This is a genomic window from Kitasatospora sp. NPDC059812 (genome assembly GCF_042732075.1).
Lineage (GTDB): Bacteria > Actinomycetota > Actinomycetes > Streptomycetales > Streptomycetaceae > Kitasatospora.
On the sequence record NZ_JBHWIO010000007.1, the window covers coordinates 86,511 to 132,364 of the forward strand.

The following is a 45,854-nucleotide window of genomic DNA, read 5'->3' on the forward strand; positions in this document are numbered from 1 at the left end:
GGCCGGCGGGCGGGGGGGGGGGGGGGGGGGGGGGGGGGGGGGGCGGGGGGGGGGGGGCGGGGGGGCCGGGAGGTCGTAGGCGCGCAGGAAGTCGCCGAGGCCGACGTCCTTGCCCGCGACGCGGTAGTGCAGGTAGGCGATGGGGGCGCCGTCGGGGGTGTGGGTGTAGATGGCACCGACGGGGACGTAGGAGCGGCCGACGCCGGGGTGTTGGGAGGGGTGGAGGCCGGCGAGGAGTTCGGCGCGGTCGCGGTCGGTCTCGCGGCCGACGCGGCCGGCGGTGAGCGAGTTGACGCCGCGCACCACGAGGGCGGCCGCGACGGACACGCAGAGGACCAGTCCGACGGCGACGGTGCGCCGCAGGACGGGTCGGCCGTGCAGGGCCGGCCAGGAGTCGGTGACCGCGCGCTCGGGCGGGATGCCGTCCACGTTTGTCGTTCCCCCGTTCGATCAGGACGTCATTGTGCTCGACGAGGGACCGTAGCCGAGAGTTCCTCAGCCCAGGTAGGCGGGGGCGACCGCGGCCTGGGTGACCCGCCGGGGGGCGCCGCCGCCGTCGGCGGGGACGGTCCACAGGTCGGCGCCGTAGTCGCCGGGCAGAGCGTAGAGGAGGGTACCGGTGTCCGACCAGACGGCCTGGTCGTCGATGTTGCGCTGTTCGGCGGTGGCGGTCTCGGTCATGGTGGCGAGGTCGAGGACGTACAGGCGCCAGGGGGCGTCGGGGGACAGGCCGGGGACGCGCTTCTTGTAGGCGATGCGGGTGCCGTCCGGGGAGAGCGAGGGGCACTCGACGTTCTCGTGCAGGGTGGTGAGGGTGTGGGCGGCGAGGTCGCCGCGGACGAGGTGGGTGTGGCCGCCGGTGGCGAGGGTCGCGTAGAAGGTGTTGTCGTCGGCGAAGGTCACGCCCCAGATGTTGATGTCGTGGGCCTGGTAGGGGTGGCCGTCCTTGATCACGTCGAAGGTCTCCAGGTTGTCCCGGAGGTTCCAGTCGCGGACGTCGACGATGGAGGTGCGGGTGGAGAAGTCGGTGCCCGCGTAGGAGTCGCCGCTGACGAAGACCGTCCAGGCGGCGAGGTGCCCGGACGGGGAGACCCGGGAGCGGGTGGGGATGCCGGCCGCCGGGTAGGAGCGCCGTTCGCGCAGGTGGTCGTCGAGGACGACGGCGCGGTAGGTGTCCTCCAGGGCGCCGTGCTGGGCCTGGAGGCAGATGCCGGTGCCGGCGGCGGCGTAGAAGCGCAGGCACTGGACGCCGGAGGCGGTGCGCGGGCCGTCCGGGCGGTCGGCGGGGACGGCGGTGAGTTCGTCGCGGTGCGGGCCCCAGGCCATGTTGCGGAAGACCAGTTTCCGCCCCTCGGAGGGCTTTTGCAGGGTGACGGCGCCCTCGGTGACGGCGGGGCCGCCGGGCTGGGCCTGGTCGCGCCGGGCGGTGCGGTCGGCGGCGTGGAGGACGGCCCCGGTGCCGACGGCGCCGAGCAGCAGGACGGCGACCAGGAGGATGATCACCCTGGTCCGGTTCTGGAGTCGGTTCACGGGCTCTCCTCGACGACGGTGGTGGCGGCAGGTTCACGCAGGACGGCGGCCGCGCCGAGCACGCAGAGCGCGAGCGCCCCCGCCGACCAGCCCAGCGCGCCGGTGCCGCCGACCGCGCTCCACAGCGCGCCGAACAGCAGCGAGCAGGCGAACCGGGCGAGCGCCTGCCCGGTGCCGACCAGGGCGAGCCCGGCGCCCCGCTGCCCGGCCGGGACGGCGTCGGCCGCGGCGGCGGCGAGCACGCCGTCGGTGGCCGCGTAGAAGGCGCCGTGCAGCACGAGGACGCAGACGGCCACCGCCGGGCCGCCGGCCGGTGAGAGCAGCAGCCCGTACGCGAGCAGCAGCAGCACGTGCCCGCCGAGGAAGAGCCGGCGGCGGCCGATCCGGTCGGCGAGGGCGCCGAGCGGGACGGCGAGCAGCAGGAAGGCGGCGGCGGTGCCGAGCGGCAGCAGCGGGAACAGGTCGACGGAGAGGCCGAGCCGGCGCTGGACGAGGAGGTAGAGGAAGGAGTCGCTGACGGTGGTGAGTCCGAGCAGGACGGCGCAGAGCGTGAGCCGTCGCAGCCCGGGAAGCCGCAGCAGGGCGAGGCTGTCGCGCAGCGATGGAGCGGTAGTTGACGGATCGTCAGTCGACGGTCGGTTCGGCACGAACAGCAGCAGGACCAGCACGCCGAGGGCGGCGACGCACGCGCTGACCGTGAACACCGCGTTGTAGCCGTGTCGTTCGCCGCCGTCGGCGAGCATCGGCCCGCCTGCCAGGCGCAGCACGAGGAAGGCGGTGAGCGGGCCGAGCAGGGCGCCGGCGGTGTCCATCGCCCGGTGCACGCCGAACGCCCGTCCGCGGTGGACGGGTTCGGTGGAGAGCGAGATCATCGCGTCCCGGGGTGCGGTGCGCAGGCCCTTGCCGGTACGGTCGACGGCGATCACGGCGCCGATCAGCGGCACGGTGTGGACGAGCAGCAGCAGCGGTTTGCAGAGCGCGGACAGGCCGTAGCCGACGGCCGCGACGGCCTTGTGGCGGGCGGCGCCGTCGCGGCCGCGGCGGTCGGCGAGGTGGCCCCCGGCGAGGCGGACGAGCGCGCTGAACCCGTTCTGGATGCCGTCCAGCAGCCCGAAGCCGAGCGGGGAGAGGCCGAGGCCGGTGAGCAGGTAGAGCGGCAGGACGGCGGTGACCATCTCGGAGGAGATGTCGGTGACCAGGCTGACGGCGCCGAGGGCGAGCACCGTCCCGGGTACGGCGCGCAGGGCGGCGCCGCGCCGCCCCGGCGGCTCCGTTGCGGAGGCCGGGGCGGCGGGGGCCTTGGAGCTGCGGGAGTCCGCGACGTACACGGGCGTCAGTTCCAGATGCCGGTGATGTCGGTGGCGTTGGCGGCGTTGCCCGCGTGGGTGGTCAGCCCGGCGAGGTCCTCCAGGGTGCGCAGCACGTTGTAGTGGTTGTAGGTGGTGCCGGTGCTGCTGCCGGGGGTGACGTGGGCGCCGTAGACGACGGTCGGGATGCGGTTGCCGGCGAGGCGGTTGTCCTCGTCGAAGGTGACCACGAGCAGGCTGTTGTGGCTCTTGGCCCAGGTGGCGTAGGCGGCGAGGTTGGTCTGCAGCCAGGTGTCACCGGTGCCGACGGAACAGTCGTGCATGTCGTTGCACAGGTCCGGGATGACGAAGGAGACCTTGGGCAGGGTGGTGTAGTCGGTCGGGAAGGCGTCCATGCCGTAGGCGCTGGAGGCGGGCACGTTGCCGAAGCCGAACCACGGGTTGTGCTTCTGCGCGTAGTTGTCGACGCGGCAGTCGGTGGCGCCCTGGGCGGGCAGGCCCTCGTTGTAGCTGGCCCAGGTCTGGCCGGCGGCGAGCAGTTCGGAGCCCAGGTTGGGCTGCTGGAGGGCGCCGACGTCGACGCAGCTGTCGTCGGTGACGCCCTGCGCGCTGCCGGAGAACAGCATGTAGTAGTTGGGCTGGCTGGGGTGGGTGAGCGCGAAGGACTGGGTGAGCGTGGCGCCGCCGGCGACCAGCGTGTTGTTGATGTACGGCGCGCTGGAGCTGCTGCCGATGACCTGCGAGTAGGCGTGGTTCTCCATCACCACGACGATCACGTGGTCGGGCGAGGGCAGCCCGCCGGCGGTGTCGGCGGCCGCGCTGCCGCCGGCGGCCCACAGGCCGAGCGAGCCGCCGACGAGGCCGAGCCCGGCGGCGAGGGCGGTGAGGGGCCGGCGGAGCGGGCGGCGGAAGGGGCGGCGGGGGGACGTGGTTCCGGGGGTGCGGAGTCGTGCGAAGGCCATCGGGTCCTCCGTGCGTCGGGGCTGCCTGGTTGGAGCGCCGAGAACAGTAGGATCGCGCCGTGTCGTGTACCGCACAAGACAAGTGAAGAACAGGCGAACAGCTGCCGCCCGTTGGCGGTCCACGCCACAGCCGCCCCGATTGACCCGTTCCGACCGGGCGTGGTGGGATCACGGGGGCCCTTGTGGCGGGATCACGGATGCTCGTGTGCGGGGATCACGGGGCTTTGGGTGAAGGAGCGGGACGTGATCGGACTGGTCGCCCTCAACGGGACGGGCCGCGTGCTGGCCGACGAGATCCACGCCGCCTGGCCGGAGACCACCCGCATCCACACCGCGGTGGCCAGTGCCTGCTTCGGTCCGACCGAGGCCCTGGACTACGCCCTCGGCCGCAACGACCTGGTGGTCTGCCTCGCGCCGGTCGCGGCCACCGCGCAACTGCTGATCGACGGCTCGCACCTGCGCCCGGGCGGGCCCGGCCTGGTCAGCCTGGACCTGAACCTGCGCTACGCCGTCCCGCTGACCGGCCGCGACAGCGGCGCCGACGAACTGGCCGAGGAACTCGCCGCCCTGCTCGGCGTCCGGGCCGTCCTGACCGGCAGCCCTCCCCCGGCCACCGCCCGGCCCTTCGCGCACCTGGTCGGTCACGCGTCGACGTACACCCGCGGGCCGCGCGGCTCGGCGGCCTCGCGGGCGCTCGCCGAGGGCCGGCCGGTCCGGCTGGAGAGCGACCTGGCGTACCCGCTGCCCGCCCTGCCGCCCTCCGCCCGCGCCGACGCGCCCGCCGACGCCCCCGTCCTGCGGGTCACCGACCGCACCCACCCCGACGAGGACGTGCTCCTCGTGCACCCGCGCACCCTGGTCGTCGGGGTCGGCGCGGGCGGCGGCGCCACGGACTCCGAGCTGATGCGGCTGATCACGGACACCCTGGCCGAACACGGCCTGGCCCGCGCCTCGATCGCCCGGCTGGCGACGGTGGCCGGCAAGGCGGACCACCCGGAGGTGCGCTGGGCCGCGTTCTGCCTCGGCGGGGTGCCGGTGGACGAGCACCCGGCGGCGGACCTGGCCGCGGTGGCCGTGCCGAACCCGTCGGACCTGGTCGGCGCCGCCGTCGGCACCGCGAGCGTCGCCGAGGCGGCCGCCCTGGCGAGCGCCCCCGGTGGCGAGCTCGTCGCCGCCAAACGGAAGTCCGCCGCGGCGACGGTCGCGATCGCCCGGGCGGCGGTCCGCGGACGCCTCGCCGTCGTCGGACTCGGACCGGGCGCGCACGACCTGCTGGTGCCGCGCGCGCTGGCGGAACTGCGGCGTGCGTCGGCGGTCGTGGGCGCGCCGGGCGCGGTCGGGGCGGTCGCCGAGCTGCTGCGGCCCGGGACCAGGCGGATCGCGACGGACGACGGCGCCGGAGCGGCCACCGGCGCGGCCGTCGACCTGGCCGTCGACCTGGCTGTTGACCTGGCCGTCGACATGGCCGCGCACGGGCACGCCGTGGCGCTGGTCGCCCTCGGCGACGGCGCGGCGCTGCGCGTGCCGCCGGGCGCGTACGACGTCCACCGCGTCCCGGGGCTGCCCCTCCAGCCGCTCGCCCCCGATGTGCCCGCCCACCCGCAAGGAGACCCCGCGTGACCGCCCCCGAACCCGACCTGCGCCACCACGGCGACGCCGAGGTGCGCGCCGACGGGTCCGGCCTGGTCGACCTCGCCGTCAACGTCCGCACCGGCACACCCCCGGCCTGGCTGCGCGACCGGCTCGCGGCCACCCTCGGCGACCTCGCCGCCTACCCCGACCAGGGCGCCGCCCGCGCGGCGGTGGCCGCCCGGCACCGGCGGCCCACCGACGAGGTGCTGCTCACCTCGGGGGCGGCAGAGGCCTTCGTCCTACTGGCCCGAGTTCTGACTGCACGTCATATCGTCGTGGTGCACCCGCAGTTCACCGAACCCGAGGCGGCGCTGCGGGACGCCGGGCACCAGGTGCACCGGGTGCTGCTGTCCCCCGAGAACGGGTTCCGGCTGGGGGCCGTCCCGGAGGAGGCCGACCTGGTCGTCCTCGGCAACCCCACCAACCCGACCTCCGTCCTGCACCCCGCCGACGCCGTCGCCGCACTCGCCCGCCCCGGACGCACCCTGGTGGTCGACGAGGCGTTCATGGACACCGTGCCCGGCGAACGCGAGTCCCTCGCCCCGGCCCGGGACCTGCCCGGCCAGGTCGTCGTCCTGCGCAGCCTCACCAAGACCTGGGGCCTGGCCGGACTGCGGATCGGCTACGTCCTCGGGCCCGCGCCGCTGATCGCCGCGCTCGGCGCCGCCCAACCGCTCTGGCCGGTCTCCACCCCCGCGCTGGCCGCCGCCGAGGCGTGCAGCGGCCCGGCCGCGCTGGCCGAGGCGGAGGAGGCAGCCGCCGAACTGGCCCTGTGGCGGACGTACTTGCTGAAGGGCTTGGCCGCCTTCCCGACTCTTCGGGTGTACGGCGAGCCGGCCGCGTCCTTCGCCCTGGTACGGCTGCCGGACGCGGCGGCCGTCCGGGAGCGGCTGCGCGGGCGCGGCTTCGCCGTCCGGCGCGGGGACACCTTCCCGGGGCTGGGCGAGGAGTGGCTGCGGATCGCCGTCCGGGACGAGGCCACCACCGACCGCTTCCTGGACGCCCTCGCCGCCGTTCTCACCCCACCGCCTCCCGCCCTGCCCCGCCTCGGCCCAGCCTGATCGCATCCCCCACCGCGACCCGGCCGGGCACCAGCACCTGCGCGTACACCCCCGCACAGGGCAGCGCGGGCATGCCCTCCAGCGGGACCAGGCGGTTCCGCTCGGCCGGGACGCGCAGGGCGGACGTGCTCCGGGGCAGCGGGCCGTGCCGCAGGGTCGGGACGGCGCAGCGCGGCGTGGGCACCACGATGCGCAGCCGCAGCACCGGCCCGATCGCCAACTCCCGCCCCACCCACGCGTTCTCGACGTACCCCTCACCCTCGGTGCGGATCACCAGGTTCGGGCGGTAGCGCTCCGCCTCGGCGCCGGTCGCGGCCAGCGTCGAGGTGGTGACCAGATGCAGCGGGGCGAAGTCGAAGAAGCCGCCGTCCGGCGCGGCCCGGCCCAACTCGTTGACGGTGACGTCGACTTCGGCCTCGATGCCGTGCGCCAGCACCTCCTCCGGCACGGCCCGCTCGATCGTCGCCCCGGGCGGGCGCTCGGCGATCAGGGCGACCTTGCGGCCGAGCGCCGCCGACAGCTCCTCCTCGTCCACGCACCGCCCGTCCGGGCCGGTGATCACCACGCCGCCCGCCGTGGTCGCCGCCGTGTAACCGAGCAGGCCCGCCCACAGCCGCGGGTTCTTGGCGCTGGCGACCTTCCCGGTGTCGAGGTCGAGCAGGGCGCGGCCGCGGTCCCGCTCCAGGCCGCGCCCGTCCACCCCGACCGCCGCCAGCTCCTCCCCCAGCAGCGACTTCACCGGGTAGCGCCGCAGCCGTTCGACCGTCCCGATCCTCATGCCGCGACCGCCCATTCGCGCAGGGCCACGAAGTCGGCGGCCAGCAGGCCGATTCGGGGGTTGACGTGGAACGTGAGTGCCGGGGCGGGGTGGTGGGCGGCTATCCAGGCGGTGTCCTGCGGGCCGAGTTCGTCGTCCACCCAGACGAACGGGCGGCCGTCCGCCCAGGCGACCACGTCCCGGGTCTTCCAGTGCAGGCCGTCCGGGTCCTCCCCGAACAGGTCCGTCCACTGGATGTAGGGGAGTTCGGGCAGGCCGAGGTTCGGGCCGATGTGGGTGTTCGCCTCGCCCATCCAGCCGGTGGCCCACACCAGTTCGTAGGGCAGGCCGAGCAGTTCCGGCCCGTGCGCCGGGTTCAGCCACACCCGCAGCGGCTTCGCCTGCGCGCCGGAGTAGCGCGCCTGCCGGTCCGCCCACCAGGTCGGGAGCAGGCGGTGGGTGTCGTACCCCTCCGGCCGCCGGGTCTTCGGCGCGGCGTAGGGGTTGAGCGGTCCGTCCACGTCGAGGAGGAGCAGGGGCAGCGTCATGCCGTGAATTCTCCGGCCGCCCCGGCGGATTGACCAGCGGTTTGCGGGTTCACGGCCGGTGCCACAGGTTGCGGGCGGCCAGCAGCGGCAGCACGCCCTCGCCGAACCAGTACGCCTCCTCCAGGTGCGGCATGCCCGACAGCACGAACTCGTCGATCCCCAGCTCGTGGTACTCGGTGATCAGGTCCGCGACCTCCCGGTGGCTGCCCACCAGGGCCGTCCCGGCGCCGCCGCGCAGCAGGCCGATCCCGGCCCACAGCCCCGGGTGCACCTCCAGCCGCTCGGCCGAGCCGCCGTGCAGCGCGAGCATCCGCCGCTGGCCCTCCGACTCGCTCTCGGCGAGCGCCCGCTGGGTCTGGCGCACGCGCCCCGGGTCCATTCCGGCGAGCAGCCGCTCGGTCTCCGCCCAGGCCTGCGCGGCGGTGTCCCGGGTGATCACGTGCAGCCGGATCCCGAACCGCACCACCCGCCCGCGGGCGGCGGCGAGTTCGCGGATCCAGCGGATCTTCTCCCGTACCTGGTCGGGCGGTTCGCCCCAGGTCAGGTAGACGTCCGCGGACTGCGCCGCGACCTCGCCGGCCGCCGGGGACGAGCCGCCGAAGTACACCGTCGGCACCGGCTCCGGCAGCCGGTTCAGCCGGGCCCGCTCGACCCGCAGACGGGGCCCGTGGTGGTCGACCGTCTCGCCCGCCCACAGCCGCCGGACGATGTCCAGGAACTCCCCGGTCCGCGCGTACCGGGCGTCCTTGTCCAGGAAGTCCCCGTAGGCGCGCTGCTCGGCGGACTCCCCGCCGGTCACCACGTTCAGCAACAGCCGCCCGCCGGACTGCCGTTGGTACGTCGCGGCCATCTGCGCGGCCAGCGTCGGGCTGATCTGTCCGGGCCGGAACGCCACCAGGTACTTCAGCCGCTCCGTCACCTGCGTCAGCATCGCCGTCGTCAGCCAGGCGTCCTCGCACCACGCGCCGGTCGGCGTCAGCACCCCCTCGAACCCCAACTGCTCCGCGCTGCGGGCGACCTGCCCCAGGTACCCCAGGCTCGGCGGCCGGTCCGCCCCCGCCACCCCCGGCGTGGACCCGTGCCCACCCCCGACGATCTGCCGGCTGTCACCGTTGGTGGGAAGGAACCAGTGGAACACGAGCGACATGGACGGACACACTCCTACGCCGGGTTGCCTGCGGGATGAGGACGGAGACACTCACCGGCAACACGCGGCCGCGCACACCCGCACCAGGTCCACGTGCAGACGTCGCACGAGGACACGGCGGGCGGAAGCGGTCATACGAGCGATTATGCCCGACGACGACGGCCGCCGGCCCTCCCTTGTACGGGAGGACCGGCGGCCGGTGCGCAGCGGGGCGGATCAGACCTGGCCGGCCTTCTCCAGGGCCTCGCAGCAGGTGTTGATCATGAGGCGGGTGACGACGTAGGGGTCGATGTTGGCGTTCGGGCGACGGTCCTCGATGTAGCCCTTCTGCTCCACCTCGACCTGCCACGGGATGCGGACCGAGGCGCCGCGGTTGGAGACGCCGTAGCTGTAGACGTTCCACGGGGCGGTCTCGTGCTTGCCGGTCAGGCGGGACTGGATGTCGTCGCCGTACTGGCTGACGTGCTCCAGCACCTTGTCCTGGGAGGCGCCGAGGGACTCGCAGGCGGTGATGATGGCGTCGTAGCCCTCGCGCATCGCCTTGGTGGAGAAGTTGGTGTGCGCGCCCGCGCCGTTCCAGTCACCCCTGACCGGCTTGGCGTCCAGGGTGGCGTCGATGCCGAACTCCTCGGCGGTGCGGTACAGCAGGTAGCGGGCGATCCACAGGTCGTCCGAGACGGTCAGCGAGGAGACCGGGCCGATCTGGAACTCCCACTGGCCGGGCATGACCTCGGCGTTGATGCCGCAGATCGCCAGGCCGGCGTCGATGCAGCGGTCCAGGTGCAGCTCGACGATCTCGCGGCCGAAGACCTCCTCGGCGCCGATGCCGCAGTAGTAGCCGCCCTGCGGGGCCGGGAAGCCGCCCTCCGGGAAGCCGAGCGGGCGGGAGCCCTTGAAGAAGGTGTACTCCTGCTCGATGCCGAAGATCGACTCCTGCGCCGCGTACTTCTCGTCGACCTCGCGCAGCAGGGCGCGGGTGTTGGACGCGTGGGGGGTGCCGTCGGTCTCCAGCACCTCGCACAGGACCAGGATGTTGTCACCGCCGCGGATCGGGTCCGGCACGACCTTCACCGGGTCCAGCACGCGGTCCGAGGCGTGGCCCTCCGCCTGGTTGGTCGAGGAGCCGTCGAAACCCCAGGTCGGGATCTTGTCCGCGTTGGGCAGGACCCGAGTCTTGGAACGGAGCTTCGCGGTCGGCTTGGTGCCGTCGATCCAGATGTACTCGGCCTTGATTGCCACGGCGGTGTACCTCGCATTGCTGGGTGGTGGGTGCCCGCGTAGCGTCGCAAGCCGCCGTTTCCCGGTTGTTCCTCTTGTGTAACGCGGATGTGAACCAACCCTCCGTATTGGCACGGTCACGGTGCGGGAGTGCCAGGGCGGCGCCCGGAGTGGCGAGAGCGGCACCCGGGGTGCCGGGGTCGCACCCGGGGTTCCGGGATGGCACCCGGGGTGCCGGGGTCGCACCCGGGGTTCCGGGATGGCACCCGGGGTGCCGGGGTCGCACCCGGGGTTCCGGGATGGCACCCGGGGTTCCGGGGTCGCACCCGGGATGGCGCTCCCGCACCGCGAGGGACCGGGGCTCAGCTCCGGCGGGCGTGCGCGGCCCGGCGGCGCCGGGTGGCCCACAGGGCGCAGGCCCCGCCGGCGACGAGGGCGGCGGCCCCGGCGGCCAGCGGGCCGGTGGCGCTGCTGCCGCCGGTCGCGGCGAGGCCGGCGGCCGGCTTCTCCGACGGCCCGGGCTTCTCGGTGGCGGCCTGCGGGACGACGGCGCGGGCGGTGGTGCTGGTGTCCGCGACCGGCTGGGCGGTGGTGGCGGCGGCGGTGCCGGTCGGCGCGGGCGACGTCGGGGCCTGGGTCGGGGTCGCACCGGCAACCGGCGCGGAGGGCTTCTCACAGCTCACCGAGGCCACGGTGATCTTGCCGGTGACCTTGGCGACGTTCAGGTTCAACGGGTTCACCTCCACCTGCACCTCCAGGGCGGAGGCGGCCGCGGTGGTCGAGGTGGTGCTCTTCTTGGAGAGCTCCACCGACACGCTGCCGATCAGCGGCACGTCCACCTTGGTCGGCCCGTACAGGCCGATGGTGACGGGCTTGCCGAGCACCGTCAGCTTGGCGGGCGCGACGACGTCGGCGGTCGGCTGCCCGTCGACGGGGCAGGTCGCCTCGGCGCTCATCGCCTCCAGGCCGATCAGCGTGGTGGCGGGCAGGCCGGGGGCGTGCACGTCGGCGTTGACCAGCTTGACGGAGGCGGCGGCGCCCTTGGCGTCGATGCGGGTCACGGCCGTGCCGATGTCGGCCTTGACCAGGGTGACCGGGCCCTGCTGGTCGACGCCGTCGACCTTGGCGGTGAGGAGCGAGCCCTCGCGCTGGGCCGGCGTCTCCACCTTGTTGAGCGCGAGGTCCACCGGGACATCGACCGTCTTGTTCAACAGACTGACGTCCAGGGCGAGTTCGGCGGTGACGGCGCGCGCCTTGCCGGGCGAGGCGGCGGACGGCTGCGAGGACGGCTGCGAGGACGACGCAGTGCCCGCCGGGGTGGCCGCCGGCGCGGCCGGGGCCGCGTACGCGGGCGGGACGGTGAGCAGCGTGCAGGCCGCGACCACGGCGGCGGCGGAAGCGGCTCGGCGGACGGAACGAGCCGAACGGGTGGAACCGGCGGAACGGGCGGAGCTGGTGGAACGAGAAGACATGGCGGTACCCCCACAGGTGCTGTTGATCCGGAGCGCGCCCAGACGTCACCCGCGACAGGCGGGGAGGGGCCGGCGTTCCGAACGGTGAGCCGCCAGTCTTCTCGAACAGTCCGTCACAGGAGCCACACAGAACGTCATTTCACTCGTTGGAGTGAGATTGACGTCTGCCGCTGACTCCGGTCTGCTACGGCAGTCGCCAGTCCACCGGCTGCGCCCCCTGCCGCGCCAGCAGCTCGTTCGCCCGGCTGAACGGCCGCGAGCCGAAGAAGCCGCCGCTCGCCGAGTACGGGCTCGGGTGCGCCGACTCGATCGCCGGGATCTCCCCGAGCAGCGGCCGCAGGTTGCGGGCGTCGCGCCCCCACAGGATCGCCACCAGCGGGCCGCCGCGCGCCACCAGCGCCCGGATCGCCTGCTCGGTGACCTCCTCCCAGCCCTTGCCCCGGTGCGCGGCGGGCTTGCGCGGCGCGGTGGTCAGCGCGCGGTTGAGAAGCAGGACGCCCTGCTGCGTCCACGGGGTGAGGTCGCCGTTGGACGGCTGGGGCAGGCCGAGGTCGCTGCCGTACTCCTGGAAGATGTTGATCAGGCTGGCCGGGATCGGCCGGGTCTCCGGCGCCACCGAGAAGCTGAGCCCGACGGCGTGGCCCGGGGTCGGGTACGGGTCCTGTCCGACGATCAGCACCCGCACGTCGGCGAAGGGCTGTTGGAAGGCCCGCAGCACGTTCGGCCCGGACGGCAGGTAGGTGCGGCCGGCGGCCAGTTCGGCGCGCAGGAAGTCGCCCATGGCGGCGACCTGCCCGCCGACGGGCTCCAGGGCGGTGGCCCAACCGGGCTCGACGATCTCGTTCAGTGGACGCGGTGCCATGGTGGCCACCCTATCGGCCTACGCCGACAGCGCGTTCAGCGGATGATCATGCATACGAACCCGGGACCACCCGGCCCACGGCCGACCACGACGGATCGCCCGCCACCGGCCACCCGCTCACCCCACCGGCCGGCCGCGCAGCACCACCAGCCGCGGGTCGGCGAGCACCCGGACGTCCGCCCGCGGGTCCTCCCCGTACACCACGAAGTCGGCCGACTCCCCCTCCTCCAGCCCCGGCCGACCCAGCCACTCCCGCGCACCCCAACTGGCCGCCGACAGCGCCTGCGCCGGGCTCAGCCCCGCCTTCACCAGCTCCGCCACCTCCTCCGCGACCAGCCCGTGCGCCAGCGAGCCGCCCGCGTCCGTGCCGACGAACACCGGGATGCCGGCGTCGTGCGCGGCGCCGACGGTGGCGTAGCGGCGCTCGTGCAGCCGCCGCATGTGGGCCGCCCAGGCCGGGAACCTGCCCTCGCCGCCGGCCGCCAGGCCCGGGAAGGTGGCGATGTTGACCAGCGTCGGGACGATCGCCACGCCGCGCTCGGCGAAGGCCGGGATCAGCTCCTCGGTCAGCCCGGTGGCGTGCTCGATGCAGTCGATGCCGGCCGCCAGCAGGTCCGGCAGCGACTCGGCGGCGAAGCAGTGCGCGGTGACCCGCGCGCCTTCCTCGTGCGCCGCCGCGATCGCCTCGGCCAGCGCGTCGCCGGGCCAGCAGGCGGCGAGGTCGCCGCGCTCGCGGTCGATCCAGTCGCCGACCAGCTTCACCCAGCCGTCGCCGCGCCGGGCCTCCGCACGGACGTACGCGGCGAGGTCGCCGGGCTCGATCTCGTGCGCGTAGTTGCGGATGTAGCGGCGTGTGCGGGCGATGTGCCGCCCGGCGCGGATGATCCGGGGCAGGTCCTCGCGCTCGTCGATCCACCGGGTGTCGGCGGCCGAGCCGGCGTCGCGGATCAGCAGGGTGCCGGCGTCACGGTCGGTGAGCGCCTGCTTCTCGCTGGTCTCCGCGTCGACGGCGCCGTGCGCGTCCAGGCCGACGTGGCAGTGCGCGTCCACCAGACCGGGCAGCACCCAGCCGGTCACCGTCCGGACGTCCTCGGCGCCGGGCGGGCGGGTGAAGCTCACCCGGCCGTCCACGACCCAGAGTTCGTCCCGGACGTCCTCCGGACCGACCAGCACCCGACCCCGGACGTGCAGCACCGCGCCATCGCTCATGGCCCGCACTCTACCGACGGGCGTGTTCCCTGTAAGCAGCAAGAATGCGGCAGACTCGTGCCGACACCCACCACCTCATGCCCGAAAGGCCGCTACCGTGAGCCCCTTCCTCGACCTCCCCCCGCTCAGCGCCGCCGAGTTCGCGGCGATCGAGGACCAGGTGGCCGCACTGCTGCACACCACCGCGGACGTCATCGTCACCCAGGGTGAGGCGCTGCTGCCACTGGAGGCCGCGATCCGCGGCGCCGCGCACCCCGGCTCCACCGCGCTCAACATCGTCACCGGCCCGTACGGGCAGACCTTCGGCAACTGGCTGCGCTCCTGCGGGGTCGAGGTCGTGGACCTGGCCGTCCCCTTCGACAGCGCGGTCAGCGCGCAGCAGGTCGCCGACGCCCTCGCCGCCCACCCGGCCGTCGACTTCGTCTCCCTCGTCCACGCCGAGGCCGCCACCGGCAACACCAACCCCGTCGCCGGGATCGCCGCCGCCGTCCGCGAGCACGGCGCCCTGCTGATGCTCGACGCGGTCGCCTCCGTCGCCGCCGAGCCGCTGCTCACCGACGAGTGGGGCGTCGACCTGTGCGTCATCGGCGGCCAGAAGGCCATGGGCGGCCCCGCCGGGGTCTCCGCCGTCTCCGTCTCCCAGCGCGCCTGGGAGCGGATCGCCGCCAACCCGGCCGCCCCGCGCCGCTCCTACCTGTCCCTGCTCGACTGGAAGGAGCGCTGGACGGACGCCGGGCGCACCGTGCTCCCGCACGCCCCCGCCCAGTTGGAGATGCTGGCCCTCGGCGCCTGCCTCGACCGGATCGCCGCCGACGGCCTGCCCGCCGTCATCGCCCGCCACCGCGCCGCCTCCGCCGCCACCCGCGCGGGCGCCCGCGCGCTCGGCACCCTCGCCCCGTTCGTCACCGAGGACGCCCACGCGGCCCCCGTCGCCACCACCCTGCGCACCCCGGCCGGCGTGCACGCGGCCGAGCTCGCCGCCCGCCTCGACCCCGCCCTCCCCGTCCAGCCCGGCGGCGGCCCCCTCGCCGCGTCGATGCTCCGCGTCAACCACTACGGCCCCGCCGCCGCCCTGCCCACCGTCCGCGCCTGCCTCACCGCCCTCGCCACCGCGACGGACGCGGACCCGGCCCCGGCCCTGGCCGCCGCGGAGGCGGCCTGGACGGCAGCCGTCCAGGGCTGACACCACGGCGCCGTCGAGGCCCGATCACGCGGAGCGGCCCCTGGGACACCCGGTCCCGGGGGCCGCTCCGTCTCACCCTCGGACAGGACCTGGTCCCACGCGGAGCGGAAGGTTTCGGCCATCGGCTCCCGGCACAGTTCCCGCAGCGTTCATCTGCGCGGCACGCCGATCTCACCGGGGGCAGGCAGGCTCCGGCCAGGGGTGAAGTTGGCTATACAACTTCACCCGGGACGCCGCCGAGGAGGAGACCACCGTGACCGAGCTGCCGCCGTACTGGCTGCGCGACAACTGCCCGTGCGCCGAGTGCCGGGACCCCAGGAACGGGCAGAAGCTGTTCCAGATCGACGACCTGCCGCAGGACCTGGCGGTCGCCGCGAGCACGGAGACCGACGAGGGCCTGGAGGTGCTCTGGTCGGACGGGCACCACTCCCGGTACCCGCTGGAGTGGCTCGGCGCCGAGCGGGACGGCGACGGGCGGACGGAGGAGGGCAAGCGGCTCTGGGTGGCGGCGGACTTCGCACACGGGATCCCCGAGGCGCGGTGGGAGGCGTACCTGGCCGACCCCGCCGAGCAGGCCGCCGTCCTCACCGCCGTGCGCCGCAGCGGCTTCGCGGTGCTGCGCGGGGTGCCGGCGGTGGAGCGGCAGGTCCTCGCGGTGGCCGAGAGCTTCGGCTACGTCCGGGTCACCAACTACGGGGAGCTGTTCGACGTCCGGGTCGAGCCGGATCCGAACAACCTGGCGTTCACCAGCGTCGCGATCGCACCGCACACCGACAACCCGTACCGGGACCCGGTGCCGACGCTCCAGCTCCTGCACTGCCTGGAGAACTCCGCGACCGGCGGCGACTCCGGCCTGGTGGACGGGTTCCGGGCGGCGGCGCTCCTCCGGGAGGAGGCACCGGCGGACTTCGAGACGCTCACCCGCACGCCCGTCCCGTTCGTCTTCCGCGACCGCCGCACCGAACTGCGCGCCGACCGCCCGCTGATCGAGGTGGACGCCCTGGGCCGGATCCGCGAGGTGCGGTTCAACAACCGCTCGATCGGCACCCTGCGCGGGAGCTCCGGCGAACTGACGGCCTTCTACGCCGCGTACCGCCGCTTCGCCGCGATCACCCTGCGCCCCGAACTCCAGCTCGCCTTCCGCCTCGACCGCGGCGACTGCCTGGTCTTCGACAACACCCGGCTGCTGCACGCCCGGACGGCCTTCCAGCAGGACGGCCACCGCCACCTCCAGGGCTGCTACGCCGACCTGGACACACTGGGCAGCACCCTCGCCGTGCTGCACCGGCGCGCCGCCGCGCTGGACGCGATCGCCGGGCTGTTCGCGGGCGAGGGCGCCGGGGAGTACCTGGGCGAGGAGGTCACCATGGCCGAGCACATGCTCCAGGCCGCCGCTGCCGCCGAGGCGGCCGGGGCGCCGGACCACCTCGTCGCCGCCGCACTGCTGCACGACGTCGGACACTTCCATGGCGCGCTGCACGGAAGCGACTTGATGGAGGGTCAGGACAACCGGCACAGCGACACCGGCGCCGACTGGCTGGCGCGGTGGTTCGGCCCGGAGGTGACCGAGCCGGTCCGGCTGCACGTGGCCGCCAAGCGCTACCTTTGCGCAGTGGAACCGGACTACCGGCAGCGGCTGTCCGAGGCCTCGGAGTACACCCTCACCGTCCAGGGCGGCCCGATGGACGAGCGGCAGGCCGCCGCGTTCGCCGAACTCCCGGGCGCCGCCGACGCGGTGGCCGTCCGCCGCTGGGACGAGCAGGCGAAGACGGCCGGGGCGCCGACACCCGGATTCGAGCACTACCGCCCGCTGCTCGCCGCGCTCATGCACTGATGGCGCCGGCCGGCACGCCCGGGAGGCGGACCGGGCTCCGCCCCGGGCTCAGTCACCCTCCCGGGCGTGCCGCGAAAGCGCCGACGCGGCCAGCGAGTTGTGGATGCTGAACGCCACCGTCCCGGGCAGGTAGCGGTCCTGGGACCACTCCACCGGAGTGCCGGTCGGGTCCGTCGTGCGCCGCCGTTCGCGCAGCAGCGGGCCGCCGCGGCGGCAGCCGAGGAGCCGGGCGTCCTCGGCGTTGGCGGCCACGATGTCGATGGTGTGGTCGGCGTCGGTGAACAGGATGCCGTGCTCGCGCAGGACTTCGGTGTGCGAGACGACGTCCGCCGGCAGCTCGGCGACGATCTCGCCGACCCGCGGCGGGTAGATGGTTCGCTCGACCATCACGGGCGTGCCGGAGAGGGTGCGCAGCCGGACGGTCACGTACACCTCGGCGCCCGGCTCCAGGCGCAGTTGCTCGCGTTCGGCGGTGTCGGCGGGGCGGCGGACCAGCGAGTCCAGGATGCCGCCGGGCTCCTCGCCCATCGAGTACGCCCAGTGCGTGAAGCTGAGCAGTTCGGAGAAGCTCTGCACCCGGGCGCCCCCGAGCACGACGCGCCGGGTGCCGCGGCGGGAGGTGACCAGCCCGTCGGAGCGCAGGACGGCGAGCGCCTGGCGGACGGTGCCGCGGGAGACGCCGTACTGCTCGGCGAGCGCGCCCTCGGCGGGCAGCCGGCCGGCCTCGCCGTACGCGCCGGTGGTGATGGCCTCGCGCAGGTCGGCGGCGACCTTCCGGTACAGGGCGCCGGGAGCGCGCTCGGCGGGGCGCCCGGGCTCAAGTGCCACGTCAGTCAATGTCCCTCCTGGGGCGGTGTCCTGCGCAGCCGTACCGGCACGGACAGCCCGACCTTATCCCGCTGCGCCTTTGAAGCATCGCACCGAACGGATCACGCTCCGATGGCCGGATTCGACCGTTCCCGCAGCCGACCCCGGTTCTGGGCCGTCCGTTCACCTTCCCGTCATCGGACTCCGGCGTACTTACGTCCGTCAGCGAAGTTGGCTAGTCAACTCGGACGGCCTCGAACGGCTCCGGGCGGCTCCGAACGGCACCGGGCACCTCAGAACGGCTCCGAACGGCCACTCGCGCGATCCCCCGATCAGACAACCCCACCGCAGCTCACCCCCTTGCAGTACACCCGATCAGGAGACTGACCCGTGTCCGTGCACCGCGCCCGTTCCGCCGCCTTCGCAGCGGTCCTGACCGCCGCCGCGCTGTCCCTCACCGCCTGCGGCTCCGCCGGCTCCTCCACCGCGAAGTCCGGCGACGCCGCGGGCGGCAAGAGCGCCAAGACCGCCACCTCGGTCGCCGATTTCGGCGGGATGGACGGCCTGATCGCCGCCGCCAAGAAGGAGGGGAAGCTGCACGCCATCACGCTGCCGCGCGACTGGGCGAACTACGGCAAGCTGATGGACGACTTCAAGGCGAAGTACGGCATCGAGATCGAGGACGAGAACCCCGACGGCGCCAGCCAGGACGAGATCAACGCGATCACCTCCCGCAAGGGCCAGGACCGCGCCCCCGACGTCGTCGACCTCGGCTCGGCCTTCGCGCTCAGCGCCGCCAAGCAGGGCCTGCTGGCCCCGTACAAGGTCACCGACTTCGACAAGATCCCGGCCACCATGAAGAACGCCGACGGCCTGCACTACAACGACTACGGCGGCTACATGTCGATCGCGTGCGACGCCAAGAAGGTGTCCGCCTGCCCGAAGACCTTCGCCGACCTGCTGAAGCCCGAGTACAAGGGCATGGTCGCCCTGAACGGCAACCCGACCAAGGCCGGTGCCGCGTTCGGCGCCGTCTACGCGGCCGCGCTCGCCAACGGCGGCTCGCTGGACAACATCCAGCCCGGCATCGACTTCTTCGCCAAGGTCAAGCAGGCCGGCAACTTCAACCCGGTCGAGGTCACCCCGGCGACCATCGAGAAGGGCGAGACCCCGATCAGCATCGACTGGTCGTACCTGAACGCCGGCTACGCCGACAAGTTCAGGAGCAAGGGCATCGACTGGCAGGTGACCATCCCCTCGGACGGCTCCTACGCGCAGTACTACAACCAGGCGATCAACAAGGACGCGCCGCACCCGGCCGCCGCCCGCCTGTGGGAGGAGTACCTGTACAGCGCCGAGGGCCAGAACGGCTTCCTGGGCGGCTACGCCACCCCGGCCCTGTTCGACGCCATGAAGACGGCCGGCACCCTGGACGCCGCGGGCGCCGCCAAGCTCCCGCCGGTCGAGAAGCCCTTCACCACCTTCCCGACCCAGGAGCAGACGGACACGGCCAAGAAGACCGTGACCGAGAACTGGGCCAAGGCGATCGCGGGCTGACCTGACGATGACCACGGCTCCCACCCCGGTGCCGGCCCCCGCCTCCGCCGCCCAGAGCGGCGGGGGCGCCCCCGGCCCCGCAGCAACCACCCCCGCCACCGCCGACGCCACAACGGCCAAGGCCACCGACACCGCGGACACCACGGCCACCACGGCCACCACGGCCAAGAGCACCGAGACCGCCAAGACCGCCAGGGCCCCCCGCCCCGGCAAGCCCCGGGCCGGCCGCGGCCGCGCCTGGCTGGCCGCCCTCCCCCTGCTCCTGTTCTTCCTGGTCGGCTTCGGCCTGCCCGCCGTCGCGATCGCCATCGGCGCGTTCACCACCTCGCCCGACGCCCCCGACGGCGGCGGCACCTTCACCACCGACAACCTCACCGGCTCGCTGCAGGGCGCCTACTGGACCGCCCTGTGGGGCAGCGTCAAGCTCTCCCTGCTGACCGCGCTGATCGCCACCGTGGTCGGCCTGCCGCTGGCCCAGGCCGTGGCCACCTCCCGGTTCCGGGTGTTCCGCGAGGCGGTGCTCTCCGCCTCCGGCGTGCTCGCCAACTTCGGCGGTGTGCCGCTCGCCTTCATGTTCGTCGCCACCCTCGGCAACGCCGGCGAGGTCACCAAGAAGTTCGGCCTCACCAGCCACGGCTGGAACCTCTACACCTTCACCGGCCTCTCCGTGGTCTACCTGTACTTCCTGGTGCCGCTGATGGTCATCACCATCACCCCGGCCCTGGAGGGCCTGCGCACCCAGTGGCGCGAGGCCGCGTACAACAACGGCGCCACCGTCGTGCAGTACTGGCGGCACGTGGCCCTGCCGGTCCTGGTGCCCTCGCTGCTCGGCGGCTTCGTGCTGCTGTTCGGCGCCTCCTTCGCCGCGTACGCCACCGCCGAGGCCATGGTGGGCAGTTCGGTGCCGCTGATCTCGATGCAGATCGGCGACGCGCTGTCCGGCAACGTCCTGGTCGGCCAGGGCAACCTCGCCCTCGCCCTCGGCCTCGACATGATCGTGGTCGCCTGCCTGGTGATGGCCGTGTACCTGCCCCTTCAGCGCCGGAGTGCCAAGTGGCTCGCCTGATCAATCGCATCCGTTTCGGCCGCGGCCTCGTCCTGCTGCTCTGCGGCGTCTACTTCGCCGTACCGCTGGCCTCCTCGGTGATCTTCAGCGTCGACGACAACAAGGGCGGCACCACCTTCCGGGCCTACACCGAGCTGCTGAACGCGCCCGGCTTCCTGGACAGCCTGGTGCTGAGCCTGGAGCTGGCCGGCGTCACGGTGGCGGTGCTGCTGCTCCTGCTCGTCCCGGCGATGCTCGCCGCCCGGCTCGGTGCGCCGAAGCTGCGCCCGGTGATCGAGGTGATGTGCTCGATGCCGCTGGTCGTCCCCGTGGTCGCGCTCACCACCGGCATCATCGGCGTGCTGCGCTGGGGCCCGGACTACCTCCAGGACACCCCGCTGTTCCAGACCATCGTGGCCATCCAGGACCCGAAGTTCCCGATCGTCCTGGTCATCGCCTACGTGCTGATGGCACTGCCGTTCGCCTACCGGGCGCTGGACGCCGGGCTGCGCGGCGTGGACGTCGCCACCCTGGTCGAGGCCGCCCGCAACTGCGGGGCCGGCTGGCTGCGCGCGGTGTTCACCGTCGTCCTGCCGAACCTGCGCAGCGCGCTGCTGAACGCGGCCGTCCTCACCGTCGCCCTGGTGCTCGGCGAGTTCACCACCGCCTCCATCCTCGGCTTCGCCCCCTTCTCGGTGTGGATCAACTCCAACGGCAAGAGCGACGGCCAGATGTCCGTCGCCGTCTCGATGCTCAGCCTGCTGATCGTCTGGCTCGTCCTGCTGCTGATGTCCGCCGTCGGCCGCGGCCGCAAGGGCGCGCGGGCCTGAGACACCCCGCCGCGCGGCCGTCCCGCGCCCTGGCCGCACGGTCCTGAACCACCCCACGCTTTCCAGGAGTCACCAGCCATGACCACGGTTTCCGCCCCCGTCGCCGGTGCCGCGCTCGCCCCCGGCGGCGCCACCGTCGAGTTCCGCTCGCTGCGCCGCTCGTTCGGCGCCACCACCGCCCTCGACGGCCTGGACCTGACCGTCCACCCGGGCGAACTGCTCGCCCTGCTCGGCCCGTCCGGCTGCGGCAAGACCACCGCGCTGCGCATCCTGGCCGGCTTCGAGCAGCACGACTCCGGCGAGGTCCTGGTCGACGGGCAGGACATCACCGCGATCCCCGCCCACAAGCGCGACGCGGGCATGGTGTTCCAGTCGTACAGCCTCTTCCCGCACCTGAGCGCGCTGGACAACGTCGCCTTCGGGCTGCGGATGCGCGGCGCCGGCAAGGCCGAGCGCCGCAAGCGCGCCCAGGAGCTGCTGGAGCTGGTCGGCCTGCCGCACCGCGCCGAGCACTACCCGCACCAGATGTCCGGCGGCCAGCAGCAGCGCATCGCGCTCGCCCGGGCGCTCGCCCTGCAGCCGCGCGTGCTGCTGCTCGACGAGCCGCTGTCCGCGCTGGACGCCAAGGTCCGCCTCCAGCTGCGCGAGGAGATCCGCCGGCTCCAGCAGGAACTGGGGATCACGACCCTGTTCGTCACCCACGACCAGGAGGAGGCGCTGTCGATGGCCGACCGGGTCGCGGTGCTGCGCGCGGGCCGGCTGGAGCAGTGCGCCACCCCGTCCGAGCTGTACGGCCGACCGGCCACCGCGTTCGTCGCCGAGTTCGTCGGCACCATGAGCCGCATCCCGTGCACCCGCACGTCCGACGGCGTCGAGGTGCTCGGCCGCCGGCACGCGGTGGACGGCGACCTGCCCGCCGACGGCGAGCTCCAGGTGCTGGTCCGCCCGGAGAACGTCACCCTGACCCCGTCCGAGGCCGGCCCGGCCCTGGTGATCACCGCGTCCTTCCTGGGCGCCGTCACCCGGCTCACCGTCCGCCTCGACGACGGCACCGAGGTCAAGGCCGACCTGCCGACCGAGGCCGCCGCCGCGCTGCCGGCCGGCTCGCGCGCCGAGCTCCTGCTGCCGGAGCGTCCGGTGCTGGTGGACCGCCGCACCGTCTGAGAGCCTCGAACCCCATCTGCGTAGCACCATCTGATGAACCACCGAAGGTACCGCCATGCCTGAAGCCCTGACGCCCGACTCCGCCCTGACGCCCGAATCCTCCGTGACGCCCGACCCCCTGGCCCCCGGCGCTCCGGCGCCCGAGGCCCCCCGCCCCGCCGCCGTCCTGTTCGACATGGACGGCACCCTGGTCGACACCGAGCAGCTCTGGTGGCAGGCCACCGCCGAACTCGCCGACGAGCTCCACCACGCGCTCACCGACCAGGACGCCCCCGAAGTGCTCGGCCAGGCCGTCGAGCACACCGCCGCCCACCTGCACAAGGTCAGCGGCACCAACCTCACCGAGGCCGAACTCGCCGCCCGGCTCGGCGAGTCCTTCGCCGCCAAGGTCGCCGCCGAGACCGTCCCGCGCCCCGGCGCGCTCGCCCTGCTGGCCTCCCTGCGGGACGCGCAGGTGCCCACCGCCCTGGTCTCCGCCTCCCCGCGCCAGGTGGTCGACCTGGTCCTCGCCGCCATCGGCCGGGACTGGTTCGCCGTCACCCTGGCCGCCGAGGACACCCCGCGCACCAAGCCCGCACCGGACCCGTACCTCGCCGCCGCCGAACGGCTCGGCCTGGACCCGGCCGCCTGCGTCGCCGTCGAGGACACCCCGACCGGAGTCGCCTCCGCCGCCGCGGCCGGCTGCGCCGTGCTCGCAGTGCCGTCCACCTCGACGCCGATGCCCGACGGCGGCCGGATCACCCTGCTCGCCAGCCTGGAACAGGCCGACCTCGCCCTGCTGGGGAAGCTCGGCGCCGCCCGGGCCGTTTGACCGGCATGCCCTATCTCCTGCTCTCCCTCGCCATCCTGAGCGAGGTCTGCGCGACCAGCTGCCTCAAGCTCACCGAGGGGTTCACCCGCCTCTGGCCGAGCCTGGGAGTGGCGGTCGGCTACGTGCTGTCCTTCGTGCTGCTCGGGCGCGCGCTCAAGCACATCCCGGTCTCGGTCGCCTACGCCGTCTGGTCGGGGGCCGGGACGGCGGCGGTCGCCGGAATAGGCGTGGTCGCCTTCGGCGAATCACTGGGACGCCTCCAGTGGCTGGGGATCGCCCTGGTGATCGTCGGAGTGGTCGTGCTCAACCTCAAGAACAGTCACTGACGGGCCGCCCCCGGGCCCACGGTGCTGGTCAACTGCCCTTTCGGAGCGGGAAGTCGGATGTGCCGACCGCCCGCTCCGAGTGGTTCGCTACCGTGGGCCCCATGACCGAACCACGGCCCCACCACTACCGCTTCGTCCACCGCGAGCTCGCCCGCCAGGTCCTCGAATTCGGCCCGCGGCTGACCGTCCCGGACGCCGGCGGCAGCCTCCTGCCCGTCCTCACCGGCATCTGGGACAACCTCGGCCAGACCCTCCCGCCCGAGGACCGGCTGCCCAGCCACGGCCTGGACTGCCGGCACCTGCGGGCCGACGGCCACCCCCTGCTGCTCGTCACCCTCCCCACCCCGACCGGCGCCACCGAGGCCCACTTCGTCGCCGCCGTCCACCCCCAGGGCACCAAGACCGTCCGCTACGTGACCCTGGAACACGCGCTCAACCCCTTCGACGGCAGCCCCGGCACCGTCCTCGGCGAGTGGTCCTCCGAAGGCCACCTCAACCACGGCGAAGGCCCCTCCCCCGTCGCCGAACTGTTCGTCGCCGCGGTGGCGAAGCTCGTCGCCCCGAAGAAGCGCGGCTTCTGGCACCGCTGACCCCGACGGCGCCCGGCCGCCTCCCGGCCGCCGCCGACGCCGCCGCGCGCTGGCGCATCGTCAAGATCCCGTCACCGCAACGTGAAGCACCCGTCACAACAGATCGCCCGCGTACCGACTGCGGCTATGCTCGGCCGGTCACGCCATCGACACATCGGGGGAGCAGTGGCCGACTTCACGGTCAGCACCGAGTTCCTCGCCAAGCTGGCCAAGGACCTCAAAGGCTGCGGCGACGAACTCGACCAAGGACTCAAGGCGCTCAAGGAAGCGAGTCGCAGCGGACTGGGCTACGACTTCCTCGACGAGGCCTGCGGACACTTCCAGGGCACGTGGGAGTACGGGCTGAAGAAGGTCCGCGAGTGCGTCAAGATCCTTGACGACGGCCTGGAGCAGGTGCAACAGGGCTACGACAGCACCGAACAGGACACCACCAAGGCCCTCACCCCCCAGGGGCGGTCGTGACCGCCCCCACGCCGGACTGGTCCGGCCTCGGCTTCAACCCGACCCCCGGCGACACCGCCGCGGTCACCGGCCTCAGCGGCAGCCTGCGCCGAGTGGGCCAGCACCTGACCGACGTCCACACCACGCTCTCGCAGCTCTCCGCCAACCAGGGCCAGTGGACCGGCGAGGCCGCCAAGGCCTTCGCCGGCCAGTTCGGCAAGCTCCCCACGTACCTCCAGGACGCCGCCGACTCGATCACCGCCGCCTACCAGGCCCTCGACGTCTGGTACACGGCACTGACCGAACACCAGCCCAAGGCCGCCGAGTTGGCCCGCGCCGCGGTCGCCGCCAAGCAGCAGAAGGAGCAGGCCGAACAGGCGCACACCGCCGCGGCCGCCGCCCCCGACCTCAAGCTCGCCGGCCAGACCTTCCCCGACGACGCCGGCCTCGCCGCCGCCGAGCAGCGCTACGCCAAGGCGAAGGACCACCTGGACGCGGCCGCCGCACTCGTCGGCAGCGCCGCCAACGACCTCACCGAGCTCCAGAAGCAGGCCCACGAACTCGCCGGGGGCCACAAGTCCGACGCCCACAAGACCGCAGCCGCCATCCGCAAGGCCGCCGACAGCAAGGCGCCGCCGGAGCCCGGCTGGCTCAGCAAGGTCGGCACCTGGCTCAAGAACCACGGCGCCGACATGCTCACCGTCGCCGCCGGCCTCTGCGGCGTCGCGGCGATCTTCTTCCCCGCCTTCGCGCTGCCGGCCCTCCTGCTGAGCGCCGCCGCCGCAGGCACGCACGCGACCAAGTACGCCCTTGAGGGCAAGCTGTGGCCGCCGCAGAAGAACATCGGCAACTGGCTGACGCTGGGCGGCGACGTGATCGGCGCGATCCCCGGGGTGGGCGTAGCGGCCAAGGGCCTGAACGCCACCCGGGGGGCGCGCGCCGCCGGTGGGAGCGTACGCGGCGCCATGAGCGCCGGTACGACCGAGGTCCGGGCCGCCGCCCGCGCCGTCGACCCGGCCAACCCGATCTTCACCACCGCGATCGAGAAGCCCGCCATCAAGCTCGGGGTCTCCAAGGCCACCGCGATGAACGTCTCCGACGGCGTCCAGGCCGCCACCACCTTCGGGCTCAACGTCCCGACGGCGTACGCCCTCAGCCAGGACAATCCGAGCGGCGGCCTCACCGACGCCGTCAACTACACCACCGGCGGCAACAACGTCATCGGGTCCGTCGGCGTCGGCACCGCCGGCGGCAAGGGCTCCGCCGTCATCGGCACCGTGTCCGCCGTCGGCAACCTGCTCGGCATGGGCGGATGGGCGGCCGGCTATGGCCGTTGAGACCACCGGGATTCCGCCGCTCTGGCTCACCCTGCCCGCAGGCTTCACCCCCCTCGACCTCGACGAGGACCTCGGCGACCGGATGGCCCGCACGGCGGAGGGCCTGGACGCGGCCTTCCCCGACGCCCGGCCCGAACAGAAGCTCAGCGCCGTGATCGCCGCCGAGACCGCGCTGCAGACCCAACTGCGCGAGGGCGCGGTCCACGTCTCCAGCTGCCTCGTCCGGGCCGAGGACGGCGAACCCATCCACGGCATGCTCACCGTCTTCGTCCGCCCGCAGGACCTCGGCGCGCCCGGCAGCTACCCCGCCCGAATCGCCGAACAACTGGCCGAGGCCTGGCCGGACGCCGACGTCGGCGTGGTGGACCTGCCGACCGGCCGCGCCGCGCTCGCCGCCCGCGACCTGGCCGTCCCGGTGCCGGGCGCGGTGTTCGGCGTGCCCGACTCCACCGTCAACACGGTGCGCCAACTCGAACTGCTGATCCCGCACCCGTGGAGCCCGCACGTGGTCGCCGCCGTCTTCACCACCGAGGACCTCGACCACTGGGACGAGTGGCTGCCGCTCCTGGCCACCGCGTTCCGCGGCATCTCCTTCCACCCGCCCCGGGACGAGAGCGCCGACGCGCTGCCACCGGACCAGTGGGACAACATCCGAAAGGCCTTCGGATGACGACCACCACCAACTCGGCCCCGCCCGACGGGCTCCGCCGCCTCCGCGGCACACTGGCCCTCATCGCCCTCTCCACCGCCATCCTCATCGGCGTCACGGCACTGAACGTGTACGTCAACTCGTTCGTCGCCACCATCGTGGGCTTCGCCTACCCCGTGGTCATGCTGCTCGCCCTCGCCCTACGGCGCGACGCCGACAGCAACCCCGCGTTCCAGCGCAAGCCGTTCGCCTGGGGCGCAGGCATCGCCGCCGTCGCCTTCGTCGCCTACCTGTCGGGTTCCGTCGCCTGGACCAACCTGATCCTGGGATCGGGCCGGACGGTGCAGGCCGTAGTCCTCAACGAGAAGACGACCGACTCGCTCCACGGCTCCGGACGGGCCTACACCCTCGCCTCGACCGACCCGGCCGGCGAGATCCCCGGCGGCGACCTCGAAGAGAGCTCCACCCGGTTCAAACCCGGCGACGTGATCACCGTCCGCATCGACCCGGCAGGCCAGGTCGCCCCCAAACTCCCCGGCGAAGTCGACTCCACCGCCTACCTGTTGACATTCCTCGCCTGCAACGCCCTGATCGGCGGCACCCTGCTCTGGTCCGCACGCAGACCCACACCGCCACACGACCCCTCCGACCCCGTGACCCGGATCAGCCCGTGACCCAGATCACTCCGTAGCCCGCAACCCCGCCGCTCCTCCGCGCATCTCTCCCTTCGCTCCTTCTCAACGCACGGACAGCACGGGGGGATGACGCCATGGCGGATGACGGACCGAAAGCCGGCGGCCCGGAGTTCAAGATCCGGCCGGGGGACCTGAAAGCGGCCGCGCCGACCTTCGAAGCCCAGAGCAAGGCGCTCAAGGACGCCCTCGACACGCTCAAGCACACCCTCGCCGGCGCCGGCAGCCCGTGGGGCGACGACAAGCAGGGCAAGGAGTTCGCCCAGGCCTACAACGGCCCGCACGACCACGTGCTCTCCGCGCTGGACGTCCTGGTCAAAGGCCTCACCAGCATCCACGACGGGCTGAACGCCCACGCCGACAACCACACCGACGCCGACAACCACGTCCGCAAGGACCTCACGCCGTGATCGGCCGCCCGCCGCGGAGGGAGCCGGCGCGTGGGTGAGTCCGCGGCCGAGAAGATCGTCCGCAAGGTCACCGGTCTGTGGTGGCCCGACGCCGACCCGGACGAGCTCCGCACGGTCGCCGCCGCCTGGGACACGATGGCCACCGCCATCGACAACGTCACCGCGCCCACCCACCAGGCCGCCGCCGCCATCGTCGCCAACAACCACGGCCCCGCCATCGACGCCTTCGGCAAGTTCTGGGGCCAGTACTACGGGGGCAAGGGCAAGGGCTGGCTCCCCGATGTCGCCGCCGCCTGCCGCAACCTCGCCAAGGCCCTGCGCGCCTTCGCCGACGAGGTCGACAAAGCGCTCAAGAAGCTCAAGGAAGAGGCCGCGATCGTCGGCGCGACCCTGGTCGCCGGCACCGCCCTCGCCATCTTCACCGCCGGCATCTCCGAAGCCGCCGCCGGCACCGCCGCCGCAGGCATCATCGCCACCGCCGCTGGCCTCGGCGTCGCCGTCTCCGAAACCATCGCCACCATCGCCGCCACCATCCTCACCGGCGTCGTCTTCGGCTCCGTCGAGGCCATCGCCGTCGACCTCGCCGTCGCCCAGCCGATCCGGGTCGAGTTCTTCGACGACGGCGGCTACAGCCTCCAGGAAGCCGTCGACTCCGCCGAGACCGGCGGCGTGATGGGCGGCGCCGGCGGCGGCCTCGGCGCCGGCGGCCGCGTCGTCGCCAACGCCGCCGAGGGCGCCGAGAACGCCTCCGTCGCCCTCGCCGGCCTCGCCAAGGTCGCGGGCGCCGCCGACACCCTCCCCGGCCGCATGCTCACCGGCGCCGGCCTCACCTACGGCTACGACGCCACCTTCAAAACCGGCCCGGTCATGCCCCTCGACCTCATCCTCGGCGCCATCGGCACCGCGGCTGCTCCCAAAGGCGGCGGCCGCCGTCCGGGCGAGGCGCCCGACGGGTATCTCCCGAGAACCGGAGGGTCGGAGTACATCGACGGGGCGCAATCGAAACAGGCCGCGCAAGCGTACGAAAGGATTCGCAACACCACTGGCGACACGGATCGCATCGCCGCGAACACCGGTATCAGCCCGAACGTCCTCAACAGAGTCAAGGAGCACATCTTCGAGACGGTCCACAAGGACGTACCAGTGCCCCCAGACGGGAAACCGATGACGGGCCGGTTCGCACCCTTCGACCACATCGCCGAAATGTGGACCAAAGCGGAATCCGGAACCCTATCCCCGGAGGAGGCCACGAAGTTCTATCGATGGGCCGCCCACGAAGGCGTCGAGAGTATACTCATGGCCCCGCCCCACAACATCCCGTATCGAGAGGGCAGGTGGGAAGAAGGGGTCAACTGGGCGACCGAGAACAGTTACGGCGCACATGATGTCGCACCGCATGAGAGCCACGCCGACCCATTCATAGCCTGGCCCAGACGCGGTCTTGAGAAGCCCGACTTCCCGCTGGCCGACGACCTGTCCAACCTTGACGAAATCGCCGCCCTGATCCTCGCGAAGAAGAAGAACTGATGGACACCGCAGACACTTTGGCCAACCGACTGCTCAACGTCGACTGGTCCCCTCTGGACACAGACCCTCGCCTGCGCATCTCACTCATGCGGGAATTCCTGTGGCGCTCGGCGCTGTGGGCTCACCAGCTCGGCTCTGATGCATGGCCGTTCTTCGATGTGGCCGCGCTGATCGACCCGTCAGTGCGCGCCGATCCCGATCTGGTCGAACAGGTCTCGAAGAGCTGCGCCCTTCAGTATCCGGCCGTTCAACAGGCCTGCGCAGGGGCGCTGCACTTCGCCGCTCTCCAGGGAGCATCCAAAGTCCCGTTCCAGTTGCCCAACCCGTTCGAACCGATCGTCTCCCTCTTCGAGAACGGTGGCGGCTTTACCCTCGACGGAACCGGGATGATCGACATCGATATCGACGCGAGCATGAGCAAAGGCAAGATGGAGGACTGGCTGGGGCGCACCTCGCCTACGGCATGACGGCCTTCAGCACCCGTAAGAGGCGCCACGAAGCCTGAACTCGCCATATTCATCCGTCGATATCCCGACATCGAAGTGACTGCGAGAACGCCTGGATCGAATTCGAGACCGCCGACGGCATGTAGGCCTACCTGACGAAGGTCCGCGCCGGCCTCTTCCTCCACCCCGAGGAAGTCCCCCTCCCGTCCGACCAGGCCCCGTGTCCGGGGGTGAGGGGACGCGTCGTACTCTTCCAGCCCGATCGGACGCACGCGGGGAGAGTCATGGGTACGACCAGGGACCGTAGCCGGGCCACCGTGCTGAGCGCTGTCCTGGTCCTGGGCGTCCCCGTGGGGACGTTCGGGCTGGTGCTCGCGGGCACCTACCTCGGCGGGGGCGCCGCTTCGCTGCTCGGGCTGGTGCTGGTGGTGGCCTGGGTGGTGGGTCTGGTGCGGCTGCTGGGGCGGTGGGTGGGCTGTTGGGTGGCGCTGTTCGCCGTTCTCCTCGCGGGCCTGGTGACGGGGGCCGTGGCCATGGCGCGGGACGACGTGATCCTGCGGCTGTCCGGCGAGACGGTGACGGCCCGGGTCACCGGGGAGACGGACCGTCTCGCCGGGAAGCACCCGTCCTCGATGTACGACCTCGCGGCCGAGGACGGCACTGCGTTGCCCGGCGGCGAGTTGTCGACGGGGCTGCGCGCGCTCGCGGTCGGCGACCGGGTGACGGTCCGTTTCGATCCGGCCGGCCGCGCCGACCCGCAGCGCCCGGGGGACATCAGTCTTCCCCGGGATCTCGGGCTCGCCGTCGGGCTGACGGCCGCCCTGATGCTCGCCGTCGCCTGGCTGGGCCGCGAGTCGGCCCGGCGGCGAGGCGGCGGAGCGGCCGGGCCGGTGTCCTGACCTGACCCCGGGTGTGGGGGGGGGTGGCGGGGGCGCGGACGGGGCACCCCGGGGGCGGGGGGGCCGCCCAGCCGGGCGCGGGGGCGCGGGCCGCCGCGCGGGGGCGCGGCGGGCGCCGGGGGGGGGGCGGGCCCGCGCGCCGGCCACGGTGTCCCCGCGGGCGCGCGGGCCGCCGACACGACGAACACCGGGGGATCGTTCAGCCCAGCAGTCCGGGCAGTTCCGCGACCGAGCCGAGCACGTGCGTCGCCCCGTCGGCCCGCAGCCGGGCCTCGTCGTGGGCGCCGGTGAGCACGCCGGCGACGACGGACGCTCCGGCCCGTACGCCGGTCAGCATGTCGTAGCCGGTGTCGCCGGCGACGGCGATCTGCCGCACCGACTCGACTCCGGTCCGCAGCAGCGCGGTGAGCGCGAGGTCCGGGTAGGGGCGGCCGCGGCCGGCCTCGGCGGGGCTGAGGGTGAGGTCGGCGACGGACTGCCAGCCGAGGGCGGTGAGGATGCGGTCCTGGGTGGCCCGGGAGAAGCCGGTGGTGAGGGCGACCTTCCGGCCCTGGCCGCGCAGTTCGGCGATGGCGTCGGCGGCGCCGGGCAGGGCGGCGCAGTGCCCGGCGTCGACGAGGTCGTGGTAGGCGGCCTCGAATGCGGTGTTGGCCCGCTGGGCCTTGTCCTCGTCCCCGAAGAGGTGCCGGAAGACGGAGATCTTGGATTCGCCCATGGTGGCGCGGACGTGGTCCAGCATGGGGCCGAAGCCCGGGCTGCCGGCCTCGACGCCGAGCGTCCGGGCGGCGGCGGTGAAGGCCTGTTCGACGAGGCCGTCGTCGGCCACGGTGGTGCCGGCCATGTCGAGGACGACCAGGCGGATATCAAAGGACATGTCAACTACCCTTACAGGTTTGCGAGTTCGGCGGTGGTTTCGGCGATGGCCGGGGAGCAGGTCATGCCGCGGCCGCCGGGGCCGGTGACGAGCCAGACGCCGTCGCGGAGTTGTTCGCGGTGGACGACCCGGGTGGTGTCGACGCACTGCGCGTACACCCCGGCCCAGCGGCGGCGGACGCGCGGCAGGGGGCGGCCGAGCAGGTCCTCGGCCACGCCGACCAGGTGGTCGTACGGGTCCTCGACGACGTCGAAGCCGAACGGCTGGTCGTACTCGTGGGTGTCGCCGATGGTGAGGCCGCCGTCGCGCCGCTGGACCATGAGCAGCTGCATCTTGTGTTCGGCGGCGACGTCGGGCTGCGGCTGGGTGTCGCGGAGGCGGTCCAGGGCGGTGCCGGCGAAGGCCGGGTAGTAGCGGAAGCTGTCGCCGTCGGCGACGGAGGTGGTGAGGGTCTCGCCGAGCGGGTCGGTCTGCATCATCTGCAGCCGGACCTTGCGCACGGGCAGCGAGGGGGCGAGTTCGCGGACGAGGCCGCCGAGCCAGGCGCCGGTGCAGAGGATGACGAGGTCGCCGGTGTGGACGTCGCCGTGGTCGTCGCGGACGGCGTTCTCGCCGATCACGTCGCGGACCTCGCGGCCGGGCAGGAAGGTGTAGCGGCCGGTGGCCTGGAGGGCGGCGCGCAGCGCGGGCTGGGCGGTGCGGGGTTCGACGGCGGCGTCGCGCTCGCACCACAGGGCGCCGAGGAGTTCGCCGCGCAGGGCGGGGTTGGCGGCCCTGGTCTGGTCGGCGTCGAGCAGCCGGTAGCCGCGGGCGGCGGCGTCGGGCAGGGTGAGTGCCTGTTCGGCGACGGCGAGTTCGGCCTGGGTGCGGATCGCGGTGAGCGATCCGTTGGCGCGGAAGCCGAGGTCGGGGACGCGGGCGCCGATGCCTTCCCACAGTTCGCGGGCGCGCAGCGCGGTGTCCAGTTCCTCGCCCTGTGCGCGGCCGCTGACCCAGACCAGGCCGAAGTTGCGCACGGAGGCGCCGCGCGCCTCGGTCTCGCGCTCCAGGTGGACGACCTCGTGGCCGCGTTCGACGGCCTGCCAGGCGTGCATGGTGCCGAGCACGCCTGCTCCTACGACGATGACTCTCATGCGGCCAGGCTGGTGCGCCCAGGTGTCCTGGGGGCGTCCCGGTAGCGTCCCACAGATGAATCACCCGAAAAGTTGTACAGACAACCCTGGGGGCCGGGTAGGGCCTACGGCCGCAGCACCCGCGCCCGCAGGTAGTTGCGCCGCCCGAAGTTCGGCTCGTCCACCGCCGTCAGCTCCTCCACCTGGAACCGGTACAGCGCCGCCGCCCCGCCCCCGGTGAGGAACTGCCGCCGCACCTGCTCGTCCTGCGCGAAGGACGGGTACCGCCCCTGGTAGGCGGCCAGCGCCGCCTCGGCCTGCCGCCCCCAGGCCTCGCTCGCGCCGCCGGTCAGCTGCAGGCCGCGCAGCTGCTCGCCGAAGACCGGCGGCGGCAGGAAGACGGTGGCGGCGGCCCGGGCCTCCTCGGCGAGGTGGTGGCTGTGCCGGGTGGAGCGCTCGCTGACGAAGTACAGGACGAGGTCGTCGTCGTACGCGAAGAAGGCCAGGTTGGCGTGCGGGCCGTGCTCGTGGCCGGCGGTGGCGAGGGTGAGCACCATGGCCTCGGCGAGCAGGCCCTCGACGCCCTTGTGCGGCGACTCGCCCGGCCAGTCCCCCTGCGTGATGTCGAGTCGGTACGGCATTGGCACTCCCTCCGCTGGCACGCCCGGCGCTCCCGCGCCCCGGCACGACTGAGCCGGGCGGGTTCCCCGCGAAGGGGCCCCACGCCCGGCTCACATGCTCTACCCGCCACCCCGGCCAGACAAGGGTCGGACGGGCTACGGGGAGGCTACGGAATCAGCGCTGTCGGGTCTCGCCGCCAGTACTGCCGGCACCCGCCGTTCAGCGCTGCCGACACCCGCCGTCAGCACTGTCGGCCGTCGCCGTCAGTGCTGCCGCGTCCCGTACGCCGCGTGGCGGCCCGCCGTCGCCGGCACCGCGCCCGGACCGAGCAGCGGGCGCAGCGCACCCGCCCGCATCCGGTCCACCAGCGGCCCGCAGCGGCCGGCGAGCGGCGCCAGCACCACCGCGACCAGGAGGCCGACCAGCGCGCCGACGGCCACGTCGTGCGGGTAGTGCACGCCGACCCAGACCCGGGAGGCGCCCATCAGCACCGCGAAGATCCCGGCGATCCAGCCGAGCCGCCGGTCGGCGAACCAGAGTGCGGTGGCGGCGGCGAAGGCGATCACGGTGTGGTTGCTGGGGAAGGACCAGTCACCGGCACCGGGGCAGGTCTCCAGCGAGATGCTGCCGGGGATCTGGGCGCACGGCCGGACTTCTTCGACCATGCCCTTGAGCACCGAGTTGACGCCGTACGCGACGACCACGATCACCGGCGAGGCGAGCACCTTGGCCATCACGGCCGAGTCGGCGCCGCGCGCCCGCCACCAGGCGTAGAGCATGAAGACCGCGAACAGGCCGAGGCCGAGCGCCGACCAGACCTTGATCAGCTCGTCCAGCCAGTGCGGGGCGGCTTGCGCCCACCCGTTCACCCGGGTGTAGAGGCTGCCGTCGATGCCGCTGCCGTCGTAGACGGCGAGAGCCCGGGAGGACGTCACTTGTCACCTCCGTGACGGTGCGCCTTACGGGCGCGGAACAGTTCGAGAACAATGGGGAGCACGGAGACAACTACTACCAGACCGATGATCGGGAGCAGATATCTGTCGATGCTGGGGATCGACGATCCGAGCCCGTACCCGGCGAGCACGACGCCGACCGTCCAGAGGGCGCCGCCGGTCACCTGCCAGAAGGTGAACGAGCGGGCCGGCACTTCGAGCACGCCGCAGAGCGGGTTCAGCACCGTTCGGACCACGGGGATGAAGCGGGCGAGCACGATCGCCTTGCCGTGGCCGTACTTGCCCAGCAGTTCCTCGGCCCGCTCGACGCCCTGCAGCAGGCTCTTGCGCTCGGTGCGGCGCAGCAGCGCGCGGCCGCCGCGCTTGCCGATCAGATAGCCGACCTGGGCGCCGGCCAGCGCGCCGACCAGGGCGGCGGGCAGCACCTGGTAGAGCTCCAGCTGCGGGCCCTTGGTGGCGCCGGGCACGCACAGCAGGCCGGCGGTGAACAGCAGCGAGTCTCCGGGCAGGAAGAAGCCCACCAGCAGGCCGGTCTCGGCGAAGAGCACGACGGCGATGCCGAGTGCGCCGAAGGCGGCGAGCAGCGAGGACGCGTCCAGCGGGTTCACCGCGAGGTGAGCGGCCGGATCGGCGAGGAACTGAAGCAAGGCTGGCGGACCTCCCGTACGTTGGGGGGCGGTTCACAGCGGAACCCGCCCCGACCGTCTACAGTGACGTAGACGGTCTACATGACTGTAGACGAAACCTGGAGGAAGCGCCGCCATGTCCGACGTACCGTCCGCCCGCCGGCCTGCCGGGGAGCTGGAGGCCGAGGTGCTGGCCGCGCTCTGGTCGGCCCGGCAGCCGATGACCCCGCAGGACGTCCAGTCGGCACTCGGCGGGGACCTCGCCCGCACCACCATCGCCACGATCCTCGCCCGCCTGCACGACAAGGGCACCGTGGAGCGCACCCGGGCCGGCCGCGCCTACGCCTACATCCCGACCGTCCAGGACACCGCGGGCCTCGCCGCCCGCCGGATGCACACCGAGCTCGGCCGCGAGGCCGACCGCTCCACCGTGCTCGCCCGCTTCGTCTCCGACCTCTCCGCCGAGGACGAGCAGCTGCTGCGCGACCTGCTCGGCGACGGCGCCCCGGGCCTCGGCTCCGCCCCGGGCACCGACGGCGACACCCCCGGTCTCGGCCCCCTCCCGGGCACCGCCCCCGCCCCCGGCCACCGCACCCCCGGGGCGGCCGGATCGTGATGATCGCCGTCTGGGCCCCGCTGCTGCTGCCGTTCCTGGCCGCCCCGCTGGCCCGCCGCCTCGCCGACGCGCTGCCGCCCCGGGCCGCCGCCTGGATGCTCGCCGGGACGTCCGCCGTGCTGGCCGGCGGCACCCTCTGCTCGCTCGGCCTGCTCGCCGCCGCCGGGCTGCTCCAGCTGCCGCCGGTCGCCGCGATCGGCCACCTGTCGCTGCCCTGGCTCACCGCCGCCGCACCCGACGCACCGGTGGCGGCCGCCGCGGCCGGTCTGGTGCTCGCCGCGCTGACCGCCCAGGCCGTCCGCACCGCCCGCCGCCACCGGCTGGAACTGCGCGAGGCCCGGGCCGCCCTCCCGGCCTGCGCCGCGACGGCCTGCCCCGCGCCGGCCGAGGGCCGGCATCCGGACGCGCGCCCCGGGCACGCCACCATGTGCCGGGCACGCACCCCGCAGGCCGTCCTGGCCGGCGCCCGCACCCTGCTCCAGCCGGGCGAGCACCCGCTCGCCGTCCTCGACGACGAGCGCGCCGACGCCTTCGCCCTGCCGGGGCGCCTGCCCCTCCCCGGCCGGCCCGGCGAGCCCGGCCGGATCGTGGTCACCTCCGGCATGCTGCGCATCCTCACCGGGCCCGAGCGGGCCGCCCTGCTCGCCCACGAACGCGCCCACCTGACCGCCCGCCACCACGTCTTCCTCGCCCTCGCCGAGCACGCCGCCGACCTCCACCCGGCGCTGCGGCCGCTGCGCGCGCCCCTCGGGTACCACCTGGAGCGCTGGGCCGACGAGGTGGCGGCCGCCCGGGTCGGCGACCGCACCGTGACCGCCCGCGCGGTCGGCCGGGCCGCCCTGGCCGCCAGCCGCTCTCCGTGGCCGGCCCGGCCCCGACTCGTCCCCGCCGCCCACTCCGGGCCGGTCCCGCGCCGGGTCGCCGCCCTGCTCCAGCCCCGCCCGGCGGCCACCGCCACCGGCACCCGCCTGCGCGCGGTGGCAATCGCGCTGGCCGCCTGCCTGGCGCTGAGCACCGCCGCCTCCCTGGAGGCCACCGCCGACCTGCACCACACCGTCGAGGCGGCCCAGCGCGGCACCGGCGCGGAACGCTGACCGCCGAGCCTGCACCAGGCCCACATCAGGCCTCGCACCAGCACCGCACCAGGCCCACGCAAGGCCCGCATCAGGTCCCACACCAGGCCTCGCACCAGGCCCGCGTCGGGCTCACACCAGGCCCACACCAGGCCCCCCGCTAGTCATCACACCTCGGCATGTCCACGGTCATACCGTCCGGTATGCCGAGTTGGCAGACCCCGTCCCCAGACCCTCACCGCCCCCGTACGCTTTCGTCAGCGCGTCGACCCCGGCGCGGCCTCGAACGGCGGCGAGGAGCAACGCGAGTGCGGCAGACCGGACGGCAGTCCCGACGACCAGAACGCCGCACCGCGCCGAGCGCGGCCGAGCTGGCCAGGGTCCACGACCGCACCCTCGCCGAAGCCGCCGCCCGCGAACTCGTCCAGCCCCCCTACCCCGACCCCGGCTCCCCCGGCCGGCTCGAACCCCGCCCCGAGATCGGCGACTCCTGGGCCCGGCTGCGCCGCCTCGGGCTCGACCCCGACGCCGGCGCCGCCGCCGTCCACCTCGGCCCCGCCGAGATCGAGCAGCGCCGCCGCACCAGCGGCCTGGACGCGGTCCTGTCGGTGCTGCGCGACACCCTGCTCCAGCCGGTCGGCCAGAGTCCGCTGATCCTCGCCATCGCCGACGCCGAGGGCCACGTGCTGTGGCAGGAGGGCGAGCACGCCCTGCGCCGCAGCGCCGACCGGATCGGCTTCCTCACCGGCGCCCGCTGGATCGAGGAGAGCGTCGGCACCAACGGCATCGCCGTCGCACTGCGCGCCCAGCGCCCGATGCACGTCCACTCCGCCGAGCACTACCTGCGCAGCCACCACTCCTGGACCTGCGTCGCCGCCCCCGTGCACGACCCGGGCACCGGGCGGCTGGTCGGCGCGATCAACCTCAGCGGCCCGGCCCGCAACGTCCGCCCGTACCTGCTGCAGCTCACCGCCACCGCCGCCCGGCTCGCCGAGACCGAGCTACGCGCCCACCGGCTGGAGGCGCTGCACCAACTGCGCACCCTGGCCGCCCCGATGCTCGCCCGGGTGGCCGGCCCGGCCCTGGTGGTGGACTCCGCCGGGTGGACCGCCGCCGCGGCCGGGCTGCCACCGCCCGGCCGGCTGCGGGTGCCGGTCGGCGGCTGGGGGACCGCCGCCGTGCACTGGGTGCCGGGCCTCGGCGAGTGCGCCCTGGAGCCGCTCGCGGACGGCTGGCTGGTGCGACCGGTCCGGCCGCCCGAGGCGGACGGTTCCGGCACGGTGACGGCCGAACAGGCCGAACAGGCCGAGGGCGCCCGGCTCCGGCTCGACCTGCGCCGCCAGGACCGCCCGGAGCTGACCGTCCGGGGCGCGGCCGGCAGCTGGTCGCACCCGCTCAGCCCGCGCCACGCCGAACTGCTGCTCCTGCTCGCCACCGGACGCGAGGGCAGCACGGCCGCGCAGCTCGCGGAGGCGCTGTTCGGCGACCCGGGCCGGACGGTGACGGTCCGCGCCGAGCTGTCCCGGCTGCGCCGCTACCTGGGCGGCCTGCTGGCCCACCGGCCGTACCGCATCGCCGAGTCGGTGCTGGTCACGGTGGACGGGCCGGACGACCCGTACGACCTGCTGCCGGCCTCCTCGGCCCCGGCCGTCCGGCGGCTGCGGGCCGGGCTGGCCGCGGGGACGGTCCGGCTGCCGAGCGCGGCGCCCGTCCCGCCGCCGCGCGGGCCCGCCGGTGCCCCGACCGGGCCTCAGCCGCCGGCGAGCAGCGCGGCCAGCTGGGCGTCGGTCGGGCCGCAGACGCGCTCCGCCTCGGCGGAGACCAGCGCGTAGGTACGGTCCAGCCACGCCTGCACCCGGGGCTTGGAGACCTCCAGCAGGGCGCTGCCGTGCGGTGATTCGAGCGCCAGGTGCAGCGTCGAGCCGTGGCACGGGCAGTACGCCGGCCACAGTTTGACGTCGCCCTGGCCGCTCAGCGCCTGCAGGCCGTCGCGCAGCAGCTCGCGCGAGAACACCCAGTCGGCCTCGTCCGGCCGCCCCAGATGGAAGGTCAGCAGCACCTCGTACGGGCGCGCGGCCTCGAACCGGAACCGGGTGCGCACCTCGCCGACCACCTCCTCGCCCAGCGAGATCCGCAGCATCAGCACCTCCTCCACCGCCGCCGGAGCGGCGGTGGAGCCGTCCCCATCGCCGCCCGTGGGGGTGGCGGCGAGGGGTGCACTGGAGGCTGCGGACAGCGGGTCGGGCGGCATGACGGTCTCTCCGGGACGGCGTGGGATGACCTCAGCCTGGGCCACTTCCGTCCGGGCGGGCAAGGGTTGCAAGGAGGTTGCATTAATCCCTGTCCGGGCAGCCCGGCCGCCATCGCCGACTTATCAGACGGATCGTCAACTTCCTTCCGTCGAACGGGTGTCCACGAAATGGATCAAAACCGTCCAGGCCACGACGAGCCGCTGGTACGCTCTCCCCCTCCCGGCGCGGGCCCCACCCGGACCCCGGCCGACCGACCCCGGGCGGCCGATGCCGGCCCGGTGGCAGCGCATGGGAGAATACCGCGACCGCGACGGCGACTTCGGGGAGGGAGGGGTCCGGTGGCTGCGCGCGAGGACACTGCGCGGGACGTTCGGCACGAGCCCGAACGGCACGGCCGGCACGGGCGGCCACGCCCGTTCGGCGGCCGGTTCCGGCTGCCCACCCTGCGCTTCTCCGGTGCCGCGATGGCGATGTCCACCGTCGTCGGCATCAGCATCGCCACCACCCTCCTGCTCAACGAGCAGCAGGGCGTGGGCCGGCGGGCCGGGGTCGCACGCGTCGGCACCACCCCGCCGCCCACCCCCGCCGCGGGCGACCAGGCCGAGGCCGCCGCCGACCGGGCCCCGACCGCGCCCAACCCCACCGCGCCCAACCCCGCCGACCTCCCGGCCACCGGCCGGCCGCCCGTACCGAGCCCCTCGGCGCACCACCCTGGGGCGGCGGAGGACACGGCCGCCGCAGCCGCCTCGCCCAGCGCCTCGCCCCACGCGCCCGGCACCCGGTCGGCGCTCCCGGAGCCCACCGGCGGACAGGCCGCGGCCGAACCCATGGCCGACCACGGCCCCGGCACCCGGCCGGCCGGCACCGGCGAGCCCGCCACGCCGGCCGACGCCGCCGCGCCCTCGCCGTCGGCCCAGCCCGTCGCGCCCGTCGCCGAGCAGCCGGCCGACCCCTCTTCGCCCTCCCCCTCACCGACCACGCCGCACGCACCCGGACCCCGCCCGGCCGCCCCGGCCCAGCCCGCACCGCCGCCGCCCGGCGCAATCGCCCCGGGCACCGACGGCCCGACCGCCGGCGCCCCTGGCCCGGACACCGAGCCGGACACCGACCAGGCCCTGACCGGCGTCGCCACGGTCACACCGCTCGGCCGGGACGGCCTCCGGCACCAGCTCGACCTCGCCGTCACCGAGCCGCTCACCGCACTTCAGACCGAATTCCGGCTTGCCCCAGGCGAGTTGGCCCCCGGCAGCGGCACCGCCTGGACCGACCTGCCCGGCGCGGTCGTCACCGCCCAACAGGAGCGCGGCACCCTGGTCTACCGCTTCACCACCCCGGCCGGCACCGACGTCCCGCCCGGCCACTACGCCTTCGGCGTGCGCGGCACCCGCCCAGCCGCCGAACCCTCGGGGCCCACCGGCCCGTCCGGCCCCTCGCTCCCGTCCGGTCGGCCCGCTTCGTCCGGCCCGGTCCGCAAGGCCGCCGCGGCGGAGAGCTGGAGTGCCGCCGCCTTCGGCATCGACCGGCCCCGGGCGGTCGCCGCCCTCGGCGCCTTCGGCCCGGTCGCACCGCAGCCCGTCGCGCCGCCGCCGGTCGCGCCGCTGCCGGTCGTGCCCGAGGCACCCGGGCTCCCGCCGCGCCCCAGCACGCCGACCGCCTTCGCGCCCCGCTGACCTCCGGCCGCGCTGTCCCGCCGCCTTGCCACCGTGCGGCCTTGCCGGGGCCTGCCACTCAACCCCGCCACCCAACCCCGCCGCCCAACCCCGCCGCCCGGCCGTACCGTCCGACGATCCGACAGGTCACCGCCCCGGCCGGGCTCATCCCGACGCGCCCGTTCGTTACTGTGGGCAGCACCCGGCCCGGCGGTCCCAGCGGCCCCGGCCGGCCGCCGTTCCGCACCCGAGGAGGAGTCCGTGTCCACCGTCCTGACCCAAGGCGGCAACGCCCCGCTGACCGCCGCGCGGGTGACTGTCGAGGTCACCGCGCCCAAGGCGCTGGACGTCTCCGGTCTGCTGCTGACCGACGCCGGAAAGGTGCGATCGGACGACGACTTCGTCTTCTTCAACGCCCCGCACGGCCCCGGCGTCAGCCACCGCCCGGCCGCCGCCGGAGCGCCGGACGCGATCACCGTCGACACCCTGGCCGTCCCGGCCGGCATCACCAAGATCGTGGTGACCGCCAGCCCCGCCGACCAGTCCTCCACCTTCGCCGGGATGGAGCCGACCGCCACCGTCCGCGACGCCGACACCGGGCAGGCCCTGGTCACCTTCACCCCGCCGCAGCTGGGCCAGGAGACCGCGCTCATCGTGGTCGAGGTCTACCAGCGCGGCGGCGCCTGGAAGGTGCGCGCGGTCGGCCAGGGCTACGCCAACGGCCTGGCGGGCATCGCCACCGACTTCGGCGTCTCCGTCGACGACTCCCCGGCCGCGACCCCGACCCCGGCCCCGGCCGCCCAGGCCCCCGCCCCCGCCACTCCCCCCGCGGCCCCTCCGGCCGCTCCCCCGGCTCCCCCCGTCGACCCGCGGATCGCCCTCGCCGCCACCCCGCCCGCGCCCCCCGCGCCCCCGGTCGCCCCGCCGGCCCCGTCCGCCCCCGCCAAGGTCACCCTGGACAAGGGCCGGGTCAACCTGGTCAAGGGCAGTTCGGTCTCCCTGGTGAAGAACGGCCGTCCGTTCCTCTCCTCGGTCCGGATGGCGCTCGGCTGGGAGCCCGCCGGCCGCGGCCGCAGCGTCGACCTGGACGCCTCCTGCCTCGCCTTCGACGCCCAGCGCAAGAAGCTGGAGACGGCCTGGTTCATGAAGCTGACCGTCTTCAAGGGCGCGATCGCCCACTCCGGCGACAACCTCACCGGCGGCGGAGCCGGCGACGACGAGTCGATCACCGTCCACCTGGACGGCCTGCCGGCCGAGGTCACCGGCCTGGTCTTCGTCGTCAACTCCTTCTCCGGCCAGCGGTTCACCGAGGTCAAGAACGCCTACTGCCGCCTGCTGGACGCCCGGACGGAGGAGGAGCTGGTCCGCTTCGACCTCACCCACTCCGAGCCGCACACCGGCGTGGTGATGTGCAAGCTGGTCCGGCAGTCGTCCGGCGAGTGGGTGATGACCGCGCTCGGCGAGTACGTCGACGCCAAGACCGCCCGGGCGATGGTCGATCCGTCCGCCGCCCTGCTCTGAACCGTCTCGCCCCACCCCTCGCCGACCCACCCCGACGCCCAGGGCCGATCGGCCCAACGTCACGGCCGCACACGCGAATTCACCCTCCTGAGGGATCAAGTCGTCCACCCACCGACTCGATCTACCTCTAGGGGGGTGAATCGCGCTCTCCCGCGCACTCGTTGAGGGAGAGACCGTGCCACGCTTCCTGTCCCGCCTCGCTGTCGCCGGCACCGCCGTCGCGCTCACCGCCGGCCTGATCACCCCGTCCGCCGCCCAGGCCGCCGCCGAACCGGCCGGCCGCGTCCGGACGCTCGCCTGGGCCGCACTGGGCGACTCCTACACGGCCGGCTTCGTCGAGGCCGCCGGCGACGAGACCGAACCCCGCGACGGCTGCGCCCGCACCACCGGCTCCTACCCCGAGCTGATCCGCCGCGGCCTCGGCCCCCTGGTCGAGCTGCGCAACGTCAGCTGTGCCGGCGCCACCGTCAAGGACGTCTACCAGACCAAGGAAGCCCCGCCCGGCCGCCCGCTCCCGCCGCTCGGGACCAACCCCGGCGCCCCCTTCCCACCGGTCCCGTCGCAGATCGACGCCGTCTCCCCGGGCGCCGACGTGATCACCGTCGAGATCGGCGGCAACACCCTCGGCTTCGCCGAGATCCTCAAGGGCTGCATCGAACTCGGCGCCGCGGTCCTCGGCCAGGGCACGCCCTGCAAGGACAAGTTCGACGCGAGCCTGCCCGACCGCTTCAACCAACTGCGCGGCGACTTCGACCAGATGCTCGGCGCCCTGCACGCCAAGGCCCCGTCCGCGCGGCTGCTGGCCGTCGGCTACCCCCACCTCGTCCCCGAGGACGCCACCCGCTGCACCTACGGCAACCTGGAGCAGTTCGCCACCTTCACCACCGGCGACCTCGCCTGGGCGCGGACGGCCATCCTGGAACCGCTCAACGCGATCATCGCCCAGCGGACCGCCGCCCACGGCGACGCCTTCGTCGACCTCTACCCCTCCACCACCGGCCACAGCGTGTGCGACCAGGACCACTGGTTGGACGGCGTGCTGACCAGCATCATCCCGCTGCGCTACGCCCTGGTGCACCCCAACGCCAAGGGCCAGGCCCACGCGGCCGCCCTGGTCGAGGACGCCGTCCTGAGCTGACCAGCCGCACCGGAAGCGGCCGCACCGCAAACGGTCGCGCACCGAGAACCAGTCGAAAACCAGTGGCAGGCCCCTCCCGCCGCGGATCATGCTGAGCGGATGCTCATCCGCGAAGCCACCCCCGAGGACTGGCCTGCCGTCTGGCCCTTCTTCCACACCGTCATCGCCGCCGGCGAGACGTTCCCCTACCCCCTCGACCTCTCCTCCGACCTCGGCCGGGAGTGGTGGATGCTCGCCGCGCCCCATCGCACGGTGGTCGCGGTGGACGAGGCCGGCACGGTCGTCGGCACCGCCAACATGACCCGCAACCGCCCCGGCAACGGCGCGCACGTGGCCAGCGCCAGCTACCTGGTCGACCCGGCGCACCACGGCCACGGCATCGGGCGGGCCCTGGTCGAGTACACCCTCGACTGGGCCCGCACCAACGGCTACCGCGCCATGCAGTTCAACGCCGTGGTCGCCAACAACCACCACGCCGTGAAGCTCTACCAATCCCTCGGTTTCGACATCGTCGGCACCGTCCCCGAAGCCTTCCACCACCCCGTCGACGGCTACGTCGGCCTGCACGTCATGCACCGTTCGCTGTAAGGGAGTTCGCTACTCCTCGATCGCCCCGCCGACCCGCCGCAGGTGCTGCCGGAAGCTGTACGAAGGATCGGCGGCGCGGCGCTCCAGGTACTCGTCGAAGGCGGTCTGCCGGCGCAGCGTGTCACCGGAGGCGATCCGCCCGGCCTGCGCACGCTCGGTCCCGGCGATCGCGGCGGCCGCCTCCAGCACCTCCCCGGCCCGGTCGGCCGGGACGAACAGCACCCCGTCCGCGTCGCCGAACACCACGTCCCCGGCGCCCACCAGGTGCGGCCCGACCCGCGCCGTCACCAGCGCCTCCGGCTCCCACCCGTCCAGCCGCGCCGGCCCCAGCGGCAGCGCGCCGTAACTGAACACCGGCAGCCCGATCTCCACCAGTTCGGGGGTGTCCCGGTGCAGCCCCCACACCACGATCCCGGCAATCCCGGCGGCCCGCGCCTCCAGCACCGCGAGGTCCCCGATGCAGGCCTCGTCGGTCCGCCCGCCGTTGTCGATCACCAGCACGTCGCCGTCCCGGGCCGCCCCGTACGCCTCCAGGAACACGTCCACGCTCCCGTAGTGCCGCACCGGCAGCACCCGCCCCACGACCCGCCCCCCGGCCACCACCGCCGCCACCCCCACCGGCGCCGCCCTGAGCCCCACCCCCAACCGCACACACGCATCCGCCACCAACGGCGTCGACAACCCCGCGAACTCCTTCAGCATCCCCAACTCCTCCCGCCAACACCCCAGTTCACACCCCCTCGATCCTAATCCGGGGCGCCGCCTCACCCCATTGAGTGATCGTCATCCATCCACCCGACGTGCCACTCCGAGCTCACCTATTCTGTTGGCGCGTCCAACCAAGGGGTTGCTCATGAACACGGCGGATAGCGCCATCCTGCTGGAACTCTTCCTGGCTCTGGACACTCCCGAAGGCCTTCGAGCCGAACTTGTCGCCGGCGAGATCCTGATCGGGCTTCCCCCCGACGGCGATCACGAGGACCTCCTCAGCCACGTAACCGACCAGGTGTTCCACAGGGCGGCTGCGGATATGCAGATGTCCGCCAACAAAGGCCTTCGCCTCGCCAGCCACGGAGGACACCCTTCCGACCACGTCATCCCGGACGCCACGTTCGTCCCGGAGGAACTCCGCCTCTTCCGCGACGCGCCGCCCTGGATGGAGCCCGACGGCGTCGCGATGGTCGCGGAGGTCACCTCCAGCAAGCCCGACCAGGACCGCATCGCCAAACGCCACTGCTACGCCCGCGCCGCGATCCCGCTGTACCTCCTGATCGACCGCGAGCGGGCCCAGGTCAGCCTCTTCAGCAATCCCCACCGCGACGAGTACACCGAGGTGCACCTGGCAGCCTTCGGCGAACCGCTCGCCCTCCCCGCCCCGTTCGAGTTCGAGTTGGACACCAAGGACTTCCTCTAGAAGTCCCGGGAACGCGACAAACGGCCCGCACCCCCCTTCCACCGGGGGTGCGGGCCGTCGTCGTGCGGGTGCGCGCGGGTCAGCCGCGGGTGGCCATGGCGCGCAGGAAGAAGGTGAGGTTGGCCGGGCGCTCGGCGAGGCGGCGCATGAAGTAGCCGTACCACTCCTGGCCGTAGGGCAGGTACACGCGCATGGTGTTGCCCTCGCCGGCGAGGCGCAGCTGCTCCTCGGGGCGGATGCCGAACAGCATCTGGTACTCGAAGGAGTCGCGCTTGCGGCCGTTCCACTGGGCGAGCTGGCCGGCGATCTTGATCATGTTGGGGTCGTGCGAGGCGATCATCGGGTAGCCCTCGCCGGCCATCAGGACCTTGAGCGCGCGGACGTACGCGAGGTCGACGTCGTGCTTGCCCTGGAAGGCGACCGACTCGGGCTCCTTGTAGGCGCCCTTGCACAGGCGCACGCGCGAGCCGGGGCCGGAGAACTCGCGGCAGTCGGCCTCGGTGCGGCGCAGGTAGGCCTGGAGCACGACGCCCAGCCAGGGGAAGTCGGCCCGCAGCTCGCGCGCGATGGCGAGGGTGGAGTCGGTGGTGGTGTGGTCCTCCATGTCGAGGGTCACCGTGGTGCCGGCGTCGGCGGCGGCCTCGCAGATGCGGCGGGCGTTCTCCAGCGCGATCTTCTCGCCGTCCACCGGGAGGAACTGGCCGACGGCCGACAGCTTGACCGACACCTCGGCGCCGGCCGCGAGGCCGGTCTCCTTGAGCGCCGTGAGCAGGTGCTCGTAGGCCTCGGCGGTGCCGGCGGCCTGGGCGGCGTCCTGGGTGTCCTCGCCGAGGTGGTCGAGGGTGACCTTGCGGCCGGTGGCGATCAGGTCGTCGGTGGCGGTGACGGCGTCGTCGAGGACATCACCGGCGACGAAGCGCTCGACTATCGCGTGGGTCGGCGGGAACTTCTCGACCACGGTGCGGACCTGCGGCGACCGGGAGGCCGCGAGAAGGGCGGAACGGAGCATCGTGACTCCTGGAGCTGGTGCTTCTAAGGGTGGCAGAAGGGGGGCCGGGGCGGCGGGGGGGGGGGCGCGGGGACCGCGCGCGACGCGGGCGGGGGCGCGCGGGGGGGCGTGGGACGGGTCGGGGCGGCGCGGCGGAGTCTGCCGACGACAATGGA

General features: G+C 73.8%; 47 protein-coding genes. 27 read left to right on the forward strand and 20 right to left on the reverse strand.

The annotated features are described in order from the left end of the window. The 4 genes from ACFV6D_RS05800 to ACFV6D_RS05815 form a co-directional block, all read right to left on the reverse strand. A partial coding sequence (locus tag ACFV6D_RS05800) for a hypothetical protein (protein ID WP_380558590.1) occupies positions 1 to 429 on the reverse strand: 429 nt, incomplete at its 3' end. 66 nt (positions 430 to 495) lie between these two features. Next, the gene (locus tag ACFV6D_RS05805) at positions 496 to 1,530 is read right to left on the reverse strand and encodes a hypothetical protein (RefSeq protein WP_063349576.1); all 1,035 of its coding nucleotides are present in this window, start codon (positions 1,528 to 1,530) and stop codon (positions 496 to 498) included. After that, positions 1,527 to 2,858, reverse strand: coding sequence for an MFS transporter (locus ACFV6D_RS05810; RefSeq protein ID WP_380424261.1), 1,332 nt, complete (start codon positions 2,856 to 2,858; stop codon positions 1,527 to 1,529). Before ACFV6D_RS05810 ends, ACFV6D_RS05805 begins: the two co-directional genes overlap by 4 nt. A gap of 5 nt (positions 2,859 to 2,863) precedes the next feature. Then, positions 2,864 to 3,799: an alkaline phosphatase family protein gene (locus ACFV6D_RS05815; RefSeq protein ID WP_063349574.1), complete on the reverse strand. Its 936-nt coding sequence runs from the start codon at positions 3,797 to 3,799 to the stop codon at positions 2,864 to 2,866. A 243-nt stretch (positions 3,800 to 4,042) separates the two neighbouring features. Here ACFV6D_RS05815 and ACFV6D_RS05820 point away from each other — a divergent pair, with 243 nt between their 5' ends. Next, on the forward strand, positions 4,043 to 5,419 hold the full coding sequence (locus tag ACFV6D_RS05820; protein WP_380424259.1) for a cobalamin biosynthesis protein: 1,377 nt from the start codon (positions 4,043 to 4,045) through the stop codon (positions 5,417 to 5,419). Then, positions 5,416 to 6,492 carry an Rv2231c family pyridoxal phosphate-dependent protein CobC gene (cobC, locus tag ACFV6D_RS05825; protein WP_380424257.1) on the forward strand — a complete coding sequence of 359 codons (1,077 nt, stop codon included), beginning with the start codon at positions 5,416 to 5,418 and terminating at the stop codon, positions 6,490 to 6,492. The genes ACFV6D_RS05820 and cobC overlap by 4 nt, the downstream gene beginning before the upstream one ends. Here the strand turns inward: cobC and ACFV6D_RS05830 are convergent. The 7 genes from ACFV6D_RS05830 to ACFV6D_RS05860 form a co-directional block, all read right to left on the reverse strand. Continuing rightward, positions 6,449 to 7,270, reverse strand: a complete 822-nt coding sequence (locus ACFV6D_RS05830; protein WP_380424255.1) for an MOSC domain-containing protein — start codon at positions 7,268 to 7,270, stop codon at positions 6,449 to 6,451. The genes cobC and ACFV6D_RS05830 overlap by 44 nt on opposite strands. Then, entirely contained in the window at positions 7,267 to 7,797 is a 531-nt protein-coding gene (locus tag ACFV6D_RS05835; RefSeq protein ID WP_380424253.1) for a hypothetical protein, read from the reverse strand. Before ACFV6D_RS05835 ends, ACFV6D_RS05830 begins: the two co-directional genes overlap by 4 nt. Positions 7,798 to 7,846: 49 nt before the next feature. Then, on the reverse strand, positions 7,847 to 8,944 hold the full coding sequence (locus ACFV6D_RS05840; RefSeq protein ID WP_380424251.1) for an LLM class flavin-dependent oxidoreductase: 1,098 nt from the start codon (positions 8,942 to 8,944) through the stop codon (positions 7,847 to 7,849). Between the two features lie 216 nt (positions 8,945 to 9,160). After that, positions 9,161 to 10,183, reverse strand: a complete 1,023-nt coding sequence (glnII, locus tag ACFV6D_RS05845) for a glutamine synthetase (RefSeq protein ID WP_063349568.1) — start codon at positions 10,181 to 10,183, stop codon at positions 9,161 to 9,163. Positions 10,184 to 10,524: 341 nt separating this feature from the next. Then, complete coding sequence (locus tag ACFV6D_RS05850) at positions 10,525 to 11,634, reverse strand: SCO1860 family LAETG-anchored protein (protein ID WP_380558593.1); 1,110 nt, start codon at positions 11,632 to 11,634, stop codon at positions 10,525 to 10,527. Positions 11,635 to 11,818: 184 nt separating this feature from the next. Then, on the reverse strand, positions 11,819 to 12,496 hold the full coding sequence (locus ACFV6D_RS05855; protein ID WP_063349566.1) for a uracil-DNA glycosylase: 678 nt from the start codon (positions 12,494 to 12,496) through the stop codon (positions 11,819 to 11,821). Positions 12,497 to 12,613: 117 nt separating this feature from the next. Further along, entirely contained in the window at positions 12,614 to 13,705 is a 1,092-nt protein-coding gene (locus ACFV6D_RS05860) for an amidohydrolase family protein (protein WP_063349565.1), read from the reverse strand. 97 nt (positions 13,706 to 13,802) lie between these two features. On the opposite strand from ACFV6D_RS05860, the gene ACFV6D_RS05865 reads away from it, so the two are divergent. Continuing rightward, positions 13,803 to 14,888: a pyridoxal-phosphate-dependent aminotransferase family protein gene (locus tag ACFV6D_RS05865; RefSeq protein WP_380558596.1), complete on the forward strand. Its 1,086-nt coding sequence runs from the start codon at positions 13,803 to 13,805 to the stop codon at positions 14,886 to 14,888. Positions 14,889 to 15,141: 253 nt separating this feature from the next. Next, entirely contained in the window at positions 15,142 to 16,722 is a 1,581-nt protein-coding gene (locus tag ACFV6D_RS05870) for a phosphonate degradation HD-domain oxygenase (protein WP_380558599.1), read from the forward strand. Between the two features lie 48 nt (positions 16,723 to 16,770). On the opposite strand, the gene ACFV6D_RS05875 is transcribed toward ACFV6D_RS05870, so the two are convergent. Next, positions 16,771 to 17,550, reverse strand: coding sequence for a GntR family transcriptional regulator (locus tag ACFV6D_RS05875; RefSeq protein ID WP_063349562.1), 780 nt, complete (start codon positions 17,548 to 17,550; stop codon positions 16,771 to 16,773). A gap of 369 nt (positions 17,551 to 17,919) precedes the next feature. On the opposite strand from ACFV6D_RS05875, the gene ACFV6D_RS05880 reads away from it, so the two are divergent. From ACFV6D_RS05880 to ACFV6D_RS05950, 15 genes are all read left to right on the forward strand, one after another. Beyond that, positions 17,920 to 19,086: an ABC transporter substrate-binding protein gene (locus ACFV6D_RS05880; protein ID WP_063349561.1), complete on the forward strand. Its 1,167-nt coding sequence runs from the start codon at positions 17,920 to 17,922 to the stop codon at positions 19,084 to 19,086. Positions 19,087 to 19,093: 7 nt separating this feature from the next. After that, on the forward strand, positions 19,094 to 20,152 hold the full coding sequence (locus tag ACFV6D_RS05885) for an ABC transporter permease (RefSeq protein WP_380558602.1): 1,059 nt from the start codon (positions 19,094 to 19,096) through the stop codon (positions 20,150 to 20,152). Then, positions 20,152 to 20,961: an ABC transporter permease subunit gene (locus tag ACFV6D_RS05890; protein ID WP_063351452.1), complete on the forward strand. Its 810-nt coding sequence runs from the start codon at positions 20,152 to 20,154 to the stop codon at positions 20,959 to 20,961. Before ACFV6D_RS05885 ends, ACFV6D_RS05890 begins: the two co-directional genes overlap by 1 nt. 78 nt (positions 20,962 to 21,039) lie before the next feature. Beyond that, positions 21,040 to 22,125, forward strand: a complete 1,086-nt coding sequence (locus tag ACFV6D_RS05895) for an ABC transporter ATP-binding protein (RefSeq protein ID WP_363368993.1) — start codon at positions 21,040 to 21,042, stop codon at positions 22,123 to 22,125. Between the two features lie 55 nt (positions 22,126 to 22,180). Next, the gene (locus tag ACFV6D_RS05900) at positions 22,181 to 22,936 is read left to right on the forward strand and encodes an HAD family hydrolase (RefSeq protein WP_380558605.1); all 756 of its coding nucleotides are present in this window, start codon (positions 22,181 to 22,183) and stop codon (positions 22,934 to 22,936) included. A gap of 5 nt (positions 22,937 to 22,941) precedes the next feature. Next, positions 22,942 to 23,262 (forward strand): multidrug efflux SMR transporter, encoded by a 321-nt coding sequence (locus ACFV6D_RS05905; protein ID WP_063349558.1) that lies wholly within the window; start codon positions 22,942 to 22,944, stop codon positions 23,260 to 23,262. A gap of 101 nt (positions 23,263 to 23,363) precedes the next feature. Continuing rightward, the gene (locus ACFV6D_RS05910; protein ID WP_380558608.1) at positions 23,364 to 23,852 is read left to right on the forward strand and encodes a hypothetical protein; all 489 of its coding nucleotides are present in this window, start codon (positions 23,364 to 23,366) and stop codon (positions 23,850 to 23,852) included. Between the two features lie 165 nt (positions 23,853 to 24,017). Further along, entirely contained in the window at positions 24,018 to 24,314 is a 297-nt protein-coding gene (locus ACFV6D_RS05915) for a hypothetical protein (RefSeq protein ID WP_063349556.1), read from the forward strand. Beyond that, positions 24,311 to 25,630 carry a putative T7SS-secreted protein gene (locus ACFV6D_RS05920; RefSeq protein WP_380336142.1) on the forward strand — a complete coding sequence of 440 codons (1,320 nt, stop codon included), beginning with the start codon at positions 24,311 to 24,313 and terminating at the stop codon, positions 25,628 to 25,630. The genes ACFV6D_RS05915 and ACFV6D_RS05920 overlap by 4 nt, the downstream gene beginning before the upstream one ends. Next, positions 25,620 to 26,300 (forward strand): hypothetical protein, encoded by a 681-nt coding sequence (locus tag ACFV6D_RS05925; RefSeq protein WP_063349554.1) that lies wholly within the window; start codon positions 25,620 to 25,622, stop codon positions 26,298 to 26,300. The genes ACFV6D_RS05920 and ACFV6D_RS05925 overlap by 11 nt, the downstream gene beginning before the upstream one ends. Beyond that, complete coding sequence (locus ACFV6D_RS05930; RefSeq protein ID WP_380558611.1) at positions 26,297 to 26,953, forward strand: hypothetical protein; 657 nt, start codon at positions 26,297 to 26,299, stop codon at positions 26,951 to 26,953. Before ACFV6D_RS05925 ends, ACFV6D_RS05930 begins: the two co-directional genes overlap by 4 nt. Before the next feature lie 95 nt (positions 26,954 to 27,048). Next, on the forward strand, positions 27,049 to 27,381 hold the full coding sequence (locus ACFV6D_RS05935) for a WXG100 family type VII secretion target (protein WP_380378101.1): 333 nt from the start codon (positions 27,049 to 27,051) through the stop codon (positions 27,379 to 27,381). A 30-nt stretch (positions 27,382 to 27,411) separates the two neighbouring features. Then, positions 27,412 to 28,908, forward strand: a complete 1,497-nt coding sequence (locus ACFV6D_RS05940) for a hypothetical protein (RefSeq protein ID WP_380558614.1) — start codon at positions 27,412 to 27,414, stop codon at positions 28,906 to 28,908. Next, a complete protein-coding gene (locus ACFV6D_RS05945; RefSeq protein ID WP_380558617.1) occupies positions 28,908 to 29,375 on the forward strand; it encodes a hypothetical protein in 468 nt (155 codons plus the stop codon). Before ACFV6D_RS05940 ends, ACFV6D_RS05945 begins: the two co-directional genes overlap by 1 nt. 263 nt (positions 29,376 to 29,638) lie before the next feature. Beyond that, positions 29,639 to 30,253 (forward strand): hypothetical protein, encoded by a 615-nt coding sequence (locus ACFV6D_RS05950; protein WP_380558619.1) that lies wholly within the window; start codon positions 29,639 to 29,641, stop codon positions 30,251 to 30,253. A gap of 199 nt (positions 30,254 to 30,452) precedes the next feature. Here ACFV6D_RS05950 and ACFV6D_RS05955 read toward each other — a convergent pair whose 3' ends face one another. The 5 genes from ACFV6D_RS05955 to ACFV6D_RS05975 form a co-directional block, all read right to left on the reverse strand. Next, the gene (locus tag ACFV6D_RS05955) at positions 30,453 to 31,127 is read right to left on the reverse strand and encodes a phosphonatase-like hydrolase (protein WP_063349551.1); all 675 of its coding nucleotides are present in this window, start codon (positions 31,125 to 31,127) and stop codon (positions 30,453 to 30,455) included. A gap of 11 nt (positions 31,128 to 31,138) precedes the next feature. Beyond that, positions 31,139 to 32,260: a TIGR03364 family FAD-dependent oxidoreductase gene (locus ACFV6D_RS05960; RefSeq protein WP_380336134.1), complete on the reverse strand. Its 1,122-nt coding sequence runs from the start codon at positions 32,258 to 32,260 to the stop codon at positions 31,139 to 31,141. A gap of 104 nt (positions 32,261 to 32,364) precedes the next feature. Further along, complete coding sequence (locus tag ACFV6D_RS05965) at positions 32,365 to 32,880, reverse strand: pyridoxamine 5'-phosphate oxidase family protein (RefSeq protein WP_063349549.1); 516 nt, start codon at positions 32,878 to 32,880, stop codon at positions 32,365 to 32,367. 243 nt (positions 32,881 to 33,123) lie between these two features. Further along, positions 33,124 to 33,795 (reverse strand): phosphatase PAP2 family protein, encoded by a 672-nt coding sequence (locus ACFV6D_RS05970; RefSeq protein ID WP_380378090.1) that lies wholly within the window; start codon positions 33,793 to 33,795, stop codon positions 33,124 to 33,126. Next, on the reverse strand, positions 33,792 to 34,460 hold the full coding sequence (locus ACFV6D_RS05975) for a DedA family protein (RefSeq protein WP_380481481.1): 669 nt from the start codon (positions 34,458 to 34,460) through the stop codon (positions 33,792 to 33,794). Before ACFV6D_RS05975 ends, ACFV6D_RS05970 begins: the two co-directional genes overlap by 4 nt. 115 nt (positions 34,461 to 34,575) lie before the next feature. Here ACFV6D_RS05975 and ACFV6D_RS05980 point away from each other — a divergent pair, with 115 nt between their 5' ends. The 3 genes from ACFV6D_RS05980 to ACFV6D_RS05990 all read left to right on the forward strand — a co-directional run bounded on the left by ACFV6D_RS05980 (position 34,576) and on the right by ACFV6D_RS05990 (position 37,960). Next, complete coding sequence (locus tag ACFV6D_RS05980; protein WP_380424229.1) at positions 34,576 to 35,055, forward strand: BlaI/MecI/CopY family transcriptional regulator; 480 nt, start codon at positions 34,576 to 34,578, stop codon at positions 35,053 to 35,055. Next, on the forward strand, positions 35,055 to 36,149 hold the full coding sequence (locus tag ACFV6D_RS05985; protein ID WP_380558622.1) for a M56 family metallopeptidase: 1,095 nt from the start codon (positions 35,055 to 35,057) through the stop codon (positions 36,147 to 36,149). The genes ACFV6D_RS05980 and ACFV6D_RS05985 overlap by 1 nt, the downstream gene beginning before the upstream one ends. A 287-nt stretch (positions 36,150 to 36,436) precedes the next feature. After that, positions 36,437 to 37,960 carry a helix-turn-helix domain-containing protein gene (locus ACFV6D_RS05990; protein ID WP_063349544.1) on the forward strand — a complete coding sequence of 508 codons (1,524 nt, stop codon included), beginning with the start codon at positions 36,437 to 36,439 and terminating at the stop codon, positions 37,958 to 37,960. Here ACFV6D_RS05990 and ACFV6D_RS05995 read toward each other — a convergent pair. Then, on the reverse strand, positions 37,879 to 38,379 hold the full coding sequence (locus ACFV6D_RS05995) for an SsgA family sporulation/cell division regulator (protein ID WP_063349543.1): 501 nt from the start codon (positions 38,377 to 38,379) through the stop codon (positions 37,879 to 37,881). The genes ACFV6D_RS05990 and ACFV6D_RS05995 overlap by 82 nt on opposite strands. A gap of 339 nt (positions 38,380 to 38,718) precedes the next feature. On the opposite strand from ACFV6D_RS05995, the gene ACFV6D_RS06000 reads away from it, so the two are divergent. From ACFV6D_RS06000 to ACFV6D_RS06015, 4 genes are all read left to right on the forward strand, one after another. Next, positions 38,719 to 40,050, forward strand: a complete 1,332-nt coding sequence (locus ACFV6D_RS06000) for a hypothetical protein (protein WP_380558625.1) — start codon at positions 38,719 to 38,721, stop codon at positions 40,048 to 40,050. Between the two features lie 252 nt (positions 40,051 to 40,302). Beyond that, entirely contained in the window at positions 40,303 to 41,550 is a 1,248-nt protein-coding gene (locus ACFV6D_RS06005; RefSeq protein WP_380558673.1) for a TerD family protein, read from the forward strand. Between the two features lie 175 nt (positions 41,551 to 41,725). Further along, positions 41,726 to 42,688 (forward strand): SGNH/GDSL hydrolase family protein, encoded by a 963-nt coding sequence (locus tag ACFV6D_RS06010; RefSeq protein ID WP_380491776.1) that lies wholly within the window; start codon positions 41,726 to 41,728, stop codon positions 42,686 to 42,688. 99 nt (positions 42,689 to 42,787) lie between these two features. Beyond that, positions 42,788 to 43,276, forward strand: a complete 489-nt coding sequence (locus ACFV6D_RS06015; RefSeq protein WP_380558628.1) for a GNAT family N-acetyltransferase — start codon at positions 42,788 to 42,790, stop codon at positions 43,274 to 43,276. Between the two features lie 9 nt (positions 43,277 to 43,285). Here ACFV6D_RS06015 and ACFV6D_RS06020 read toward each other — a convergent pair whose 3' ends face one another. After that, complete coding sequence (locus ACFV6D_RS06020) at positions 43,286 to 43,978, reverse strand: RraA family protein (protein WP_380558631.1); 693 nt, start codon at positions 43,976 to 43,978, stop codon at positions 43,286 to 43,288. 151 nt (positions 43,979 to 44,129) lie between these two features. Here ACFV6D_RS06020 and ACFV6D_RS06025 point away from each other — a divergent pair, with 151 nt between their 5' ends. Beyond that, positions 44,130 to 44,690: a Uma2 family endonuclease gene (locus ACFV6D_RS06025; protein ID WP_380491772.1), complete on the forward strand. Its 561-nt coding sequence runs from the start codon at positions 44,130 to 44,132 to the stop codon at positions 44,688 to 44,690. Between the two features lie 79 nt (positions 44,691 to 44,769). Here ACFV6D_RS06025 and ACFV6D_RS06030 read toward each other — a convergent pair whose 3' ends face one another. Further along, positions 44,770 to 45,699 carry a proline dehydrogenase family protein gene (locus ACFV6D_RS06030; protein ID WP_063349537.1) on the reverse strand — a complete coding sequence of 310 codons (930 nt, stop codon included), beginning with the start codon at positions 45,697 to 45,699 and terminating at the stop codon, positions 44,770 to 44,772. Positions 45,700 to 45,854 lie beyond the last annotated feature (155 nt).

Coding starts and splice junctions, on each gene's coding strand:
- ACFV6D_RS05815 (WP_063349574.1), bottom strand. CDS start 3,799: ATGGCCTTCGCACGACTCCGCACCCCCGGAACCACGTCCCCCCGCCGC.
- ACFV6D_RS05830 (WP_380424255.1), bottom strand. CDS start 7,270: ATGAGGATCGGGACGGTCGAACGGCTGCGGCGCTACCCGGTGAAGTCG.
- ACFV6D_RS05835 (WP_380424253.1), bottom strand. CDS start 7,797: ATGACGCTGCCCCTGCTCCTCCTCGACGTGGACGGACCGCTCAACCCC.
- ACFV6D_RS05840 (WP_380424251.1), bottom strand. CDS start 8,944: ATGTCGCTCGTGTTCCACTGGTTCCTTCCCACCAACGGTGACAGCCGG.
- ACFV6D_RS05850 (WP_380558593.1), bottom strand. CDS start 11,634: ATGTCTTCTCGTTCCACCAGCTCCGCCCGTTCCGCCGGTTCCACCCGT.
- ACFV6D_RS05855 (WP_063349566.1), bottom strand. CDS start 12,496: ATGGCACCGCGTCCACTGAACGAGATCGTCGAGCCCGGTTGGGCCACC.
- ACFV6D_RS05860 (WP_063349565.1), bottom strand. CDS start 13,705: ATGAGCGATGGCGCGGTGCTGCACGTCCGGGGTCGGGTGCTGGTCGGT.
- ACFV6D_RS05885 (WP_380558602.1), top strand. CDS start 19,094: ATGACCACGGCTCCCACCCCGGTGCCGGCCCCCGCCTCCGCCGCCCAG.
- ACFV6D_RS05895 (WP_363368993.1), top strand. CDS start 21,040: ATGACCACGGTTTCCGCCCCCGTCGCCGGTGCCGCGCTCGCCCCCGGC.
- ACFV6D_RS05900 (WP_380558605.1), top strand. CDS start 22,181: ATGCCTGAAGCCCTGACGCCCGACTCCGCCCTGACGCCCGAATCCTCC.
- ACFV6D_RS05905 (WP_063349558.1), top strand. CDS start 22,942: ATGCCCTATCTCCTGCTCTCCCTCGCCATCCTGAGCGAGGTCTGCGCG.
- ACFV6D_RS05910 (WP_380558608.1), top strand. CDS start 23,364: ATGACCGAACCACGGCCCCACCACTACCGCTTCGTCCACCGCGAGCTC.
- ACFV6D_RS05925 (WP_063349554.1), top strand. CDS start 25,620: ATGGCCGTTGAGACCACCGGGATTCCGCCGCTCTGGCTCACCCTGCCC.
- ACFV6D_RS05930 (WP_380558611.1), top strand. CDS start 26,297: ATGACGACCACCACCAACTCGGCCCCGCCCGACGGGCTCCGCCGCCTC.
- ACFV6D_RS05935 (WP_380378101.1), top strand. CDS start 27,049: ATGGCGGATGACGGACCGAAAGCCGGCGGCCCGGAGTTCAAGATCCGG.
- ACFV6D_RS05945 (WP_380558617.1), top strand. CDS start 28,908: ATGGACACCGCAGACACTTTGGCCAACCGACTGCTCAACGTCGACTGG.
- ACFV6D_RS05950 (WP_380558619.1), top strand. CDS start 29,639: ATGGGTACGACCAGGGACCGTAGCCGGGCCACCGTGCTGAGCGCTGTC.
- ACFV6D_RS05955 (WP_063349551.1), bottom strand. CDS start 31,127: ATGTCCTTTGATATCCGCCTGGTCGTCCTCGACATGGCCGGCACCACC.
- ACFV6D_RS05960 (WP_380336134.1), bottom strand. CDS start 32,260: ATGAGAGTCATCGTCGTAGGAGCAGGCGTGCTCGGCACCATGCACGCC.
- ACFV6D_RS05965 (WP_063349549.1), bottom strand. CDS start 32,880: ATGCCGTACCGACTCGACATCACGCAGGGGGACTGGCCGGGCGAGTCG.
- ACFV6D_RS05980 (WP_380424229.1), top strand. CDS start 34,576: ATGTCCGACGTACCGTCCGCCCGCCGGCCTGCCGGGGAGCTGGAGGCC.
- ACFV6D_RS05985 (WP_380558622.1), top strand. CDS start 35,055: ATGATCGCCGTCTGGGCCCCGCTGCTGCTGCCGTTCCTGGCCGCCCCG.
- ACFV6D_RS05995 (WP_063349543.1), bottom strand. CDS start 38,379: ATGCCGCCCGACCCGCTGTCCGCAGCCTCCAGTGCACCCCTCGCCGCC.
- ACFV6D_RS06015 (WP_380558628.1), top strand. CDS start 42,788: ATGCTCATCCGCGAAGCCACCCCCGAGGACTGGCCTGCCGTCTGGCCC.
- ACFV6D_RS06020 (WP_380558631.1), bottom strand. CDS start 43,978: ATGCTGAAGGAGTTCGCGGGGTTGTCGACGCCGTTGGTGGCGGATGCG.
- ACFV6D_RS06025 (WP_380491772.1), top strand. CDS start 44,130: ATGAACACGGCGGATAGCGCCATCCTGCTGGAACTCTTCCTGGCTCTG.
- ACFV6D_RS06030 (WP_063349537.1), bottom strand. CDS start 45,699: ATGCTCCGTTCCGCCCTTCTCGCGGCCTCCCGGTCGCCGCAGGTCCGC.